This is a genomic window from Shewanella sp. S23-S33, assembly GCF_043359565.1.
GTDB lineage: Bacteria > Pseudomonadota > Gammaproteobacteria > Enterobacterales > Shewanellaceae > Shewanella > Shewanella oncorhynchi.
In genome coordinates this window covers 57672-101333 of the sequence record NZ_JBHFFD010000048.1, presented here as the reverse complement: position 1 = coordinate 101333, position 43662 = coordinate 57672, and the positions used below count along the sequence as shown (strand labels likewise).

Sequence of the window (43662 nt, the reverse complement as noted above, 5' to 3'; positions counted from 1 at the left end):
GCTCCACTGGCGAATGCCAATATAGAATCGATCGAAAATCTTCAGGGTATTCGTGCATTACAACAGCAAGCGCCGCAGTTATTAAGCTCAGGTTTACCAAATGAGCAGCAATTTTCACTGCTTAAACAAGCTGGTGTGGATGTGGTGATCAATCTTATGCCGGACAGCAGTAAAGATGCCCACCCTGATGAAGGTAAACTCGTGACTCAGGCCGGAATGGACTATGTGTATATTCCCGTGGATTGGCAAAATCCAAAGGTCGAAGATGTGGAAGCCTTCTTTGCGGCTATGGATCAGCATAAGGGGAAAGATGTATTAGTGCATTGTCTCGCTAATTATCGAGCGTCAGCGTTTGCTTATTTATATCAGTTAAAACAAGGCCAAAATCCCAACATGGCACAGACCATGGCGCCATGGAATGATGAGTTAACGATTTACCCTAAATGGCAAGCGTTACTTACGGAAGTGAGTGCTAAATACGGACATTGATCCTTGGCGACACGCCCTATAATGTGATGGCGCTAATTCGAGGAAGAATGGAATAGCGCCAAAACATAATTTTTATTTGAATTCACTTATCGTCCTAATACAGAATTAAATTTTTTGCCGTTTAGCAAGCATTGACATTTAAAGGAAAAATATCAGTGGATATAACACCATTTCTTGATAGGCCTGAATCAGTAAAGGGCTGGATAGATAAATGTATTTCTAATCGAGGTCTCGGATATTGGCTTGTTTATGAGGACACTTCACAGAATGATGATATTCAACTCACGACAACTTTATTACCGATAGTGGGTAGTACCAATAACTTTTCGGATCAAGAATTTGATGAGTTTGAAAATAGCCTGTTTAAAAGTGGCTATTGTTACTTCTTGAATATGGATCAAATCGAAGATGTCATTGACAACTACACAATGCAAAAAGCGCAATGGACAGATAGCGAATTACTTGAAGCTATTCTTTTTTATTTTAAGCGAGACGCGTTTATTTGCCTCTAAAGCGTTAATGAGTGATAGGTAAGGTGACGCATGAGCATTACGGAATGGAATAAAGCTTCGATTTATAATGTTGCATCGTCATAATTGTTTAACGCTAGCCGGTATAGTTGACACAATCAACTAATCTCGATATTGTTGATACAGTCAACTATATCGAGAGCCTTCTATGCCTTCATTGTCACTCAGTGAAACCTTGCACAGATTAGTGCATGCCTACAAAAAGCAATTGCGTAGTGATATTGCTGCACAAGAGATTGATTTACCAGTCACTCATATCCGAGCCTTGAAGGGTGTTTGTCGCAATCCTGAATCGACAGCCCAGTCTATCGCCCTGCGTATGCAGCGGGATAAAGCACAAATTACCCGTGTTCTTAATGAGCTACAGCAGAGCGGGTTGATCACTAAAATCGATAACCCTAAGGATGGCCGCAGCCAGTTACTGCGACCCACGGCTGAGGGGGAAAAGATCATGACTCAGATCAATGCCTCAGAACGTAAAACCGTGGCGCGCATGACGCAGGCGCTCAGTTCAGACGAAGTCGATACTTTTATTAAACTTGCCAATAGGATCAGTAAAAGTGTGGATGATGCCGCTGCCGCCAAAAGTGAAACTGATTGCCTTACTCAAAAAAGACCATCTAGTAAGCCAAAAGATACGGCTGGAAAAGGAGCCATTGAGTTGCGCTTAGCGGCAGAAAACGCAATAGGAGAAAATCATAATGAATAAACCTGCACCACGTGAGCTAGAAGTGATCCGCTCGACTTATATCACCCCACATATGTTACGCATTACCTTAGGCGGTGCGGGATTGGCTGGATTTCCTGCCGATCAAGAGAGTGCCTATATCAAGTTGTTATTCCCACAAGCGGGTGAGCGTCCATTAATGCGAACTTACACTATCCGTCAGCAACGCGATGATGAAATCGATGTGGATTTTGTGCTGCACGATACTGACGGCCCCGCATCGAGTTGGGCGAAAACGGCGCAGGTGGGCGAACTCATTCAAATTGGCGGCCCCGGACTTAAAAAACTGATCAATTTTGAAGCGGATTGGTTTTTACTCGCAGGTGATATGACCGCCTTACCCGCCATTAGCGTGAATCTGGCAAAATTACCAAACAATGCAGTGGGTTACGCTGTGATAGAAGTGCTAAGTGAAGCAGATATTCAACCTTTAGTGCATCCTGAACGCGTCGAGCTGCATTGGGTGATCAATCCTGAAGCCGATCCCGAAGGTCGCCCTTTGGTCGAGCGAATTGCCCAATTACCTTGGCTTGCTGGCGAGCCCGCCGTATGGATTGCCTGTGAATTTAATAGCATGCGCGCGTTAAGAAGGCATTTTAAGCAAGCGCATTCATTGCTTAAGAGCCATTTTTATACCTCGAGCTATTGGAAAATAGGTTGTAACGAAGGTGAGCATAAACTGGTAAAACAAGAAGATGAGCAGTTAGAAAATACTGCAGAGTAGCGGTTTAAAAGTGATTACTCGTCCTGCCAATGTAAGTGCTTATCTTAGTCCATATAGGTTCTATCGGACCTGCATGGTGTGAAGGGCTGCTATTAGGTGGTATTACGTAATTTAAAATATTTATTAAGTATGCCATATTATATAGGAACCAATATTCATATACTTTATGGCACTTTAATCAAGATAGGGTAAGGCGATGATTCAACTTGTGCTCACCCTGCTTCTGTTTAATTGTCATCTATTGGGACATATTGAATTCTTTTACTAACAAAATATTATCTGTTAAATCACGTAAGGTTAGTATGTAATTCCCCGTTGATTGATCAGTCGGTAGTATTTTGTGAGTACAACTCCACTCATTAATATCGTTATCACTCCATAGTAAATGGTTATTAAGGGCCTTGGTATTTCCTTCGGCGTCAAGGTAACTCCAGTTGCAGACTAAACCAACTTTATCTTTTTTAGAGATTTTATCTAGCGAAAATACGACCCCAATCACATTGCCTGGATTAAACTTTATAATTTTTGTTTCTTGGACCTCGCTTTTATCTCTTCTCCCGCCGGATTTAATTATAATGCCTGCAGTTATATCATCGAGAGTAAATGGTTTTAATTTAATATTAAATTCGCTATCGATCACATCCTGAAGTAACCGTAATTCACTCGAATTAAAGTCTGACTCAGCAAAAATTTCAGCAATTACCTGCGTCTGTAAAGATAGGCTTGACTTGTTAACTTCATTTTCTTGTAAGTAAGTTGATTTTGCTTTCAAGTCGGACAACTTAAGTAGCTCTGCACATCGGCTAACGTCTTTGTTAATGCCAGCACCAATGCATAGAGCTTTCGCCATCATCAGCCTTGCTTTTGCATCTGCTCCTTGTTTATTGGCTAATTCAAAATAGTGGAATGCTTTGGGAAGATCAGATGGGATTCCATCCTCACCATTAAAAATAATTCCTAGCATATAGTTAGCTGGCGCAAAGCCTGCTAAAGCCGCTTTTTCAAACCAAGAAATGGAAGTCAGTTTCTCATCATTTTCATAATTTTTTATACCAACTATATAGTTTGCTCGGCCGCTGCCCATTTTGGAGGCTCTAAGATAATAACTCATAGCAAGCTCTTTATTGAGCTCTATTTTACTCTCCCAATTTCTGGCATCACCAAGCTGTAAATAATCTTCTGCGAGGGAGGCTAACTGGTTTTTGTCCTTTTCAATTACGGACTCATATTCAGGTAAGGCCAATGTGCGCTGTAGAAAATCTGCTGTTGAAATAATCTCATGTTGCTGCCAATATCGACTATTGTGCCCGTGTCCAGTTTTCTTGTAATACAAAGTTTCCGGCGCTCGATCTCTTGCCTTTAAGACGTATTCTAGTCTGTGACTATGTTCTAGTTCAGCAGTCATATCATTTGCACCAGCAATTAATAATACAGGAACATTGATTTTTTCTGACAAATAAACTGGCGACGTTTCTTTTAATTCAGCGCTATATTTACCGACAGTATTAGCCGTCATTTGGCGATATTCTTCGGTTGTTTTTACATTGTTAGAATTAAACAGTAAAGGTAGATCGTAAATACCGTATGCACCAACGACACACTGGTATTGATCTGGATGTTTAATTGCGAGCATCATTGAAGAGTAACCACCATAGCTGGCGCCTATAGCGCAGCTACGACTAAAATGATGGGTAGCTCGAATATTTTCTACCGCCGCGGTGATGTCCTTTTCAATGTCTAATCCAAACTGGCCCACACCACTTTTAAGAAAGGCTTTACCGTATCCAGTTGACCCTCGGAAGTTAACCCTTAATACTGCAAACCCTCTGCTAGTAAGGTATTGACTCTCAGGGTTGAAGCTATCGTAATCTCGGACACCAACTGGCCCGCCGTGGGGCATAACTAATAACACACCATTTGCACTCTCTGGCAGGGGGAGAGTCAAATATGATTCTACAGAGACGCCAGTATCTGATTTAACGGTAAATGTTTCCGTTTTACTCAATGGATAGCCTTCGAGGTTTGGTAGTACTTTGGACAATAAAAATGCTGTATTTGTCTCATTATTGTATATGTAGCGAGTACCTGGATCATCAGAAGCATAAACATATAATGCGCTGAACTTGCCGCTTGATGATGTTGTTGTTACTACAGTATGTTTATTCGGAAATGAATTACGAAATTTTGTTTTCTGAAGATTAGCTTGCTGATCGAAGTATTGTATATTTAACTGACCATTCTCATAATAGGAAACAGATTGTAACTGATTATTGTCATCAAATGTACTGTCTATTAAATCAAATTTTGGATTTTCATAAACAAGTTCGGTAACTTGCTGTCGTTTGATGTCAAATTTATGCAATGCGACTTTGTCTGTGCTTTGATTACTTAGTACAAACATAGTATTACTATCAATAATATGTTGTGGAATGAAGGTTTCCTTGCCTGAAGATATACTAAATAAATGTTGCCAGTTAGTATTTTTAAGATGACGATAATGGAAGTCAACTTTTTTTGCATCGCTATCCACAGTCAGTGCAAATAGCATTTCTTTATTTTTGTCAAAAAAATAACCATAAGCATTTTTAAGCTTATCATCAATTAAGTTTTTTGACGAAAATAAACCATTTTTTAGTTCATTTACTGTTACTTCGTATAGTTTTTCATATTCACTAGTGCGGCTTTTGTAGCCGTATAACACTGCTCCTGAATTATGGTTTCCTCGGACAAGAGAGCCTTGAAACATCAGTCGATTTACTTCTGATGAAACGGCGCCATTTTTCAGCGTGATATTTAGCATAACTTGAAAACTGCTTTGTCCTCGAGAATATTTTACATAGATATTGTTGTTATCAAGCCATGAATATTCTGTAATGTTTTCATCTGGATCTAATTTAATGATGTTAGTATATTCATTAGTTGTTATATCAATCAAGGATAAGAATTTACCTTTATCTTCAACTACTTCACCTGAAATGTATTTCTCGTTTGGTGAAAACTGCAGGTTACTTAATGCAGGGGGGGCGTATAATTTATTTGCAGGAATTGGCGATGCGATGGAACTGGTTATATTTATTCCAAATGTAAAAACGAATATCACAAGCAGTATTTTCATAGTGCTGATCCTTTCTTGATTTTACGGGCGTACTCAAAAAAATGGTCTTCTCCTGGGCCAGCGTAGTTCAGTTCCCTAACTTTATAAATTTGAGGGAAGTTAACCTCCAAATATTCAAGTGCACTAGTTGATTGGTTTTCCAAAATTGCTTTAACACCGTCAAGTGAGTAAAGGCTCCAAAGCGCATCAACACTCAGATGACCTATATAATTTATTTTACCCGGCTCTATATGAAAATTCCACATATCATCAGTCAACTCTATTTTTAAATAACGATTTAATTTTATATCGTTAATATCATAGTCACCAGCAGGCACATCAACCATTATATAGTTTGAACCCCATTTTAGATCTTGCTCAGTAAGTTTTAGAGACTTTGTGCCGCCGATAATTATGCTGTGCAAGTCTATATTGGTATCGACCGACATGAGTAAATAGCCTGTATTGGCATCAAGCGGGATATCCTGATCGTTTTTTAACTTTGAAATGGGCTGTATGCAACCACTTAGCAACCAGCAGACGCAGATTGGCAGTAAAAATTGCTTCATGAAGAGTGCATCCTTACGATGAATTTCCTTTAAAAATGGTTTATAGATTAGTCAACCAAAAGCCACAAAAAACTGGTCGCCTATATCGATAACTACATACATTACACTTAATTGTCACAATATTGCAATGTCAGTGTTGAGTTAAACGAAATCATTGAAATGCGTGGCAAAACATAGTTGTGTAAAGGGTGACCTTATCGTCATACACCTGAAGACTATCGTTCGATGAAATCGGTTGGTGTATTAGTAATGTAATGACAGAACTAGCTTGGAAGCTAAAGTGGAGTATTCAAAGAGGTGTTAAATTGGATATTCCTCATTGTAACTGTATTAACAGCATGCAAGGGACTTCAACTGGATGCATATATTATGCTAGAGATGGATTCAATGCGTGCTGTCATGGGGCTGGCGATTAATTGGAGGTGGTCATTAATCACTAGTTCAGTCGTTTCCTAGTGTATTTTCGCGTTCTGGACTTAAAATGAGGTTCAAGCGGGAATGCCATTTTTTCCCCGCTTGATTCGGTACGGTTTATATCGTTAATGTATGGACAGGTAAAATATAGCTCAGACTTAGTTTAATTTTTTTAGTGCTCATTGATGAACTAGCTTGCCATTCTTTACCACATCTTTGCAGGGATTGACGCCGTAGGAATAGGCTAATTGCGCAGGAGTGGCGATATCCCACAGACAAAAATCGGCTTGTTTGCCAACGACTAAACTGCCAACAGTGTCTTCAATTCCTAGTGCTTTGGCGGCATTTAAGGTGAGTCCTGTTAGGGCTTCTTCTGGTGTTAAGCGGAACAAGGTGCAGCCCATATTCAGCATCAACAGGGTTGAGCAAATGGGGGATGAACCTGGGTTAAAATCGCTGGCGAGTACCATAGGTACGCCGTATTGGCGCAATAAATCGATAGGTGGTTTTTGGGTTTCCCGCAAAAAGTAAAACGCGCCTGGCAGCAGTACGGCGCAGGTGCCGCTTTCACTTAAGGCTTTAACGCCTGTCTCATCTAAATATTCGATATGATCTACAGAGTTAGCACCAAGACGTGCTGCCAGTGCACTGCCACCCATATTAGTTAACTGCTCGGCATGGAGCTTAATCTCTAAGCCCGCCGCTTTGGCTGCGCAGAGTACCCGTTCGGTTTGCTCAAGGTTAAAGGCGATATTCTCGCAGAACACATCTACCGCATCGGCGAGGTTTTCGGCGATCACTGCGGGCAGCATCTTATTGATAATTAAGTCGACGTAGCCGTCGCTATTGTCTTTATATTCTGGCGGAATCGCATGGGCGCCAAGGAATGTGGTCTTCACATCTACGTGGTGATGTTTGCCGAGCTCGCGGGCGACACGCAGGATTTTCAATTCAGTTTCAGTATCTAAACCATAACCCGATTTGATCTCAACCGTAGTCACCCCTTCTTTGGCGAGCGCGTTTAAGCGCTGGCGGCCGAGTTCAAATAATTCTGCTTCATCCGCTTCGCGGCAGGCTTTAACGGTTGAAATAATGCCGCCACCTGCACGAGCAATTTCTTCGTAACTCGCGCCCTGTAGGCGTAACTCAAATTCATTGGCGCGATTACCGGCAAAGATTAAGTGGGTGTGGGCGTCAATTAATCCTGGGGTGATCCAGCCGCCTTTGCCCCTGTAAACGGGAATTGACAACACATCGAAGGCGGGCAGTTCGCTGCGGGGGCCAAGCCAAGCAATTTTGCCATCTTTTACTGCGATGGCCGCGTTGGTGATCGCACCATAAGGTGCTGATACGGAAGGGTCCATTGTGGCTAAGTTAACGTCTATCCAAACCTGATCCCAAGACATGTATTCCCCTCGCTGTGCTGGCAGATGTTAACCAAGTGATTAACGGTTTATTAAATTTATGTGAGCTGGCTTGTATTTGCTTGTATATACAAGCTAGGATTGTAGCCGCAATTTTGAACGTTTGAAAGAGTGAATAGCATCTAGATTCTAGCGCTTTATATTGAGGAAATGTTTTGGCTACACCTAAGTTTGCAGAAATTAAGCAATACATTATCTCCTCTATCGAGTCGGGTGAGTGGGAAGAGCATGCTCGCGTGCCTTCTGAGAATCAGCTTGCCGATTTGTTTACCTGCAGCCGAATGACGGCGCGACGTGCGCTAACCGAGCTGACAGATAGCGGTGTGCTTGAGCGTTCTCAAGGGCTAGGCACCTTCGTCGCAGGGTGTAAATCCCAGTCGTCTATGTTGGCGATCCGCAATATTGCCGATGAGATAAAAGACCGCGGCCACGGCTATAGCGTACAGCAATGGGCGTTAGAGCAAGTCGCGGCGAGTACGAGTATCGCAATTTCCCTTGGACTTGAGCACGGTGCGACAGTATTCCATTCGATCTTAGTGCATTGCGAGCAGGGCTTACCGTTGCAAGTCGAAGAGCGTTATGTGAATCCCGAGTTGGTGCCCGATTATTTATTGCAGGATTTTACCCAGCAGACACCCCACGAATATTTGTCCCAAGTGGCACCGCTGACCGAGGCGCATCACACGATTGAAGCGATTATCGCCAGTGAAGAATTACAGCAAAGGCTCGAAATCCCCGCCACTGAGCCCTGTCTACAGATTTTACGCCGCACTTGGTCACGCCAAGGCGTCGTGAGTTTCGCAAAATTAGTTCATCCAGGTAGCCGCTTTAAACTCGGTGGCCACTTAACCTTTAGCAAGTAACGCCAGTGGCGTGATTAACAGATGTAAATCAGTAACTTTGATAGCTGTACCCTTATAAGTTAAAAGATAAAAACACAATAAAAACAATAGTGCTAACCCGTATTAGCGACTTAGCGAATACGAGTTAGCACCACAGGTTGAAAGAGGAAAATTCAATGGATAAGCGCCACGACCCAAGCCGCCGTATTATTGCACCGCATGGCACACAATTAAGCTGTAAGAGTTGGCTCACAGAAGCGCCAATGCGTATGTTAATGAACAACTTACATCCCGATGTCGCCGAGCGCCCTGAAGACTTAGTCGTCTATGGTGGTATTGGCCGCGCCGCCCGCGATTGGGACTGTTACGACAAAATCATCGAAGTCCTACAACGCCTCGAAGACGACGAAACCTTATTAGTGCAATCGGGCAAACCTGTGGGCGTATTTCGCACCCATGCGGATGCACCGCGCGTGCTGATTGCTAACTCAAACCTAGTGCCACATTGGGCGAACTGGGAACATTTCAACGAGTTAGATAAGCTAGGTTTGGCCATGTACGGCCAAATGACGGCCGGTTCGTGGATTTACATAGGCACTCAAGGTATCGTCCAAGGTACTTACGAGACCTTTGTGTCGGTCGCAAAACAGCACTTTGAGGGCATCTCTAAAGGCAAATGGATCCTCACTGGCGGGTTAGGCGGCATGGGCGGCGCACAAACGCTGGCAGGCACTATGGCTGGCTTCTCAGTGTTAGCCTGTGAAGTCGACGAAACCCGCATCGATTTCCGTCTGCGCACTCGCTATGTTGACAAAAAAGCTACTTCGCTCGATGAAGCATTAGCCATGATTGAAGAAGCGAACCAAGCTGGCAAGCCAGTATCCGTTGGCTTACTGGCGAACGCCGCCGATGTGTTTGCTGAATTAGTTAAACGCGGCGTTACCCCAGATGTCGTGACCGACCAAACCTCTGCCCATGATCCATTAAACGGTTATCTGCCGCAGGGGTGGACTATGGCTGAGGCTGCGGCCATGCGTAAAACCGACGAAGCGGGCGTAGTGAAAGCGGCGAAAGCTTCGATGGCGGTGCAAGTACAAGCCATGCTCGACCTGCAAACCGCGGGTGCAGCCACGCTCGATTACGGTAACAACATTCGCCAAATGGCGTTTGAAATGGGCGTTGAAAATGCCTTTGATTTCCCAGGTTTTGTACCTGCTTATATTCGCCCACTGTTCTGTGAAGGCATAGGTCCGTTCCGCTGGGTGGCGTTATCTGGCGATCCCGAAGATATCTACAAAACCGACGCTAAAGTCAAAGAACTGATCCCAGATAATCCACACCTGCACAATTGGTTAGACATGGCGCGCGAGCGTATCGCCTTCCAAGGTCTGCCAGCGCGTATTTGCTGGGTTGGCTTAAAAGATCGCGCTCGCTTGGCGTTAGCTTTCAACGAAATGGTCAAAAGCGGCGAGTTGTCGGCGCCCGTGGTAATTGGCCGTGATCACTTAGATTCTGGCTCCGTGGCTAGCCCTAACCGCGAAACCGAATCTATGCTGGACGGCTCAGATGCAGTATCCGATTGGCCATTACTGAACGCACTACTTAACACCGCTAGCGGTGCAACTTGGGTATCTTTGCACCACGGCGGCGGCGTCGGCATGGGCTTTAGCCAACATTCGGGTGTGGTGATTGTGTGTGACGGCACCGATGCGGCGGCAAAACGGGTTGGCCGCGTGTTGTGGAACGACCCCGCGACAGGCGTGATGCGCCATGCCGATGCGGGCTACGAGATTGCGAAAAACTGTGCCAAGGAGCAGGGCCTCGATTTACCTATGCAAGACTAGCCGATGCTAACGACTCAATAACAATAATAACTAAAAGCTTGGAGCTAAAAATATGAAATCTGTGAATCACTTAGTGTTAACGCCGGGCAGCTTGAGCCTAGCGCAATTGCGCGAAATCAGCCGTCATAAGTTGACACTGGAACTCGCACCTGAGGCCATTACTGATATCAACACCAGTGCGCAAATCGTGCAAAAAGTGTTGGATGAAGGCCGTACCGTTTATGGCATCAACACGGGCTTTGGCTTGTTGGCCAATACCAAGATAGCGCCCGAAGATCTGCAATTGCTGCAACGTTCTATCGTGTTGTCACATGCCGCTGGCACGGGGCAATACATGCAAGATGCCACAGTGCGCTTGATGATGGTGTTAAAAATCAACTCGTTAAGCCGTGGTTTTTCAGGCATTCGTTTAGAAGTGATTAACTTCTTAATCAGCTTAGTGAACGCCGAAGTGTATCCCTGCGTGCCAGAAAAAGGCTCTGTTGGCGCCTCGGGTGACTTAGCGCCACTGGCGCACATGTGTTTGCCTATGCTGGGCGAAGGCGAAATGAGCTATCGAGGCGAGTTAATTTCTGCCGCTGAAGGCTTAGAAATCGCGGGTCTCAAGCCAATCGATTTAGCGGCGAAAGAAGGGCTAGCCCTGCTTAACGGCACACAAGCCTCGACTGCGCTGGCACTGGAAGGGTTGTTCCATGCCGAAGACTTGTTCGCAGCAAGTTCAGTGATCGGTGCCATGAGCGTCGAAGCCGCTATGGGCAGCCGTAGCCCGTTTGATCCTCGCATCCATGCGGCGCGTGGTCAGAAAGGTCAAATCGATTCGGCCATGGTCTTCCGTCATCTACTGGGTGAAGAGTCTGAGATAAGCTTAAGTCATGCTAACTGTGAAAAGGTGCAAGATCCTTACTCACTGCGCTGTCAGCCACAGGTGCTGGGTGCTTGCTTGACCCAAATTCGTCACGCGGCTGATGTGTTAGGCACAGAGGCCAATGGCGTAACCGATAATCCACTGGTGTTCCAAGACACGGGCGATATCATTTCGGGTGGTAACTTCCACGCCGAACCCGTGGCTATGGCGGCGGATAATCTGGCGATTGCAATTGCTGAACTGGGCTCCATTGCCGAGCGTCGTATCGCGCTATTGATCGATTCTAGCCTGTCGAAACTGCCCCCTTTCCTTGTGAAAAACGGCGGGGTGAATTCGGGCTTTATGATCGCCCAAGTGACGGCGGCGGCATTGGCGTCTGAGAACAAAACCTACGCTCATCCGGCATCAGTTGACAGCTTGCCAACATCGGCAAACCAAGAAGACCATGTTTCTATGGCGACCTTTGCGGCCCGCCGCTTGCGCGATATGAGCGAAAATACCCGTGGTGTACTGGCAATTGAATTGTTAGCGGCGGCGCAGGGTTTAGATTTCCGCGCGCCTTTAGCCCCAAGTGCTGCAGTGGCTAAGGCTAAAGCCGAATTACGTGAAGTTGTCGCTTATTACGATAAAGACAGATACTTTGCGCCAGATATCGAAGCCGCGACAGATTTGTTGTATACAGCGAGCTTTAACACTTATCTGCCAGCAGGAACGCTAGCCAGCTTTTAGGCGTTTGTTTTAGTTTAATCGCTGAACAGGTGTTTACTCCGCGGGAATAGGCTGCACTGAGGCGCTTTTGTTATCGCGCCCAGATTTTGCGCCTCAATGCGCTAAAAATAAGCGTTAAAAGGCAAAATTTAAGGTGCAGGCAGATTGCTTGTGCCTTTTTATTTGTTTTTTTCCTGCTTTTCCTCGATCTTTGTCTTTGCCATTTTGGTGTGTTTAACACCGCAGACTCTGCACTTTTTGCCCTAATCTTTACATTGTCAGTTTTTGTGGCTGTCTATCCCTCTAGAAACCGTTACCTTTGTGTTTTTATCCGCCATCATTATGCATATTTGAATGCATATAATCATTTTTAATAACCATAACTCTATGATGTGGGACAATATGGGGCTGTCATGTTGGACAAATTGTCTTTTGCGGTTTATTGGTTTTTAATTCCTTTTTTGTGCTTTTATCATTGATAAATGGTCTTTGATGCTTTTTTTGTTAATGTTTTTGGAGTTAAGTTCTGTGGTTGTTTATTTGAGATCTTGATCTCATGTCATTATTTGTTATCTATTTCTTCTTTGTGGATAATCTTAAATTAAGTGTGGTCTTTAGTAGGACTCACTCAATCGGTTGCCATTTTTACCACAGCAACCACTAGACTCATAACGACAAGAGTGTGAGAGGACGCAATGAACAGACGCCAGTTTTTTAGACTGTGTGCTGCCGGAGCTGCCACCTCAGCAATTTCAGCGTTGGGATTGATGTCCGAAAAGGCCTATGCGGCCGTTCGAGAATTCAAACTCATTAGCGCGAAAGAAACCCGCAATAACTGCTGCTATTGCTCAGTGGGTTGCGGATTGCTGATGTACAGCAAAGGAAGTAACGGCAAAAACGCCGAACAAAGTATTTTCCATATCGAAGGGGATGCAGACCATCCAGTCAACCGCGGGGCCTTGTGTCCTAAGGGTGCTGGTCTAGTGGATTATGTGAACAGCCCTAATCGTCTTAAATATCCTGAGTACCGTGCGCCAGGCAGTAATGAATGGACTCGTATCAGCTGGACTGAAGCTTACCAACGCATCGCCCGTCTGATGAAGAATGACCGTGATGCTAACTTGATTGAAAAGAATTCTGCTGGGATGACGGTTAACCGTTGGCTTAGCACTGGGATGATGACCTCGTCGGCGATGCCGAATGAAGGCGGCTATATCACCCAGAAATTTGCACGGGCACTGGGCCTAGTTGCAATCGATACTATTGCGCGTAACTGACACTCTCCAACGGTAGCAAGTCTTGCTCCGACATTTGGACGTGGTGCCATGACCAACCACTGGATCGATATTAAAAACTCTAATTTGATCATTATTATGGGCGGTAATGCTGCAGAGGCTCACCCTGTCGGATTCGGCTGGGTTACAGAAGCTATGCAACATAACAACGCTAAACTTCTGGTGGTCGATCCTCGCTTCACCCGTAGCGCCGCTGTGGCCGATTACTATGCGCCGATTCGCTCGGGCACAGATATCGCCTTCCTGCTTGGGGTGATCCGCTATCTTATTGAAACTAAACAAGTGAACTACGACTATGTGAAGGCTTATACCAATGCCAGTTACATAGTGCGCGAAGACTTCTCTTTTAGTGAAGGTCTGTTCAGTGGTTTCGATGAAGAAACAGATAGCTACAATAAAGAGTCTTGGTATTACGAGTTAGACGAACAGGGTTACGCGAAAATCGATCCTAGCTTCGAACATCCACGCTGTGTGTGGAACTTAATGAAGCAACATGTAGAACGCTATGACTTTGAAACAGTAAGCAATATTACCGGTACGCCGATTGCGGACTATGAGATCGTTTGCCAACAAATTGGTAGTACTCATACCCACGATAGAGCTGCGACCTTTATGTATGCCTTAGGTTGGACTCATCACAGTAAAGGGGCGCAGAACATTCGCTCTATGGCCATGGTGCAGTTGCTGCTGGGTAACATTGGGGTGTTGGGCGGTGGTGTTAACGCTCTGCGTGGACACTCGAACGTGCAAGGCGCGACCGATATGGGTTTATTGTGTCAAAGCTTGCCCGGTTACCTCAAGTTACCGAACGAAAAAGACATTAATCTTAAAACCTATCTCCACAACTATACCCCTGTCGCTCTGCGTCCGGGTCAAACCAACTATTGGCAAAATTACCCTAAATTCTTTGTTTCACAAATGAAGAGCTTTTGGGGCGATAACGCCACGGTTGAAAATGACTTTGGTTATGACTGGTTGCCGAAATGGGACAAGCAGTACGACTTTACTAAACACTTAGATATGGCTTTCCACGGCGAAGTGAATGGCTACATTATCCAAGGTGTTAACGCCATTAACTCTATGCCAAACCGTAATAAGGTACTCAAAGCCTTGAGTAATCTTAAATACATGGTGGTGTTAGATGCCTTGGCAACGGAAACCGCAACCTTCTGGCAAAATGCCGATGGCTTCAATGAAGTCAATCCCGCTGAAATCATGACGGAAGTGTTCCGTTTACCTACGACATGTTTTGCCGAGGAAGAAGGTTCCATCGTCAACTCTGGCCGTTGGATGCAGTGGCATTGGAAGGGGGCTAACCCGCCGGGTGAGGCCAAGCCAGATGCTGAGATTCTCTCTGGCGTCTTAATGGCAATGCGTGAACTGTACAAACAAGAGGGCGGTAAGCTGCCTGAGCCAGTGCACGCGATGAGCTGGAATTACCACAATCCTCACTCACCGCACGCTGAAGAAATCGCTCGCGAGCTTAACGGTAAGGATCTCGTGACTCAACGTCAGCTCAGTAGTTTTGCTGAACTGAAAGCTGATGGTAGTACCGCCAGCGCCTGTTGGATTTATGCGGGTTCTTGGACCGAAGAAGGCAACTTGATGGCTCGCCGCGACAACCATGATCCTTCCGGTAAAGGTGTTACTCCGGGTTGGGCATTTGCTTGGCCAGCAAACCGTCGTGTGCTGTATAACCGTGCTTCTTGCGATATCAACGGCAAACCTTGGGATCCAAAACGCACTATCGTCGAGTGGGTTGACGGTAAGTGGCACGGTATCGATGTGGGCGACTTCAATATGAAGTTAACACCACAGGAATCCGCTGGCCCCTTCATCATGCAACCCGAAGGTGTGGGTCGTTTCTTCGCCCTTAAATTATTGGCCGAAGGTCCGTTCCCTGAGCACTACGAGCCGATGGAGTCGCCTATTGGGTTGAACCCGTTACACAAGGTCACCAGTAACCCTGCGGTACGTATGTTACCGGGTGTGAAGGAAACCCTAGGTTCCCATAAGGACTTCCCTTATGTGGCAACTACTTACTGTGTAACTGAACACTTTAACTTCTGGTCTACGCATGCTCGTTTAGCTGCGATTTCTATGCCTGAAACCTTCGTCGAAATCGATGAAATGTTAGCGGCAGAAAAAGGTATCGCCAATGGGGATTGGGTCACTGTCAGCTCTAAACGCGGCAGCATTGAAACCAAAGCCTTAGTGACTAAACGGCTACAGCCGTTAAAGGTAAATGGCCAGTTAGTCCATACCGTCGGGTTACCCCGTCACGGCAGCCATAATGCACTCACTCGTAAGAGTTACTCCTGTAACGTACTCACCACGGAAGTGGGGGATGCAAATACACAGGTGCCTGAGTTCAAAGCATTTTTGGTTAACATCACTAAAGCGGAGGGGATCTGATTATGGCATCACAAGACATTATCCGCCGCTCCGGTACTTCAGCGGTGACGCCTGCGGCAAAGGGGCGTAATTCGTCAGAAAAGGTCGCTAAGCTGTTCGACGCCACTAAGTGTAATGGCTGTAAAGCCTGCCAAGTGGCGTGTTCTGAGTGGAATGATTTACGGGAAGAGGTGGGCACCTTCCAAGGCAGTTACCAAAACCCTATGTCGCTATCGGGCCAATGTTGGACCCTGATGGAGTTCCATGAGGTGATGGAAAGCAACAAGCTGCGTTGGCAATTTACCCACTCGGCCTGTATGCACTGTGCTGACCCTGCCTGCTTAACGGCCTGTTCGACCTCTGGCGCGATTATCCAGCACGCCAATGGTGTGGTGGACTTCGATTCGGACAAATGTATCGGCTGCGGTTATTGCGCCAGTGCTTGTCCTTTCGATGTGCCCAAAATCGATCCTAAGGATAACAAGGCCTACAAGTGCACTATGTGCTCTGACCGTTTGGCTGTGGGATTGGAACCTTCCTGCGTTAAGTCCTGTACCACAGGGGCGCTGCGTTTTGGCACCCGTGAGGACATGTTGTTCTACTCGCAAAAACGGGTCGAAGAACTGAAGGAAAAGGGCTTTGCTAAGGCAGGACTTTATAACCCTGAGGGTGTAGGTGGCACGGGTATGATGATGATATTGCACGATATCGAGCAGCCCGAAAGCTACAACATGCCCGATAACCCGCAGATCCCACTGTCACTTACTCTGTGGCAGGACTGGGTCAAACCTTTAGGCACTATGGGCATTCTTGCCACTGCCGCCGTCGCTTGTCTGCATAAGATCACCGTCGGTCGCAACATAGTCGAAGAAGACCAACCGGGTTATCAACCGCCAGAGGAAGAGGCTAAGCAGGAAGAGGGGGCCGACAAATGAGCAAGCATGATAAGCAAGAAATGATAGTGCGTCACAAGCTGTTCGATCGCATCTGTCATTGGTTCATTGTGGCGGTTGGCCTAGTGACATTTCTCACTGGCTTTTCCTTCTTCTATCCGTCGTTTCAATGGCTGGGGGCGATAGCGGGCACCCCGCAATTGGCGAAGTTTATTCATCCCATTGCGGGCTTGATGATGTGCTTACCTTTGATGTTGATGTTGGTGCGTTACTACAAACACAACAAATGGGAAAAGCACGACCTCGCTTGGATGCTCGCCATTAAGGATGTGATGTTCGAGAACGAGGAGAAAATCCCGCCTATCGGCCATTACAACCCTGGGCAAAAGGTATTGTTTCGCGCCTTCGTGCTGACATCTATCACTTTAACGGTGACGGGAATCATCATGTGGCAGCCTTACTTTGCGCCCTATTTCTCCGCCACTGTGGTGGGTTGGGCCATTCTGTTGCACGCCATTTGTGCGCTCATCATGTTGATTTTTGTGATGGTGCATTTCTGGATGGCGACATGGGTGGAAGGGTCGGTTACGGGTATGCTTTACGGCAAAGTCTCTAAGGCTTGGTGCCGCAAACATCACCCTGTGATGTTGGATGAACATTCGGACGTGGAGAAACATTAATGAGTCATACAGCCGAGATACCTCTGGCCCAAGGCAGCGAATCGCCGCTGGAACTTAAACCGTTAAAAGCGGCAGATCCCCAAGCTGTGTATCACAGAAGGGCGCAGCGTTTGCTGTCATTGGCCAAGGACTCGCCGCTGGCTGACTACTTTGAGCTATGTCGCCGTTTGGTCTCTATACAGGCCAGGTTAGCGCAGGAGGCTGACTTCGGTAAGCTTCTCGCTTGGGGGAAAGATGAGGCGACTCCGCTTTCCCTGTTGGGCTCAGAGGCAGATAGCTATTGGCAAGGACTGCTACAGCAACTGTTAAGTGATTTGTTGCCGCAGGTGGATGAATCCATTGCTCGGGTAGTGCGTTTGCTGATGCAGCAATCGCCCGAGCAACTGAGTTTGTGGGGGCGTTCACTACGCCAAGGGCATGTCAGTGAAGTGCCTGCCCGTTTTAGCTTATTCATCTGGGCAGCGATGGGCGTTTATTGGTCGCATTGGGCACCTATGGTCATCAAGCGGATGGATCAGCGCAAGGTGGCGCAGCAAAGTATGTGTCCCGTGTGTGGATGTCATCCGGTGGCGAGTGTGATTGTCGATCAGCCTCGAGCTGGTTTGCGCTACTTGCATTGCAGTCTGTGCGAGAGCGAATGGCATTACATTCGCGCCCATTGCACCAGTTGCGGTCAGGACAAAGAGATGACGATTTGGTCGCTAGATGATGCCAAGGCTCAAGTGCGGATCGAAAGCTGCGATGAATGTCATGGCTATACCAAGATGATGTTCGTCGAGAAGTCACCTTCTATGGATGTGGCGGCAGACGATCTCGCGACCTTGATGTTAGACAGTGAGCTAAATGCTAAGGGCTTCGGGGCAACAACACTGAACCCACTGCTACTGGCCCACGAAACCACGTAAGCCACATAGCTTAAACAAATGCGGGAGGGAGTCGGGTTGCTGATGCCTTCCTGCTTTTTATAAACCAATGGCAATAATATAAACAAAATGACACAGATGATGACCCAAGCACCTGAAACACTACAAGTTCTGTACCGAGCTTTGCCTTCAATGGATAGCCTACTTGCAGAGCCTAGTTTTGTGGTATTGCAGCAGTCCTACGGCAAAGCGGCAGTAAAGGCCGCACTGGATAACCAGTTAAAGGCGGCGCGCAGCTTAATTGGCCGTGAGCACCGTTTGCCGACATGGTGTGGCGAGCTTGCGCAATTGCACAGATATTTGGTTGATCAACTGTCTAACGATTACAGCCACAGCTTAAAACCCGTGTGGAATCTCACTGGCACCATATTGCATACCAACCTTGGCCGAGCGCAGCAGTCAGAAGCGGCAATTCGAGCTGTCACTTCTGTTATGCGCTACCCCACACCGCTGGAGTTTGAGCTTGCGGCAGGTGAACGTGGTCACAGGGATAATGCGATCAGTGCTTTAATCCAGCGCTTAACGGGTGCCGAGGCTTGTTGTGTCGTGAATAACAATGCCGCAGCTGTGTTGTTGATGCTGTCAGCGGTGGCTGCGGGGAAAGAAGTCATAGTATCCCGTGGTGAGTTGGTGGAAATTGGCGGCGCGTTTCGCATCCCTGACATTATGCGCCAAGCGGGCTGCACCTTAGTCGAGGTCGGCAGCACCAATCGGACTCACCTTAAGGATTATGAGCAGGCCATTACTGAAAATACCGCTGCGATAATGAAGGTCCACACCAGTAATTATCATATCAGTGGTTTTACTGCCGTAGTGGAGGAGGCAAGGCTGGGTCAGTTATGCCGTGAGCGTGGTATATCACTCATTTCGGATCTTGGTAGTGGATCACTGACGGATCTGCGCCGCTTTGGCCTAAAACAAGAACCTACGCCCCAAGCCATGCTAGCCGATGGAGTCGATCTAGTGAGTTTTTCCGGCGACAAACTATTGGGTGGCCCTCAGTCTGGTTTGATCGTTGGCAAACAGTCGCTGATTAAGAAGTTACAGAGTCATCCACTAAAGCGCGCCCTGCGTTGCGATAAGCTGATTTTGGCGGCGTTAGAAGCGACATTGATCCACTATCTTCACCCTGAAACCTTAGACATTGAGCTGCCCATTATGGCGAAATTTGCCCGTAGCCAAGAGGTGTTATGGCAGATTGGTCGTCGCTTACAGCAAGCTTTGGTTCCACACTTTGAACCTTGTTATCGCATTGAGTTAGTCGAGTGCCAAACACAGGTCGGCAGTGGCTCACAGCCCGATACTTTTTTACCCTCAGTGGCGCTGTGTTTTACCGCACTCAATGGCGGTAGTTTAAGTTTGTTAGAACAACAATTTAAGCAGGCGGCACGGCCTATCATAGGTCGCATGAGTCAGGACCAACTCAGATTAGATCTGCGCGGTCTTGATAGTGAAGCCGAACTCCTCGCCGAGTTGAGCACTTTAGGTGTGCAGTTGTGATCATTGTTACTGCGGGTCATGTCGATCATGGCAAGAGTACGCTTATTCGCGCTTTGACGGGGATGAATACCGATCGTCTGCCGGAGGAAAAACGCCGTGGTATGACGATCGATCTTGGCTATGCGTTTATGCCACTTCGAGATGGTTCGCGGCTTGCTTTTATTGATGTGCCCGGCCACGAAAAATTTATCAACAACATGCTGGTGGGCGTGAGTCATGCTCGACACGCCCTGTTGGTGATGGCCTGTGACGATGGCGTAATGCCGCAAACCCGTGAGCATCTGCAAATTCTTGCGCTCTTACCTTTGCACAGTTTGACCTTAGTGCTAACTAAGCGGGATTTAGTTGATAGTGACAAGGCGGCACAGCTTGTCGCCGATGGACTCACTTTGCTGGCCGAGTATGGCATTGAGGCCAGTGGTGTTTTTGAAGTGTCGGCGAATGGCACCGCCGACTTAGCATCTCATGGCGTGGCGGCGCTGAAGGCGCATATTCTTGATTTAGGCGAGCAAGAGTCAAAGCGGGCGGAGGATGCCAGCAGCTTTAGGATGACGCTCGATCGCGCTTTTAGTGTGAAAGGTGCGGGTTGTGTCGTGACTGGCACAGTGATCAGCGGCAGCGTATGCGTGGGGGATAGTCTTTTTAGCTCAGGGCAAAAGGCCAAACTCAGAGTGCGAGGCATACATTGTCAGGGACAAGAAGCCCAAAGGGCTGTCACGGGTACACGCGTAGCACTCAATTTAACGGGTGTCGATAACCATAGGGAGCCAGAGCGTGGCGATTGGCTGAGCAGTTTGCCTCAAGCGGAGCTCTGTAGCCGCCCCGTTGTGCACATTCGAGCCTTCGATTTTTTAGGCTGTGAGCCATTAGTGCATTGGCAAAATGTCCACTGTCACCATGGCGCCGATCATACTTTAGGTCGAGTTTCCCTGTTAAATGAAGCTGATGAAGAAGGCTTCTGTCTGGCGGAGTTAGTACTCGAAAAGCCACTACTCCTATGTCAGGACGATCGAATTGTCCTGCGACACATTGGGGGTAAACAGACTTTAGGTGCGGGGCGAGTGTTGGCGTTGAAAGTCCCTAATCGTAAGAAACGTACGCCTGAACGAGTCGCGAGATTACTGCAATTAGCACGCTTGGATAATCCTGCCCATGTGGTGGCTTTACTCGGCCAAACTCAGGCGCTAGAGCTTGATGAAATCGCGTGGCGTTGGCAATTAACTGACGAAGGGCTGGCTATGCTGTTAGCCCAAGCGGGTTTAGTCCGTTTTGGGGCATTTGCTATAGCGACAAGTTTACTTAAGCAAGAAAAACAACAGTTTATTACTTTACTTCACGAGTTCCATCAACAGCATCCCGACCAACTTGGGCTGGGACGTAATCGCCTGCAACGCATGAGCCATAGCGCTTTGCCGCCCGAATTAGCCAATAAAGTGCTCGATACGCTTTGCCAAGAAGGTCGCATGGTGCTGCGTGGTGCCTTGTTGCAGCTCGCTGAACACAAAATAGTGCTAGATGCTGAGGCTCAGCATTGTTGGCAGGCGCTTGCGCCTTGGCTGGCACAGCAAACTGCCCCCGTGTGGGTCACCGAAATGGGCGAATACCTTGCGCTAGAACCTGCCAAGTTAAGGTTGTTGTGTTTCCAGCTGGTGCAGCAGGGGTTTATTACTGCTGTGGTGAAGGACAGATATTTGCTCAGCGAGCAAATCTGTTACTACGCCAGCTTAGTGCGTACTCATATTGCAGAACACGGCAAGCTCGAAACGGCAGAATTTAAAGACATGGTTGGGCTTGGGCGTAAGGTGAGTATTCAACTGCTTGAGTTCTTTGACAGAAGTGGTTTTACCCGTAGGAAGTATCGCAGTAATAGCCGAGAAGTTCGGGATGCAGAGTTGTTTTTTTCCCATGAGAATTGGCGGAAGAACATAGGAGTCGAACCTACCCAGGACTGCTGGCAGCCCTACCCGGATTTGAAATCCGGACGCCTCACCGGAGACGACGTTCTTCCAATAGAAGACTTAGGGATAGTAGAAAATGCGTAAGGATGATTCAAGGCGATTCTTATTTAGTTTATGGGTTTGTGATACAAGTCTTAAATTGTTATCAAACTAATTGTTTTTATTTGGTTTTATAGTTTTAAAGGGGCGCTATGGAATATCATTCACATGAAGTGGTTACCGAAAGAAACGTAGTCTTGTTAGAACATGGGCACGCATCTGAGCTGACTGACTACTTAGCTAATGAAGTGCGGGTCGCACTGGTCTATAACGGCATAGCGCATACCGTGATGTTGGCGAGCCCTCAAGATTTAGAAGCCTTCGCTATTGGTTTTACGTTATCTGAACGTATCGTTTCCCATATCAATGATATCAAAGGGGTGGAGCTCGAGTTCACCAGTGAAGGCGTGTTGATCCAAGTGGAAATCAACCAACGATGCTTTATGGAACTCAAGCAGCAAAGGCGCAATATGGCAGGACGCACAGGTTGTGGATTGTGCGGTGTTGCCCAGCTCGAAGAGGCCGTCAAGCCTGTGATGCGGGTGGACTCAGATGCCAGATTCGATATCGAACACTTACAGGTTGCACTTGGGCAAATTCAAGATAATCAACAACATTTTAAGCTGACGGGCGCCACTCATGCGGCCATGGGGCTTAACCATCAAGGACAGATCATCGCCGCCTATGAGGATATAGGCAGGCATATCGCACTAGACAAGCTAATTGGCGCCTTTTCCGCTCACAATGTGGAACGTCCAGTGGCCGTATTGCTCACCAGTCGCGCGAGTTTTGAGATGGTGCAAAAGGCCGCTAGTGCCAATATCCAAATTCTGTTTGCTATGTCCGCCGTGACTTCACTGGCGTTGGAATTAGCAGAGAAAAGCAATATCACGCTTATCGGTTTTTGCCGTAATGGCAGGGCAACGCTTTACACCCACGGTTATCGCCTGTTGGGGCAGCAGTGTGTCAGCTTAGCTAAAGCCATTTAAGCGTGAGGCCACTTGTGATTGAAGTTGTCGAACGACTTAAATCACTCTGGCACACAGGTTATAAGCGCATTGCGCTTATTTTTTATAGTCTCGTTCATTAGGGTAATGACATGACATGGCAACAATTTAAACAAGAATATTTAGTCCGTTTTTGGGCGCCTATGCCAGCGGTTATCGCTGCAGGTATCCTTTCTACTTACTATTTTGGTTTGACCGGAACCTTCTGGGCCGTTACTGGGGAATTCACTCGTTGGGGTGGTCATTTACTGCAGTTTTTAGGTGCAGAACCAGAAACTTGGGGTTATTTCAAAGTGATAGGTCTGCAGGGCTCTCCTCTAGATCGTATCGACGGCATGATGATTATCGGTATGTTTGGCGGTTGTATTGCTGCTGCGCTTTGGGCCAATAACGTCAAACTGCGTATGCCACAGAGCCGTATCCGTATTGCTCAGGCACTGATCGGCGGCATTATTGCTGGCTTTGGTGCCCGTTTAGCTATGGGTTGTAACCTTGCCGCCTTCTTCACGGGTATTCCGCAGTTCTCTTTACATGCTTGGTTCTTTGCTTTGGCGACCGCAGCAGGCTCTTACTTTGGTGCAAGATTTACCTTACTACCGATGTTCCGTATTCCGATAAAACTGAAAAAAGTCGATAAAGCGACTTCAATCAAGCAGGACGAAAACCAAGCTAGACGTCGTTTCCGTATCGGTATGCTGGTGTTTGTTGGCATCGTCGGTTGGGGGTTGTTGACTATGTTCAATGCGCCAAAACTCGGCATTGCTATGCTCTGTGGTGTTGGTTTTGGTTTATTAATCGAACGGGCCCAAATCTGCTTTACCTCAGCGTTCCGCGATATGTGGATCACTGGTCGTACTCACATGGCGAAGGCGATTATCTTAGGCATGGCGGTCAGTGCGATAGGCATTTACAGCTATGTGCAACTGGGTGTGCCACCTAAGATCATGTGGGCTGGCCCTAATGCGGTGATCGGCGGCTTACTGTTTGGTTTTGGTATTGTACTGGCTGGTGGTTGTGAAACGGGTTGGATGTATCGTGCAGTCGAAGGCCAAGTACATTTCTGGTGGGTGGGCTTAGGTAACGTGTTGGGTTCAACCTTACTGGCGTATTACTGGGATGATATCGCTCAGCCATTAGCAACGAACTGGGACAAAGTGAATTTACTGACCAGCTTTGGCGATAAAGGCGGATTATTGCTGACCTATGTGCTGCTGGGGCTCTCTTTTGGCGCTATGTTGCTGTGGGAAAAACGTTTCTTTGCTCGTAAGGCGAAGCGTGATGAACAATTGCTAGCGGAGGCGGCGTAATGGCTCAATATATTCCAGATTATCAACTCGATATGGTGGGTGAACCTTGCCCTTATCCCGCAGTGGCTACCCTTGAGGCTATGCCAAAGTTAAAGCCCGGTGAAATTCTCGAGGTGATTAGTGACTGCCCGCAGTCTATTAACAACATTCCCCTCGATGCTAAAAATCATGGTTATAAAGTGCTGGAAATTGAGCAGAATGGTCCGACTATTCGTTATCTGATCCAGCGTTGAGGATAGGACTATGTTGACTATTCTCAGTGGCTTAGGTATTGGCTTAGCCATGGGATTTGTGATGCAAAGGGGTAGATTTTGTATGGCGGGCGGGATCCGCGATACCTATCTGCAACGAGACTTTACCATGGTGATCGCTATTTTGATTGCCATCAGCATCCAAAGTCTAGGGCTGTTCCTGTTTTACGAATGGGGTTGGGTTAAATTGCCAGAAGGACATTTCCCTTGGTTGGCAACCTTAGTCGGTGGTGTATTGTTTGGTGTGGGTATGGCTGCAGCGGGAAGCTGCTCCACTGGTGCCTATTACCGCGCTGCCGAAGGGTTGGCTGCCAGTGTGATGGCCGTTCTCGGTTTTATTGCTGCCAGTAAATTAGTGCGCCTCGATGAGGTGAAAGGTCTACTTAAACCTTTTAAACAGCATCAACTTGAGGACCAAACGCTCTATCAAACTCTGGGCGTTTCCCCTTGGGTGATCGTGCTTGTCCTCGTATTACTCACATTGTGGTTGGCATTGGGTTATCTCAAACGCCGCAAACGTCCAGTTGCACTGATGGCACCCCGTAAAACGGGTTTAGCTCATTGGTTGTTTGAAGCGCGCTGGCATCCCTTTGTAAGTGCTTTGCTGATTGGTTTACTGGCGCTACTTGCATGGCCTGCAAGTCTTGAAAGTGGTCGTGTAGGCAGTGTTGGGATCAGTGGCCCGAGTGCGCAGTTATGGGATCTTGTCACCACAGGTAACACTAAGTTCTTTAGTTGGCCTGGATATTTTCTCTTGGGATTATTTGTAGGCGCCTTTATCGCTGCTCGGGGCAGTGCTGAGCAGCGCTGGCGCTACCCAGGTCATAAAGTGGTGTTATTTGGGTTTATTGGTGGCCTGTTGATGGGTGTGGGGAGCGGGCTTGCCGGAGGTTGCATGCTTGGTAATGCGCTCGTTGGCACGGCTTATTTGTCGTGGCAAGGCTGGCTATTTATCCCTGCTATTTTATTTGGCAGTTGGTGCTTTAACTATTTTGCGCTACTGAGGCCAATGCGTCTTGCGCAGATTTAACGTTTATAAAGGAGCTGTATATGGAACAGTATCTCGACACAACGGGTAAGCTATGCCCTTTTCCTTTAATTGAGTTACAACGCTTAATTGCGAGTCTTGAGACTGGCGATAAAGTGGTACTGGATTACGATTGTGGCCAAGCAACTGAGAATATTCCCCGCTGGGCGGCTGAAGCTGGGCATGAGGTGACCCACTTTGCCCAGAAGGGCGATGCTGCTTGGACTATGACGATTCAAAAAGGCTAACTCGTCCTCAACTAAAAAGCGCTGCATTTGCAGCGCTTTTTGATCTTAGCCTTGGCAATCTACTGGCAGATATTCATCCGGAATACCGTTGCTGCTGCAAACCCAAGTGATATTATTTTGCTCATCAACTTGAGGCGATAGATAGACTTCATAGCCTTGATAATCCCCGAGTGCTTCGCTTCCTATAAAACCGACTATGCCATCTGTGTACAGATTAAATGTCGCAATCTGCTCGTCCGTGAGTCCAAGCACATCCAATTCGGTTGGCCAAGCTTTGTTGGTTTGATAGTAACCGACTAAGATGTCAGTGATCGGTGCCAGTGCTTGATGTTGCTGGTCGATACTGGCAATGGCCAGTGCCGCATCGGGTACATTCAATGCTGCTGGTGTGGCTTCGGTCGTGGTTGGCGCCTCATAACTCGTGGCGGCACCCATCTTCTCTTGATAGTCCTTATACGCTGGCAACGCAACTGCTGCAGCAATACCAATAATCGCAGCGAAGATTATCAATCCACCGCCCGCTGTGCCTAAACGTGGCATAAAGAAGCTGAGTACATATGCCCATGCACTGCGTGATGGCGGTGCATATTCCACTCCTTGTGCTTTGGCTTGGACTCTCGCCATGCGCTTGGTCAACCAAGGATAGCTGCCATTAAGCTCGTGCAGCGACATCCAAAAACCACTCGACTCATTGGCTTGGCGGATATATTGATCCACATTCATACGTTTCCATTGCTCGACACCAGCGGCTAACACAGCAACGGCATTTGTGGCTGAACGTAAGCTGTTGCAGCAACGTAATCCGTGGAGATCGCAGGTATATTCACAGGCGCGAGAATAAGCCGCACCCACTAAAGGTAACCAAGTGGCGAAGACTAAGAAGGGCGCTTTACCTATATGATTGCGGCGAATATGGCCTAACTCGTGGCCGATATAGAAGTTGAGCGCATCTTTATCTGACTCAAGCGCATCCACAATCGATGAAAATAGCACTATATAGTTGCGACCGAGGAAGCGTGTCGCCAGTGCGTTTAACATGCCATCAGCGGCCAATAAGTAAGCGCGTGGTGGCTCGCGCATTTCTAAACGTTCGCAACACGCTAAATATTGTTTATGTAATTCAGGAAATTGCTCTGCATTGATTTCGACAGCCGTGCCTTTTAAGTAGCTGATAAAGGCGGAGTGGCTAAAGAGATAAATAATGAAAAACATCAACACATAGAGCAGCGCCATGCCAAAAGTGCCTATGATCAATGCCGCCCAGACGATCCCAGAAATAATAGCTAACAGAGTGAACAGCGATTTTTCCTTCGAATAGACAATATCTGTCATTTGAATGGGATTCTCGTTCCCTGCGGTAATAACTTGTTCCATGTTGATCCTTTTCCTTGTGAAGAGACAAACGGCGTGAAAGTAGTCAATTTTACTCGAAAATTCAACCACTATCGCGTGCAAAGCAAAAAATTAACCGTTTTGTCATTAGTTTCATCAGCTATGCGCAAATTGGAGTAGGTCTATTTCATCAGAACTTTGTGGTTTCTTAGCGCTAGAGAATCCGATTATGCAGGCGGACACAGATTGGTAAGTGGCTCTTAGTCTCTGGGCATTTTCCTCGCAGCGCACTAGAATTAGGTGTTTTCGCAGCATATCGGCTGAGGGTTAAGTCTTAAGTTAGAACCGAGATAAAAGTAAATCACATCACTATGAGTGCACTTTAAGGCATGGTTCTTCAAGGCAGAGTGCTTTGAGTCAGGCTCGGTTAAGCCTATATAGGGTTAGCTATGGCAAGCGTTGAAACAAACCACAGAAATACAAAGGAATTGAGATGGCTAAGTTAACAAATAAGATGATAAGTAATCGATTGGGTTTCAAATGGTACTGTGCCGCAGGCGTGATGGTTAGCGCGTTAAGTGCGGGAGTAATGGCGGCTAATGCACCTTCTTTTGACTGCACGAAAGTGAATGCTGGCAGTATTGAAGACATGGTCTGTAAGGATGCGGGGCTGAACCAACTTGATAATCAGTTAGCTAAGGTTTATAGCCAAGCGCTTGAAAAAGCGAAGAATGAACAACCTCCTACTTTAAAGGCGATGCAACGTGGTTGGGTGAAAGGCCGTAATGAATGCTGGAAGAGCGACGATAAGCACGCGTGTATTGAATCTAGCTATCAAACCCGCATTGCCGAACTGCAGGCACAATATCGTTTAGTCGAAATGACGGGGCCTGTGTTTTATGCCTGTGACGGCAATCCTGCTAACGAAGTAGTGGTGACTTATTTTAAAACCGAACCTGCCACCCTGATTGCTGAACATGGTGATAGTACTTCATTAATGTTTGTGCAACCCAGCGGCAGCGGCGCTAAGTATCAAGGCCGCAATGAAAGCCTATGGGAACATCAAGGCGAAGCTAAAGTGGTTTGGGGCTACGAAGCACCAGAAATGACCTGTAAACTGGTGACTAAATAGGATTGATTTAAGGTCGCCATGAAACAAGCTCTCGTGCATATCGCCTTAGTCGTAAGAGATTACGACGAGGCGATTGATTTTTATGTGAATAAATTAAAATTCGAATTAGTCGAAGACACTTATCAAGCTGAGCAAGATAAGCGCTGGGTCGTTGTTGCCCCACCGGGTTCTAAGGGCGCTTCTATCTTGTTAGCGCGTGCGTCTAAGCCTGAGCAGTTCGATTTTATCGGTAATCAGGCGGGTGGGCGGGTGTTTTTATTCTTGAATACCGATGACTTTTGGCGTGATTATCGCCGTATGGTCGCCGATGGCGTGGAGTTTGCGCGCGAGCCGCAAGAACAAGACTATGGCACAGTCGCTGTGTTTAAAGATCTCTACGGTAACTTATGGGATTTACTGCAATTGAACCCGAATCATGTCATGGCTAAGCGAATGAGTTAAGATTCAGTATTTCGTATGAATTACCGCGCAAGCTATTTAATGGGGTCAAACACTGGGAATACTCTTTGTGTTTGACCTCTGTTAAGTTCGTCGAAAATTCTCAGTTATTGATCATTTTTATTGGGCATTCACTGTAAATTTCAATCTATTCTTATGGAACGGATAGATTTTATAATGGATTGGTCAATGCCATTATGTTTTTATTCAAAATTAAATATCTATCGAATAAATTATTCTTTGGTTTTTATAATTAACTATTCACTTTTTTCGTACTTTAGTATTTAACTCACATTTAAATTAATGAGCGTCAGCTTTTGTTGACAGTTTTATTCGTCACTTATTTGCATAGGCGATTATTGTCACTTAGCTTCTTTAATGTTCTCTAGCTATAAAAATTTAGTCGTGAATATCATTACGTCTAAAGCAAGCTGGCGTTTAAAAATAATATTTAATCTGAGTAACTTACTAAAGGAATTTGATAAGTATGAATATTTTTAAAATACGTAGTGCGGCATTATGGATAGGCCGCGCGTTAAGTGTCTCTGCGATAATAGCGTTACCATCGATGGCATCTGACATGCCAAATAGTCAGTATCATATTGATTCAGATGAAATAAAAATGGTAGATATGCCTAGTGTGTTACTGCCATTTAATAATCTGATGTTTTTATATGGCGTAGATGCATCGCAGTTTGATTTAGCTGAATTTATTTACGTTAATGCCCCTGACTTAATTGATAAAGAAGAGGCGATTACGCATTGGGCTGGATATTATAGTATTAACCCCAAAGTCATACTGACTTTGATGGAAATGCAATCTCAGTTAATTTCGTCTCCGACAGAGGAAGCGCTTAACCGACCTTTGGGAGCCTTATCGGATAAGCAGGGCTTCGAGGAACAACTTCAAGATGTATTGGCTCAGCTATCACAACGTTTTTATGCCTATGAAGAGTCTCAATTAAAGGGCCTATACCCGCCAAGTACCGACGCAGTTAATGCATCGAGTTTCGCATTATTGGCTTTGTTAAACGGTCGTAGGATAGAGCAGCATGCCGTTATGTCGGGTGAGCACGCTTTGGGATTGGACCCATTTATTGAGCAGTTTAGATTATTATTTGGCAATACTGACCGTGAGTTGTTAATGAGTTCCGTTGCTCAAAATCCGCCAGTAGCTGATTCGACTCAGTCGATGCAACAAGTCGTCCCATTGGCGAATATCACCGCGAGCAGTCTGCCACCCAGTAACATGCTGCAAATGCCTTGGCGACAGGGCTATTCATGGCAATCCAATGGTGCCCATTCGCATACTGGGTCTGGCTATCCGCTATCATCAATCGATGTCTCCTACGATTGGCCGCAATGGGGCAGTCCGACGTATTCGGTTGCTTCCGCACATGGCGGGACTGTCAATGTGTTGTCTCGCTGCCAAGTACGGGTGACAAATGCTAACGGTTGGGCGACTAACTATTATCATATGGATCAAATTACAGTGCGTAATGGTCAATATGTAAACCAGAATACCGTGATGGGCATTTATGCAAATAATAAAAATGCAGCCTTGTGTGAAGGTGGGAGTTCAACTGGGCCACATTTGCATTTTTCTTTATTAAAGGATGGCCGCCATGTGTCGTTGCAAGATGTACATTTGGGACAATATAGAATCAACATTGGTAGTTATAACTATGACAATAACTGTAGTCGTTTCAATCTGTTTGATGTAAGTAACAATCGAACAATATGCGCTTGGGCGCCGCTGTATAATGCTGGAAGTCTCTAATCAATGATAGAAAGCCCCTCAATCGAGGGGCTGATATAATGCGAGGAAAACCGTTGCTCGCTAAGCTAGCTGAACCCTCAAATTGTTTGGATATCCCCCTGTTTAAATTCTTGAATACCGGTGGTTTTTGGCGGGATTGTCAACGTATGGTCGCCGATGGAGTGGAGTTTGCGCGCGAGCCGCAAGAACAAGACTATGGCATAGTCGCTGAGTTTAAAGATCTCTACGGTAACTTATGGGATTTACTGCAATTGAATGATGAACATCCTATGGCTCACAGGTTAGCGTATCGGGAGTGAGGATTAGAAGTTAACCCCTAATCCTAAGGTGTAGCTGGTATCTCTCGTATTGCCTATCACTGTTTTAGTGTCATTGAAGTCATATTTAAATGACAAATAAATCCGCTGAGTTAGCAGATATTTAAGTCCTACTGTCGAGTTTGAGATGTAATCAATCGAAGGCATATCTGGGAAGGCAATTTGCAGATCGGCATAGGACTCTAAAATGCCACCAAACCAATATTGTTTATAGTTAAGTGAGGCCGCCCAAGCATTTAGTTCTAGTTTAAAGGACTGTTGTTCAAGCCAAAAATGGTTGTAGGTTACGACGAAGTCTAATTTATCGCGCCCAGCACCCCAAAAGCGATAACCAGGACCTAGCCCCGCATAATAACTATGGCTATCGATGCCGAGTTTATCTTCTTCATAAAAATCTTCCTGACGTAACAGCCAATGCTCATTGAGCAGATAGTCTAATGAATAATGTCCTTCGAGGGTGTTGCGCTTAGTCACGTCATCTTCGGTTTCGTAGCGCACTTCGGTCTTGAGATTATGTCGCCATTGCAAGGTTTCCGCTGTGATATCGCCTTTGATATGTAGCTTCTGACTATTTTTCTTGTTTTTGGTGACATCGAGTGTGGTTTCTACACTACCGTTAAAATTCCAATCTGAGTTTGCATAGTGCTGCGAAAATCTCAACTCACTCACGGGAGTGTGTTGGTTATTAATTAATACCATGCCATGTTCATTAGAGGCTTGAATACTTATGTCCTGTATGGAACGACTGACACTCCAAGGTCTAGGATCTGTGACTTCGAGGCTGAGAATGGCACTGCGTTGAATGGTAATTTTAGGGGTATAACTGGTGTTGATGATGAGATTTTGATCGTTAAACTCTTTAATTTCACCGCTAATTTTATCGCCATTGAGCAAAAAAACTGTGTCGGCATAACACAAGGGGCTGACACTACAGAGCGTAGCAACAAGGTACAATGCTGGATTGGATATCAGATTATGCATCTTGCTCGTGGGCTCAAAATAAAGGGAGAGTAAGTGTTGTCATTCTACTCGAACACAGGCTCTACAAAGCAATAACATTTGATAAAAGTGTTGATAAGGGATTGAAAACGGGTTCGCAATCCCTTACTTCTTTGCCAGTTAGCGTGAGTTAATTTCGGTTATTTTGAGGTTAATGAGCTGCTTCTGCCATTGGGCTTTATCTATGCCTTCGACCCAAATGACGCTGCTTTTACGCTGTTCGCCTTTGCGTAGATAGGTCTCAGGCATGCGGAAAATGGCTTCCCACACTTCGAGTTTTTCGGTTTTGAGCAAAGTACCATTATCGGCGAAGAAGCTAGCTTCAACTTCAACTAAGGTAACGTGTTCATTGCTGGTGCTGGCGAGATCGAAGCTGAGTCCAAGTTTATCGCCTTTCCATTGACCTTCAGCAAAGCTGACTTTGATCCCATCTTTTGCCGTTGAGCCTAATAGCTCAGGTTGAGTAATCGCAGTGGCGGTCAATGTGGTGACTGGCGCAGCCACAGTTTGAGTGGTAACTGCGGCACTTGGGACACTGGCAACATTGCTCGATGCACTTGCTACGGCTGCAGCGGCTAGGGCATTGGGCGCGGCTTTGGTTTCAGTGATCACGTATTCCCAGGTAAAGTCGTCTTTGAGTCTGACTTGGGCGCCATTTTCTAGGGTGATATTGGCTACGTCGGCCGCCATAACCGATGATGTTAGCAATAACAATGAGCTAAGTGCGCTAAGGCGTAATGAAGTGTGCATTAATTTTCTGGCTCCGATATCCGTCTGAGTCAATATTCTGCCCTAACATAAACAATTTGCCGCATGTTAGTCACTGTCTAAGTCGTGTTTTGATGAATAAAGTGGATTAAAGGCGAGATTTTAACGCTAGTACAGATTGAGCTAGCTGACTGTGGCACTATTAGATAGGTGTACATGAGCGGTATGCTCAATGAATAAAGTAACAGGAGATTAAGATGCAGATGAAACATGGAATTTATGGCTTAGTGATTGGATTGGCATTTAGCACTGTCACTTTGGCTGCTGAAGCACCGAAAGTGGGTTGCGCGGCGAAATTAGATGCCATTAGTGCCGAACTTGCCCAAGCAAAAGCGGCAGGTAATAAGCATAAAGTCGCGGGACTTGAAAAGGCCTATGACGAAGTTTCAACCCATTGCGACGATGATAGCTTATACGCTGAGCGAGTCGCTAAAGTTGAGGCCTTAGAGGAAAAACTCACTGAGCGCCAAAACGAATTGGCCAAAGCCATAGAAGAAGGTCGTTCTATGGATAAAATCAACAAGAAACGCAATAAAGTCGCCGAAGTCGAGGCTGATCTTGCTAAGGCGCGAGCCGAGCTAACGCAATAAATAGCTCAAGCCCAATCGCTAGGAGCTTAGCCCGCGTAACCTATGCTTAAAATAGTGGATTCTGTGCTGGAGTTATAACCGGCACTCAGTATGAAGTGCTCAGTGATTCGATATCTTAGCCCAGCTTCTGCGCCCCAACGGGTTGTTTTATCTTCTTCCCATGTGGGTTTGCCATCGACAATTTTGGGTGAAATGTTATTCGTGTAAGACACAGTGCTGATATAGCCACTGCCGCCGGCATAAAAGCTTAAATCTGCCGTTAAGCTGTAGCTTAAGCCTAAGCGGAAGAGGCTTTCTTGGCGATAGGATTCCGCGGGTTCTGGCACGATAATATCGGTTTCACGACTGCGGGCATAGCCTAGGTAATAACCCCATTGTTGGTAATTATTATCGAAATGATAGGGGGCGATTGTAATGCCATAGAGATTATCTGTGGCGGGAATATAATCGAGCATGAGAGCGATATAAGGTGCATTGGCAGTTTCGTCTGATTTATCTGGCCTAACTAATTGCTTAGAAGTGCTATATTCGGCCGCTTGAAGCGGTTGGCATAGGCTCAGGAGTCCAATGCTAAGACAGGCTAGCGTATATGAATGACGACACATGGGATGGTTTCCTTAGGGATAGGGGAAATATTGTTCATTTTCCTGTGTGCTGGGTCAATTCAAAATGCTAAAATCTCTTTTAAAATAAGTGTTTGTAAATATTTTGTGTTTTGATTTGAGTGTTTTCTAGGGTGACATTTAACCGAGGTCAACTCGGCAGTTACCTTTGTATGGGTTTGTTGCGCTAGCGCCTACGTTGGAGTGAAATTGTGGATCAGGAAATAAGGCTCGAAATTTCGGCATGGTTAGCGGGCTTTGGGATTGATAGCCAACCCTCTGATGGAATATCGACCACAGTTATGGTCATTGCTTGCTTACTTTTAGCGAGCATCGCTTATTTTATTGTCCGACGTGTGGTGATTCGTGCGGTGAATATGGTGATCCTGCGCTCTAAGGCGACGTGGGACGATGTATTCATGCGTTATAAGGTGCTTGAAAAGCTGGCCATGCTTGTGCCCGCTATCGTACTTAATCTATTGGTGCCAATCGCGCTGACTGAGCATCCACTGCTAAGCGGGCTAGTCGACCGATTACTGAGTATTTGGTTAGTGGTGCTGATTATCCGCGCTATGTATGCAGGTATGGATGCGGTTGATGAAATTTCAGATGTGAATCTGGTGAGTCGGCGCTTGCCTGTTAAGAGTTTCGTACAGTTAACTAAGCTATTTTTATTCTTTGTTGGGATTATCGTTTCTATCTCAATCTTGGCCGATCAATCACCTGTGTACTTCCTCAGCGGCTTAGGTGTGGCAACGGGTTTTGTGATGTTAGTGTTCCGCGACACTATCTTAGGTTTTGTGGCGGGCATTCAGTTAGCGGCTAACCGTATGGTGAGTAAAGGCGACTGGATCCAGATGGACAAATACGGCGCTGACGGTGCGGTAGAAGAAGTCTCGCTGACCACAGTGAAAGTGCGTAACTGGGACAAAACCATCACTATGATCCCTGCTTATGCCTTAGTGTCGGATGCGTTTCGCAACTGGCGGGGTATGTCTGAGTCGGGTGGTCGCAGGATCAAACGCGCGATCAATATCGATATCAACAGCATAAAGTTTTTGACCGAGGAAGAGCGCGAACGTCTCAGTAAGATCAATTGCTTAAAGGAATATTTCCCCGCAAAAATAAATGAAATTCGTGAGGCGAATGCCAGAGTCTCTGACCTTGATATGAAAGTGAATGGTCGCCATTTGACTAACGTTGGCACCTTCCGCGCTTACCTGCAGGAATACCTACAGCGTCACGATAAGGTGCACAAGGACATGACCCTAATGGTGCGGCAGCTCGCGCCAACCACAGAGGGTCTACCGATCGAGATTTATATCTTCACTAACGACACTCGCTGGGCATTTTATGAAGCGATACAAGCGGATATCTTCGACCATGTTTTTGCAATATTGCCTGAGTTTGGTCTGCAGGCGTTCCAAGCGCCCACCGGCAATGATATTCGCAGTTTAAAGTCGGTTAAGGTCGACTAGTTTGATGACTGTCGATGATTATCGATTTAGTTTCGAGAGACAAGAATCGCGGCTAAGGTGATAAATACACCGCCGCTGGTTCTGTCAAACCAATGCAGCTTGTTGCTCGCCTTTAGGCTGGGTGCAAGTACATTGGCCATGCAGGCATAAATCATCACAAAGCTAAAATCCACCACGGCCCAAGTGACGGCAAGAATGGCCAGTTGCGGTAATTGCGGTGCGGCAAGATTGATAAATTGCGGAAACAACGCGGCAAAAAACAGTAAATCCTTCGGATTACTGATCCCCACTAGAAACGCCTGTTTATAAAGCTGCCAAGGCGTACCTTTGCCCTCTGACGGGCTAACTTCAAGGGTTTGAGCTTGGTTTTTCGTCAATAACAGCTTAATACCTAAAAATACTAAATAGGCTGCGCCGCACCATTTGAGCAGGGTAAAACCGTATTCTGAGGCGCTAATAATCGCCCCCAATCCTGCCGCTGACGCCATCATTAAGATTAAAGCGGCGCTAACACTGCCAAGACCAGTCGCTATGCTGCGCATCTTGCCGAAGTGGATCCCATGGGACATAGACAACATAGCGATAGGGCCGGGTGAAATCCCAATCAATACAATGGCAAATAAATAGAGTAACCAAGTTTCGGGTTGCATGTTTGCTGCTCTAAATGGAATAAATGTTAATGTTTAGCACTCGCTATAAAATCAGGGATCACCTTGGGATGACGGCCTTTAATGGTGCGATAGAAGCTCAAAATCTCTTGCATGTCGGTCACGATATCGTCACTGGGTTGCAGTGGTGTGCGGATAACGACAGTGCGGCGGCTAAAGTCTAAGCCAACGGGAGTGATGGGTACTTGGGCCTTGCTGGCGATATGATAAAAGCCGCACTTCCAACGCGTCACTGGGCCGCGGGTGCCTTCTGGCGCTAGCGCTAACTTGTAATCGGATTTTGACTCAAACAGCTGCACGGCGGCATCGACTAAGTTGTTGTTCTTGCGCCGATCCACCGGACTGCCGCCAATGGCGCGGAAAAACCAGCCCCAAGGCGGGATAAAGAGTTGGTGTTTGCCGAGAAAGTGAATGCGGATACCTAGGGCGCCACGGGCTAAAATGCCGACAATGAAATCCCAGTTACTAGTGTGCGGCGCAACTATGATGATGTATTTAGCACAGTCGGGCAGTTGGCCTTCTATCTGCCAGCCTGAAGTTTTAAGTAGCCAACGGCAAAGTGGTGTAAACATAGTTCGGTGCCCAGAGTCGAAAAATTAATAATATCATCAGCTTTTTTAGATTTTAAACTGGCTTAAACAAGATAGTCTGTACTGAATTCGGTATAGTACAGTTTAACCTGATTGATTGTGGGGGAACGATACTATGTTGAAAAATGGACTATTAAACAAGGTTATCTGGCAGCGTGTTTTTGCGGCACTGTTACTCTTGCTGACTTGTCATGTTAATGCGGTGCCGACGGATGAAATTACGCAGATGCTCAAAGGCCAAGAAGACGCCTGGAATCGCGGTGATCTCGATGCTTATATGCAAGGCTATTGGAAGAGTGATCAACTGCGTTTTGTCTCTAATGGTAAGTTTCGTTTTGGCTGGGAAGAAACTCTCGCTGCCTATAAGAAAAATTATCCAAATAAAGAAGCGCTTGGTGAACTGAAGTTCACTATCAAAGAAATAAAAATGCTCAGTAATTACGCCGCTATGGTTGTTGGGCGCTGGGATTTACGGCGGATAAAAGATGCCCCAACGGGCGCGTTTACTCTGTTGATTGAAAAAATCGACGATCGTTGGGTGATCACTATGGACCACAGTTCAGACTAAACCGTGTCCTTTACACTCAGTGCTACACTGCAGTTCAAATTATATTTGCGATAATAAACAGTCTGGTTTGGCTGGCGGCTCGGCGGGCAGGGTTAAATGGAAATCCTGCTGTCCAAGCTGTCTACCTTTGCCATCGTATCTCACTTCGGTGAAATGCATACCGCCCTCAGCATCTTCAAGCAGAATGCTGGTGGAGCGGGTGCCATAGTCGGGGTGACGAATATAAATCGCAGCTAAACGCCGTTCCCACTCGATCCCTACTCCCGTATTAGGCAGCTCATTATCTTGCGGCTGGGAATCGTCTTTCATTAGTTGTAACAGTACTTGCACTTCTATACTGCTGGACTGGCTGATTGCCGCTTCTAACGCCTGCTGTCCCTTCGCCATTTTCGGCCAAATATCATCGAGTGCACCATTGCTAATGGCATGAAATCCATCGGCAAGTTTTACTGTGTCTTTATTGATACTGTTAAAACAATATAAGTCAGTACCTTGGCCGAAGATGAGATTGAACGGCTGATAATTGTCGCTATGTTCAACAAGCCAATTAGGGCACACGAGCGACCCTGAGTTGAGCGTCATAGTAATTAGCTCGCCACGACTACGCATGGCTTCAGGGTTCTTTTGCGGAACGCGCAGATTGGTTACGCCAGCGATTTGTCCTTGTTTATTGATGCCAAACCAAGTGCCACCGGCCTGCAGATCTTTACCCGCGAGTATGTTTTCTTCCGGCGGCCAAAAATGCGCTGGCGCAGTTGGTCTATGATGAAACTCATCGCGGTTGGCACAGATGATTAAGGGATACTTAGGATGGGCATTAATGGCGACAAAGAGTATGCACATAGCAGGCTAAATTAATCCAAAGGTAGATTAACTTAGCCTGTCTGCTCACAAATGAACAGCGTTAGTGGTGCGAGTGCTTATCTGTTTTTGCGTGTTCATGTGCATGTTTATCGGCACTAGGTGTCACAACAGGTTTCTGCTCGTCTGTGTGCGAAGCGCTAGATTCGTGAGTATGTGTATTCTCGTGGGAATGGCTATGGGCGTGACTATGCGCATGTGCTACCGGTTTGCTAAGCATTAAGCGGCGTAAAAATTTACGTGGACCTAAGCGCAGTAAGCTGGCTGCAAACAACGCTGAGAGGATCAGTAGAGCAATTAAGTTCACGACTTCAGGCAAGGTAAATAAGGAAAACCATAGTGGCAAGCGTAAGGCTGCGGCTAAACTCAGCGCAATAATACTCAGTAATATCGCCCTTTGCGTCCATGTCATTAACTTAAGCTGAGCTATGTTGAGCACAGGTGCTGCAATCAGCGGCATCATAATCGCAATAGGACTCCAGCCACTATAAGCCAGTGCAAGAGCGAGTACGGCAGCGCCTAAGTTGCAGAAACGCATAGGTAAAAATACAAGCAATAGCACAACAACCTGTAGCAATGGATTGCTTAAGGGCATTGAAGGGTGGCCAATTAAATTCACTAATACTAGGCTGAGTAAAATCCAAGGTGCGCTGCGATCGACTAAATGAGCAAAGCCGAAACGCAGTGAATTGCTGGGTAATTTAGTGTGTGGATCGGTAATGGTGACGTTAGCATGGCTTAAATATGCACTCAGAATAAACACTACAAGCAATTGGAATAACGCTAACCAAGGACCAAGAAGTAGAGCTGTGATCACTAAGGCTTCAGGCCCTGCTAAGCGTTGGAACCAGCGACGGGCTAAACTGCCATCCTGCGGCGTCAAACCTAATTTAAAGCGCAGCGCAGCCGCACCATAGCTTAGCAGCAACACAGGTGCGAGCTTTAATAGCCAAGTCATTAATTGCTCTGTGCTGTGATCATGGTGGGCATGTTCGTGGCCGCCTGAATCCATTAATAGCAATATCACGAGTAAACCGATGCCGAGCAAACTACCTATACCAGCTTGGTATTCATATTTGCCTTGCGTATCACTTTCATGCTGACCATGGGGTTGATGTAGTACCACATGCAGAATTGTGCCAGTAATAAAGGCTTGTAAGTAGACAGTGTCATCGATATTTAAATAAGGAAGTAGTTGCTCACCGGCGAAATAGCCTATGCCTGTAAATAGCATCTGGGCTGCAAAGATCATGAGTGTCCAACGTGTTCCGAGATGGGGTTTTAGTATCCACCATACTGCAAAACCGACGGGTAATTGGTGGAGTATGACACCAAGAGCTAGCAGAATGGAGTTATCGTCTTGCTGCGCCAAAACCATAGCGGTGCCATCGGTGATGGTATGCAGTAATAAGCCACCAATACCCAAGAAAAGCGTAAAATTATGGGTGACTTCTGAATAACGGTGAAATAGGCGTTCGCTGGCGGTAGGCCCCCAGATGCCGAGGAGTACAAAGACGATCGCAAGCATGCCACCATGCTCGAGTAATTCTGGCAAGATGTGGATCAGCACTAATCCGCCTAATGAGACGAATATAAAACCATCGAGCCCCTTTTGTAAGCCACTACTCGATGAGAAGTAGCGATAAAACAGAGGGCCAATTAAGAGTGCGATACAGCTAGCAAGAAGATAGAGCATGGATTCCACGGAAAATTTGCTGAAAAAACGCCATAGTATACCAGCTGTAAAGCAAAGTGAGCAGTGACTTGCAGGCAATTTACTCAACTGACATTTTATACTGTGTTTTGAAGGGGAGAATTTTATTCACTTTGGCCATTCTGCGGAGAAATTTTCGGATCTAACTCGAGAAAAGGTATATACCCAAGCTACCTGAAGATACGAGTTTCAGAGCGCCTAGGGTGCTTCAATTCAAGGCGCATCAATGACAGAATGTCGGCCACCTTTTGAATTGTTGCAACACGGAAGTGGAGCTCCCTCGGCGCTCCGTTCCGGCGGGTTGTAACGTACTTTATGCCGTGTTGGTTATTTTTAACTTAGCCCACTAGGTCCGCAAATAACCGCAATCGCCATGGATGGCGTGAATGCCATTTATGCAGGAGCAATAAAGGGCCTTGCCTAAAGTGCGTTACATTCCCGCTGAATCCTGCATCTTCAGGTTGTTTGGGTATATAATATGGGCTTATTTGGCTTGGGTGTTGATACGTTAAATGGATATATTTTCTGCTGCGGTAATGTTGTTTCTGATCATGGACCCTTTGGGTAATTTGCCGATTTTCGCATCGATTCTGCGACATATCGATCCCAAGAAACGTCGTAAGGTACTGATCCGAGAGTTACTTTTCGCCTTAGTGATCATGCTGTCTTTTCTTTATGCGGGTGAAGCCATTTTAAGTTTCTTAAATCTTCGTTCCGAATCTGTGAGTATTGCAGGCGGTATTATTCTGTTTTTGATCGCGATTAAGATGATCTTCCCCCAACCCGGTGGTGTCGTTGGATTAGCCGCGGGAGAAGAGCCTTTTATCGTGCCTATGGCTATTCCCTTGATGGCTGGCCCATCGATTCTTGCAGCCTTGATTTTACTGGCGCATACCGATAGCTCACGTATGGGCGATTGGACCATAGCGTTAGTGTCAGCTTGGGGGGCGAGTGCGGTGATCTTAATGTTTTATAAACTTTTCACCCGTGTGCTGGGGGAAAAGGGGCTCACAGCAGTCGAGCGTTTGATGGGTATGGTGCTGGTCATGATCTCAGTGCAAATGTTCCTCGACGGCATTTCAAACTATCTGAAAACCGCTGGCTAACTTTATCTAGTTTGATCAAAACGAAACCGTATTAACGTTGTTAATGCGGTTTTTTTATGGCTGAGATTTGGCTTGGAATTGAGTCAGCACAGAGGTTTGCTGAATATTTGCTGACAAAAGTGCAAATCTTACCTGCGAACAGGTGTATCAAGTTGTTACTGAGGTGCAGTGCTGCTAATGTCGAAAAATCTGTCTCTATCACTTGAAGACGGATAAACCCTGAGTAGGTTACTAATTAAAGGTAATTTGTCTTAATGCAAAGAGACACTAGTCTTAATAAATAGAATGGCGTTGGCTGTTACAGAAGGATGTTAAAAATGCGAAGTACAAAAGGCGTGACAGCGTTTGGACTGATGTTGGCATTGATTAGCGGCGCGAGTATTGCAGCTCCGAATCATACGCCTGCAGATGCGGGTGTGATTAATAAAGATCGAATTTTATATTGGTTGATTAAGCGTGGCGAAGTGGCCGCCGATGCCAGTGATAGCGTAAAGCAGGAGGCGATAGAAGCTTATATTCATCGCGCCACTTTGGCACAACCTAAAGCGCCGCGCATCGAAGTTGAAGCTGAACATGCGCGTCTACAAAGAGCTAAATCATCGCAAATGATGCGCTCATCCGCACAGCGTTTACAGGTCGATGCGGATGTAAAGAAAACCGTAAAAGTGCTCACAGTATTAGTGGATTTTGCTGATCTAAAACATGATAACAATGGCTTAAAAGCGGGGGATACAGACATGTATTACCCGAGTTATCCTGCGTCCCACTACAAGGAATTACTCTTTTCGCCTACGGGCTTCAAAGGTCCACAGGGGCAGACGTTAGATTCGGGGTATCAATATTATCAAGCGGTTTCTGGGCAAACCTTCTCCTTTACTGGGGATGTGAAGGGCTGGTATACCGCCTCGCAAAATGCCGAATACTATGGTGTTAATGATCCAGATACCCGTAGTGATTCACAGGTCGAACAATTGGTAAAAGAAGCCGTATCGCAAGCGGTTGCAAATATGTCTGAAGCTGAGTTGGCGAGTTATGATGTTGAAGACCAAAATGATTTGAACAATAACGGTAATTATGATGAGCCCGATGGCATTATTGACCATGTGATGATTTTCCACTCTAGCGTAGGCGAAGAGGTCGGCGGCGGAAAACTAGGATCGAGTGCGATATGGTCGCATCGATATTATGTCGACCAAGCAACCAATGGTTATGCGCTTCCTGGTACGAACAAAAAAGTATTCGGTTATACAATCCAGCCTATCGATGCGGCAACGGGCGTGTGTACCCACGAGTTTGGCCATGATCTAGGTCTGCCTGATGAGTACGATACCTCTAAAAATGATAAGAAAGACGGCTCGCCTGTGGGGCTATGGTCTTTAATGTCTGGTGGTAGTTGGGCTGGTGCTATTCCTGGTGCTCAGCCGAGTGGTTTTAGTCCTTATGCTCGATCTTATCTACAGAAAAGATACAAAGGTAAGTGGTTAAATGAACGTGAAATTTCCTTAGATAGCATTCCCAAATCAGGCATGGAAGTGACGTTGAATGAGGCGGTTAATCATCAGGCGGTTAATCAGATCTCTATTCCGCTCCCTCTTGTGTTAATTCCTTTTAAAACACCTTATCAGGGTAGTTATCAGTACTATTCTGGCCAAGGAAATATGCTGAATAACAGCATGAATTTTAATGTTAATTTATCTGCCGTAACCACAGATAAACTGATTCTGAGTATGAAGGCCAGTTGGAGTATTGAGCCTGACTTTGATTACATGCAGGTGAAAGTGGATGGCGTGGCCATTGCGGGTAATTACACTAAGTCGAACAATGCAATGAATAGTGCTCGTCATATCATTACTGGTGAATCGTCTGCGCTTGCTCAGGCGGAAGGTCGCGATGCTTGGGTAACATTAGAGTATGATTTATCAGCATATTCTGGAAAATCTGTTGCTGTCGAAATCAACTATGTCACCGATGATTTAACCTCTAAGTCAGGGATCACTATCGATAACATCAGCGTTAAACAAAATACCACTGAGTTATATAGTGATAACGCTGAAGTTGCAGATAAAATGACGTTTTACGGCTATAGCCGGATTAAGGATTCTCGTCCGGATCCCAAATCTCAGTCTCGTTATATTATCCAGCTGCGTAGCCATAATGGTGTCGATGCGGGTTTGAAAGCAAAAAGCTTTGATCCCGGAGTTTTACTCTGGTTAGAAAATTTTAGCTACAGTGACAATAACGTTTCAGACCACGCTGGCCATGGCTTGATTGGCGTGATTGATGCTGACCAGAATATGATTGGCACTCGCTCTACCGACGTACAAATTCGTGATGCGGCCTTTAGTACAGTAAATCAAACTTTCTATTTGGAGGACAATCATCGCGATGCTGTCAGTCTGTTCGATGACAGCTTAGATTACAGCGCGCCACTACAGCCACAGTCAGGTATGGTGTTGCAGCAGCTAGGGTTGACAATGCAGGTACTATCTCAAGCCAGCAATAATGGTACTGCGGTTATTCGTCTTGCGAATGCGAACTCTGATGCTATAGCGCCGTTAACTGTCAGTTTTACTAATACTGTCAACCAATTAGCAGTAAACTTCACCAGTAATATTGATGGCGGTATGGGAGTATTAACCTACGCTTGGGATTTTGGTGATGGCACGACAAGCACTGTCACGGCGCCAACCCATACCTATGCGAAGGCGGGCACTTATACTGTGAAGCTTACAGTGACAGATGCGCAAAATACTAAGGCGATTAGCAGTTCGACGGTAACGGTTGTTGCACCTGTTACGCCTCCAGTAACTCCGCCGGCCAGTGAGAGTTCAGGTGGCAGCTTAGGTTGGTTAAGCCTTGCCTTCCTTAGCTTATTGACTTGGCGCCGCCAGTTAAATGTGCACTAAGTTAAATGTCCACTAAGTTGATTGTTTGAAACCCGAACAAAAATGCCTCTGTTCTAGAGGC

The 43662-nt window shown here is 46.3% G+C and carries 36 protein-coding genes, 1 tRNA gene and 2 pseudogenes; 27 read left to right on the top strand and 12 right to left on the bottom strand.

Translation table 11 applies throughout. The features are described 5' to 3' along the window. From ACHA99_RS12790 to ACHA99_RS12775, 4 genes are all read left to right on the top strand, one after another. Positions 1 to 489: protein tyrosine phosphatase family protein (locus tag ACHA99_RS12790; protein WP_393943116.1), on the top strand; the 489-nt coding region annotated here is incomplete at its 5' end. Between the two features lie 155 nt (positions 490 to 644). Beyond that, positions 645 to 1001 (top strand): hypothetical protein, encoded by a 357-nt coding sequence (locus ACHA99_RS12785; RefSeq protein WP_131524582.1) that lies wholly within the window; start codon positions 645 to 647, stop codon positions 999 to 1001. A 166-nt stretch (positions 1002 to 1167) separates the two neighbouring features. Beyond that, positions 1168 to 1728 carry a MarR family winged helix-turn-helix transcriptional regulator gene (locus ACHA99_RS12780; RefSeq protein ID WP_393943113.1) on the top strand — a complete coding sequence of 187 codons (561 nt, stop codon included), beginning with the start codon at positions 1168 to 1170 and terminating at the stop codon, positions 1726 to 1728. Continuing rightward, positions 1721 to 2470 (top strand): siderophore-interacting protein, encoded by a 750-nt coding sequence (locus ACHA99_RS12775; protein ID WP_393943111.1) that lies wholly within the window; start codon positions 1721 to 1723, stop codon positions 2468 to 2470. Before ACHA99_RS12780 ends, ACHA99_RS12775 begins: the two co-directional genes overlap by 8 nt. A gap of 238 nt (positions 2471 to 2708) precedes the next feature. Here ACHA99_RS12775 and ACHA99_RS12770 read toward each other — a convergent pair whose 3' ends face one another. From ACHA99_RS12770 to hutI, 3 genes are all read right to left on the bottom strand, one after another. After that, entirely contained in the window at positions 2709 to 5585 is a 2877-nt protein-coding gene (locus ACHA99_RS12770; protein WP_393943109.1) for a prolyl oligopeptidase family serine peptidase, read from the bottom strand. Beyond that, complete coding sequence (locus ACHA99_RS12765) at positions 5582 to 6133, bottom strand: hypothetical protein (RefSeq protein WP_393943107.1); 552 nt, start codon at positions 6131 to 6133, stop codon at positions 5582 to 5584. The genes ACHA99_RS12770 and ACHA99_RS12765 overlap by 4 nt, the downstream gene beginning before the upstream one ends. A 593-nt stretch (positions 6134 to 6726) precedes the next feature. After that, positions 6727 to 7953 carry an imidazolonepropionase gene (gene hutI / locus ACHA99_RS12760; protein ID WP_393943105.1) on the bottom strand — a complete coding sequence of 409 codons (1227 nt, stop codon included), beginning with the start codon at positions 7951 to 7953 and terminating at the stop codon, positions 6727 to 6729. A gap of 173 nt (positions 7954 to 8126) precedes the next feature. Between hutI and hutC the strand changes: the two genes are divergently transcribed. The 9 genes and pseudogenes from hutC to selB all read left to right on the top strand — a co-directional run. After that, the gene (gene hutC, locus ACHA99_RS12755) at positions 8127 to 8834 is read left to right on the top strand and encodes a histidine utilization repressor (RefSeq protein ID WP_263202574.1); all 708 of its coding nucleotides are present in this window, start codon (positions 8127 to 8129) and stop codon (positions 8832 to 8834) included. Between the two features lie 155 nt (positions 8835 to 8989). Continuing rightward, positions 8990 to 10657, top strand: coding sequence for a urocanate hydratase (gene hutU / locus ACHA99_RS12750; protein ID WP_393943102.1), 1668 nt, complete (start codon positions 8990 to 8992; stop codon positions 10655 to 10657). Positions 10658 to 10709: 52 nt separating this feature from the next. Continuing rightward, complete coding sequence (gene hutH / locus ACHA99_RS12745) at positions 10710 to 12251, top strand: histidine ammonia-lyase (RefSeq protein ID WP_173242519.1); 1542 nt, start codon at positions 10710 to 10712, stop codon at positions 12249 to 12251. A 674-nt stretch (positions 12252 to 12925) separates the two neighbouring features. Next, entirely contained in the window at positions 12926 to 15940 is a 3015-nt protein-coding gene (fdnG, locus tag ACHA99_RS12740; RefSeq protein ID WP_173496974.1) for a formate dehydrogenase-N subunit alpha, read from the top strand. Positions 15941 to 15942: 2 nt separating this feature from the next. After that, positions 15943 to 16854: a formate dehydrogenase subunit beta gene (gene fdxH / locus ACHA99_RS12735; RefSeq protein ID WP_287480897.1), complete on the top strand. Its 912-nt coding sequence runs from the start codon at positions 15943 to 15945 to the stop codon at positions 16852 to 16854. Continuing rightward, complete coding sequence (locus ACHA99_RS12730; RefSeq protein ID WP_011982054.1) at positions 16851 to 17492, top strand: formate dehydrogenase subunit gamma; 642 nt, start codon at positions 16851 to 16853, stop codon at positions 17490 to 17492. The genes fdxH and ACHA99_RS12730 overlap by 4 nt, the downstream gene beginning before the upstream one ends. Next, a complete protein-coding gene (fdhE, locus tag ACHA99_RS12725) occupies positions 17492 to 18397 on the top strand; it encodes a formate dehydrogenase accessory protein FdhE (protein WP_131524596.1) in 906 nt (301 codons plus the stop codon). Before ACHA99_RS12730 ends, fdhE begins: the two co-directional genes overlap by 1 nt. 96 nt (positions 18398 to 18493) lie before the next feature. Next, positions 18494 to 19915, top strand: coding sequence for an L-seryl-tRNA(Sec) selenium transferase (selA, locus tag ACHA99_RS12720; RefSeq protein ID WP_393943120.1), 1422 nt, complete (start codon positions 18494 to 18496; stop codon positions 19913 to 19915). Beyond that, positions 19912 to 21759, top strand: a pseudogene (gene selB / locus ACHA99_RS12715) (selenocysteine-specific translation elongation factor); the annotation flags it as partial. The gene selA and the pseudogene selB, both read left to right, overlap by 4 nt. Positions 21760 to 21828: 69 nt before the next feature. Here the strand turns inward: selB and ACHA99_RS12710 are convergent. After that, positions 21829 to 21923 (bottom strand) — tRNA-Sec (locus ACHA99_RS12710). 141 nt (positions 21924 to 22064) lie between these two features. On the opposite strand from ACHA99_RS12710, the gene fdhD reads away from it, so the two are divergent. From fdhD to ACHA99_RS12685, 5 genes are all read left to right on the top strand, one after another. Beyond that, positions 22065 to 22901, top strand: a complete 837-nt coding sequence (gene fdhD / locus ACHA99_RS12705) for a formate dehydrogenase accessory sulfurtransferase FdhD (RefSeq protein WP_219254663.1) — start codon at positions 22065 to 22067, stop codon at positions 22899 to 22901. A gap of 110 nt (positions 22902 to 23011) precedes the next feature. Continuing rightward, complete coding sequence (gene yedE, locus ACHA99_RS12700) at positions 23012 to 24226, top strand: selenium metabolism membrane protein YedE/FdhT (protein WP_393943098.1); 1215 nt, start codon at positions 23012 to 23014, stop codon at positions 24224 to 24226. Next, positions 24226 to 24459, top strand: coding sequence for a sulfurtransferase-like selenium metabolism protein YedF (gene yedF, locus ACHA99_RS12695; RefSeq protein ID WP_107946196.1), 234 nt, complete (start codon positions 24226 to 24228; stop codon positions 24457 to 24459). The genes yedE and yedF overlap by 1 nt, the downstream gene beginning before the upstream one ends. Positions 24460 to 24469: 10 nt before the next feature. Continuing rightward, positions 24470 to 25507 carry a YeeE/YedE family protein gene (locus ACHA99_RS12690; protein ID WP_107946197.1) on the top strand — a complete coding sequence of 346 codons (1038 nt, stop codon included), beginning with the start codon at positions 24470 to 24472 and terminating at the stop codon, positions 25505 to 25507. Between the two features lie 20 nt (positions 25508 to 25527). Then, a complete protein-coding gene (locus ACHA99_RS12685) occupies positions 25528 to 25752 on the top strand; it encodes a sulfurtransferase TusA family protein (protein ID WP_107946198.1) in 225 nt (74 codons plus the stop codon). 45 nt (positions 25753 to 25797) lie between these two features. On the opposite strand, the gene ACHA99_RS12680 is transcribed toward ACHA99_RS12685, so the two are convergent. Next, positions 25798 to 27126, bottom strand: coding sequence for a M48 family metallopeptidase (locus tag ACHA99_RS12680; protein ID WP_393943095.1), 1329 nt, complete (start codon positions 27124 to 27126; stop codon positions 25798 to 25800). 451 nt (positions 27127 to 27577) lie between these two features. On the opposite strand from ACHA99_RS12680, the gene ACHA99_RS12675 reads away from it, so the two are divergent. The 4 genes and pseudogenes from ACHA99_RS12675 to ACHA99_RS12660 form a co-directional block, all read left to right on the top strand. Continuing rightward, entirely contained in the window at positions 27578 to 28216 is a 639-nt protein-coding gene (locus ACHA99_RS12675) for an MliC family protein (protein ID WP_263164089.1), read from the top strand. 18 nt (positions 28217 to 28234) lie between these two features. Continuing rightward, positions 28235 to 28657 (top strand): VOC family protein, encoded by a 423-nt coding sequence (locus ACHA99_RS12670; RefSeq protein ID WP_006083714.1) that lies wholly within the window; start codon positions 28235 to 28237, stop codon positions 28655 to 28657. Positions 28658 to 29141: 484 nt separating this feature from the next. Beyond that, positions 29142 to 30434 (top strand): M23 family metallopeptidase, encoded by a 1293-nt coding sequence (locus ACHA99_RS12665; RefSeq protein ID WP_393943092.1) that lies wholly within the window; start codon positions 29142 to 29144, stop codon positions 30432 to 30434. A gap of 98 nt (positions 30435 to 30532) precedes the next feature. Continuing rightward, positions 30533 to 30733 (top strand): annotated as a pseudogene (locus tag ACHA99_RS12660) (VOC family protein); the annotation flags it as partial. Positions 30734 to 30736: 3 nt separating this feature from the next. On the opposite strand, the gene ACHA99_RS12655 reads toward ACHA99_RS12660, so the two are convergent. After that, on the bottom strand, positions 30737 to 31732 hold the full coding sequence (locus ACHA99_RS12655; protein WP_393943090.1) for a DUF481 domain-containing protein: 996 nt from the start codon (positions 31730 to 31732) through the stop codon (positions 30737 to 30739). Between the two features lie 138 nt (positions 31733 to 31870). Then, a complete protein-coding gene (locus ACHA99_RS12650) occupies positions 31871 to 32500 on the bottom strand; it encodes a DUF3157 family protein (RefSeq protein WP_263266561.1) in 630 nt (209 codons plus the stop codon). A gap of 215 nt (positions 32501 to 32715) precedes the next feature. Here ACHA99_RS12650 and ACHA99_RS12645 point away from each other — a divergent pair, with 215 nt between their 5' ends. Next, on the top strand, positions 32716 to 33108 hold the full coding sequence (locus ACHA99_RS12645; protein ID WP_105250960.1) for a DUF1090 domain-containing protein: 393 nt from the start codon (positions 32716 to 32718) through the stop codon (positions 33106 to 33108). Between the two features lie 26 nt (positions 33109 to 33134). Here the strand turns inward: ACHA99_RS12645 and ACHA99_RS12640 are convergent, their stop codons facing one another. Then, the gene (locus ACHA99_RS12640) at positions 33135 to 33713 is read right to left on the bottom strand and encodes a hypothetical protein (protein WP_105250961.1); all 579 of its coding nucleotides are present in this window, start codon (positions 33711 to 33713) and stop codon (positions 33135 to 33137) included. A gap of 209 nt (positions 33714 to 33922) precedes the next feature. On the opposite strand from ACHA99_RS12640, the gene ACHA99_RS12635 reads away from it, so the two are divergent. Then, entirely contained in the window at positions 33923 to 35188 is a 1266-nt protein-coding gene (locus ACHA99_RS12635; RefSeq protein WP_113941257.1) for a mechanosensitive ion channel family protein, read from the top strand. Positions 35189 to 35214: 26 nt separating this feature from the next. On the opposite strand, the gene ACHA99_RS12630 is transcribed toward ACHA99_RS12635, so the two are convergent. Together ACHA99_RS12630 and ACHA99_RS12625 are read right to left on the bottom strand one after the other, a co-directional pair. Further along, positions 35215 to 35838, bottom strand: a complete 624-nt coding sequence (locus tag ACHA99_RS12630) for a LysE family translocator (protein WP_393943086.1) — start codon at positions 35836 to 35838, stop codon at positions 35215 to 35217. A gap of 26 nt (positions 35839 to 35864) precedes the next feature. Further along, entirely contained in the window at positions 35865 to 36428 is a 564-nt protein-coding gene (locus tag ACHA99_RS12625; RefSeq protein ID WP_113941259.1) for a lysophospholipid acyltransferase family protein, read from the bottom strand. Positions 36429 to 36561: 133 nt separating this feature from the next. On the opposite strand from ACHA99_RS12625, the gene ACHA99_RS12620 reads away from it, so the two are divergent. Then, the gene (locus ACHA99_RS12620; protein WP_168826916.1) at positions 36562 to 37014 is read left to right on the top strand and encodes a DUF4440 domain-containing protein; all 453 of its coding nucleotides are present in this window, start codon (positions 36562 to 36564) and stop codon (positions 37012 to 37014) included. Between the two features lie 39 nt (positions 37015 to 37053). Here the strand turns inward: ACHA99_RS12620 and ACHA99_RS12615 are convergent, their stop codons facing one another. Both ACHA99_RS12615 and ACHA99_RS12610 read right to left on the bottom strand, forming a co-directional pair. Beyond that, the gene (locus tag ACHA99_RS12615) at positions 37054 to 37857 is read right to left on the bottom strand and encodes an NRDE family protein (RefSeq protein WP_113941261.1); all 804 of its coding nucleotides are present in this window, start codon (positions 37855 to 37857) and stop codon (positions 37054 to 37056) included. 61 nt (positions 37858 to 37918) lie between these two features. Continuing rightward, complete coding sequence (locus ACHA99_RS12610) at positions 37919 to 39571, bottom strand: metal transporter (protein WP_393943118.1); 1653 nt, start codon at positions 39569 to 39571, stop codon at positions 37919 to 37921. Positions 39572 to 40101: 530 nt separating this feature from the next. On the opposite strand from ACHA99_RS12610, the gene ACHA99_RS12605 reads away from it, so the two are divergent. Further along, the gene (locus tag ACHA99_RS12605) at positions 40102 to 40695 is read left to right on the top strand and encodes a YhgN family NAAT transporter (RefSeq protein ID WP_011848195.1); all 594 of its coding nucleotides are present in this window, start codon (positions 40102 to 40104) and stop codon (positions 40693 to 40695) included. Between the two features lie 317 nt (positions 40696 to 41012). Next, positions 41013 to 43601 carry an immune inhibitor A domain-containing protein gene (locus tag ACHA99_RS12600; protein WP_393943083.1) on the top strand — a complete coding sequence of 863 codons (2589 nt, stop codon included), beginning with the start codon at positions 41013 to 41015 and terminating at the stop codon, positions 43599 to 43601. Positions 43602 to 43662 lie beyond the last annotated feature (61 nt).

Excerpts from the sequence above, each read along its gene's own strand:
- fdxH (WP_287480897.1), top strand. The coding sequence starts at position 15,943 with ATGGCATCACAAGACATTATCCGCCGCTCCGGTACTTCAGCGGTGACG.
- hutH (WP_173242519.1), top strand. The coding sequence starts at position 10,710 with ATGAAATCTGTGAATCACTTAGTGTTAACGCCGGGCAGCTTGAGCCTA.
- yedF (WP_107946196.1), top strand. The coding sequence starts at position 24,226 with ATGGCTCAATATATTCCAGATTATCAACTCGATATGGTGGGTGAACCT.
- ACHA99_RS12770 (WP_393943109.1), bottom strand. The coding sequence starts at position 5,585 with ATGAAAATACTGCTTGTGATATTCGTTTTTACATTTGGAATAAATATA.
- ACHA99_RS12765 (WP_393943107.1), bottom strand. The coding sequence starts at position 6,133 with ATGAAGCAATTTTTACTGCCAATCTGCGTCTGCTGGTTGCTAAGTGGT.
- ACHA99_RS12600 (WP_393943083.1), top strand. The coding sequence starts at position 41,013 with ATGCGAAGTACAAAAGGCGTGACAGCGTTTGGACTGATGTTGGCATTG.
- selA (WP_393943120.1), top strand. The coding sequence starts at position 18,494 with ATGATGACCCAAGCACCTGAAACACTACAAGTTCTGTACCGAGCTTTG.
- ACHA99_RS12630 (WP_393943086.1), bottom strand. The coding sequence starts at position 35,838 with ATGCAACCCGAAACTTGGTTACTCTATTTATTTGCCATTGTATTGATT.
- ACHA99_RS12640 (WP_105250961.1), bottom strand. The coding sequence starts at position 33,713 with ATGTGTCGTCATTCATATACGCTAGCCTGTCTTAGCATTGGACTCCTG.
- fdhE (WP_131524596.1), top strand. The coding sequence starts at position 17,492 with ATGAGTCATACAGCCGAGATACCTCTGGCCCAAGGCAGCGAATCGCCG.
- fdhD (WP_219254663.1), top strand. The coding sequence starts at position 22,065 with ATGGAATATCATTCACATGAAGTGGTTACCGAAAGAAACGTAGTCTTG.
- ACHA99_RS12620 (WP_168826916.1), top strand. The coding sequence starts at position 36,562 with ATGTTGAAAAATGGACTATTAAACAAGGTTATCTGGCAGCGTGTTTTT.
- ACHA99_RS12625 (WP_113941259.1), bottom strand. The coding sequence starts at position 36,428 with ATGTTTACACCACTTTGCCGTTGGCTACTTAAAACTTCAGGCTGGCAG.
- ACHA99_RS12615 (WP_113941261.1), bottom strand. The coding sequence starts at position 37,857 with ATGTGCATACTCTTTGTCGCCATTAATGCCCATCCTAAGTATCCCTTA.
- ACHA99_RS12665 (WP_393943092.1), top strand. The coding sequence starts at position 29,142 with ATGAATATTTTTAAAATACGTAGTGCGGCATTATGGATAGGCCGCGCG.
- hutU (WP_393943102.1), top strand. The coding sequence starts at position 8,990 with ATGGATAAGCGCCACGACCCAAGCCGCCGTATTATTGCACCGCATGGC.
- ACHA99_RS12670 (WP_006083714.1), top strand. The coding sequence starts at position 28,235 with ATGAAACAAGCTCTCGTGCATATCGCCTTAGTCGTAAGAGATTACGAC.
- ACHA99_RS12655 (WP_393943090.1), bottom strand. The coding sequence starts at position 31,732 with ATGCATAATCTGATATCCAATCCAGCATTGTACCTTGTTGCTACGCTC.
- ACHA99_RS12690 (WP_107946197.1), top strand. The coding sequence starts at position 24,470 with ATGTTGACTATTCTCAGTGGCTTAGGTATTGGCTTAGCCATGGGATTT.
- ACHA99_RS12780 (WP_393943113.1), top strand. The coding sequence starts at position 1,168 with ATGCCTTCATTGTCACTCAGTGAAACCTTGCACAGATTAGTGCATGCC.
- ACHA99_RS12610 (WP_393943118.1), bottom strand. The coding sequence starts at position 39,571 with ATGCTCTATCTTCTTGCTAGCTGTATCGCACTCTTAATTGGCCCTCTG.
- ACHA99_RS12675 (WP_263164089.1), top strand. The coding sequence starts at position 27,578 with ATGGCTAAGTTAACAAATAAGATGATAAGTAATCGATTGGGTTTCAAA.
- ACHA99_RS12730 (WP_011982054.1), top strand. The coding sequence starts at position 16,851 with ATGAGCAAGCATGATAAGCAAGAAATGATAGTGCGTCACAAGCTGTTC.
- ACHA99_RS12650 (WP_263266561.1), bottom strand. The coding sequence starts at position 32,500 with ATGCACACTTCATTACGCCTTAGCGCACTTAGCTCATTGTTATTGCTA.
- ACHA99_RS12680 (WP_393943095.1), bottom strand. The coding sequence starts at position 27,126 with ATGGAACAAGTTATTACCGCAGGGAACGAGAATCCCATTCAAATGACA.
- ACHA99_RS12605 (WP_011848195.1), top strand. The coding sequence starts at position 40,102 with ATGGATATATTTTCTGCTGCGGTAATGTTGTTTCTGATCATGGACCCT.
- ACHA99_RS12645 (WP_105250960.1), top strand. The coding sequence starts at position 32,716 with ATGCAGATGAAACATGGAATTTATGGCTTAGTGATTGGATTGGCATTT.
- ACHA99_RS12685 (WP_107946198.1), top strand. The coding sequence starts at position 25,528 with ATGGAACAGTATCTCGACACAACGGGTAAGCTATGCCCTTTTCCTTTA.
- hutI (WP_393943105.1), bottom strand. The coding sequence starts at position 7,953 with ATGTCTTGGGATCAGGTTTGGATAGACGTTAACTTAGCCACAATGGAC.
- ACHA99_RS12775 (WP_393943111.1), top strand. The coding sequence starts at position 1,721 with ATGAATAAACCTGCACCACGTGAGCTAGAAGTGATCCGCTCGACTTAT.
- yedE (WP_393943098.1), top strand. The coding sequence starts at position 23,012 with ATGACATGGCAACAATTTAAACAAGAATATTTAGTCCGTTTTTGGGCG.